Below are 57422 nucleotides of genomic sequence, written 5' to 3' on the forward strand. Positions count from 1 at the left end.
CTCTCGTCTCCAACGCCTTTTCCTGCATGGTCGCCAGAAGAGGCCGGGCTTTTTCAGTCAGATAGAGCCGCACTGCACGCCGGTCCCTTTCGTCCGGTTTCCTTACCACCCACCCCTGTTCGACAAGCCGGTCGATCAGCCGCGTAACTGTTATCGGCTTTACTTCCAGCAGATCGGCGATAAGCGACTGGTTGCAGCCTTCCTGGCGGGCAATATGGACGATGGCCCGCCACTGTACCTGGGTGAGGCCCAGATAGTGCACCCTCTGGTCAAAGTCGCGCCGCATCAGCCGGGACACTTCGTAAACCAGGAATCCAATACTATCTTCAGGGTTCGGAGACTTCATAATCCCTCATTATATGCATCACGATTATTATAAGCAACACTTAATAAATTGTTAAAACACGTATCTCAATAATATTACGTTGTTATCAAACATATAGTCTGCCGGATTCGCTCCCCCGGAGACTAACACGGACCGAAAAAAAGCGCAGACACCCCAGTACAGGGCCATACGCGAAATGGAGAAAGAAATAATGTCTGCCAGGTTATAACATATGAATCACCACTTCTTCTGTTTTCCCTACTGTCTCTGCATCGTCAATCAATTGGCGATGATGGGTGAAGAGAATAACCTGATTTTTCCTGCTGAAGCGGGCAAGGGTCCCAAGAGTAGCCCGAGACCTGTCATCATCGAAATTAATCAAAATATCATCAACGATAAATGGCATCGGTTCACTGGTCTGCATTCTCCATTCAAGTGTTGCAAGGCGCAGGGAAAGATAGAGCTGATCACGGGTACCGTCGCTCATTCCATTGACACTTGTCCATTTGTTGTCTGGCCGTACTCCTTCGAGTACAGGTTCTCCTTTATCGTTGACATCGGCCCTTAGGCCTGCAAAGGAATGCAGTGTCAGTTCTGCAAAATAGTCAGACGCAATCCGAAGTACGGGATCTTGATGTTTTTCCCGGTAACGTTCTATCTCTTGCTGCAAAATCCTGGAAGCAAGCTTAACTCGTGTATAGCGCCCGGCAAGTCGTCTGATTTTTGCCAGTTCCTGCTCCATTTTTTCAGATGCATCAGCCGCTATGGAGCTACCGTCCATGGCGGCAAGCTCGTTGTTTATTTCACCAACTCGCTGTGACACAACATTAATCGCTGGGTGTATCCTGTTTTCAATATCTTGCTGCAACGATCCGATTCGCCCAGGCAACTCATCGGCATCGATCGCTTCTGCCTGGGCGATCAATTCATCAATCGTCATCCCTGCTCCTATCCTGGCCAACGTCGCCTCGCTTGTTGAAATTTTCTCCTGGAGTTTTTGGTATTCAAGAAATCTGCTGATAACTGGACCCAGCTCATCCGCCGTTTCGCACCTGGCGGCACCGAGCAGCTCCGCCATCTGGCTGTTGGCTTTTTGGAGGTGTTTTTTGCCAATGGCAATATCGGCTTGCAGTAATTCTTGCTCTCCTGTGAGTTGATCACATAAAGTTTTTTCATCTTGCGCCCGCCTGAGCAGTGCGCGCAGCTGGAGAATTGCCTGATCCAATGGCAGATCCATCAGTGACGGGGCGGCATCGACAAGGACCGATTGTATTTCTTTTTCAAGTTGACCGGCATCCCGGTCAATACCGCTGATGCGTTTTTGCAGGTCGGTCGCCTGTTTTACTTTATCCAGGCAGTTCTGCAGGGTTTCAAGGTAATCCACAGCCTCAAGCGTAGAGATCTCTTTGGTAAAGCCCAGGCCGGCTACCGCCTCCTGCCACTGCTGTTGCCAGTCAGTGAAAGCCTGTTTTGCTTCCCGATGTTCCGCAACAGTTTGAGCAGCGCTATTTTGTGCTTTATCTCGACGCTCCACCAAACGATCCCGCTCGGTCTTCTGCCGATCGATTTTATCAATGAGGGTTTCACCAAGGATCAAAACGGGACCAAGGTTTGCCGAAGATGGTACCCTGACCTTCATCCCGGTTAGGACTTTGTCCAGTTGTTGTTTCAGTTCATGCCGCCGTTTTGCTTCACTGTTCAGTTCCTCCTCTTTGGCGAAAAGATCCCCTACCCGATAACGCAGCTTTTCCATGGCCGTAAGCCAACCACTCATTTCATTTGGCGAAAGTGGCGATATGCCAAGATGTTTCCATATGTCAGCCCACTCCTGGCGGAGATTCTTTTCACGCCGGTCAAGGTCTTCTTCAAGAGCTCTGCACCCGGCCAGCACCTCATTTTGCTGTTCGATCTGGGCCTTGAAATTTGCACAGTTTGCGACACGGTCAGCTTCGTTGCGGAGTCGATCTGCAATAACGTCCGCCAGGTTTACCAACCCCTCATAAGCATCGGGAAGGTTTCTCCCAGGATCAAAATTTTGACTTTCCCGCAATACATCTTCACCGTGGAGCCAATGTCGGCGCAGCAGATGCCAGCCTGCATCCCGCTTTTTGCGAGTGGTGCTTAAATCGTTTTCCGAAGGGACTTCACCGCCGTACTGTATCCTTTTCAGCTCTGCCGCAGCACCTGTAAGCAGCATGGCGGCATCTTTGCGGTCTTTTGTTAAAACTCGCTTCTCCTCACTGATTTCACGGAATTTTTGCGCAAATCTTTGTATCGTTTCACCAAAAGGAAGGGCCAGCTCCAAAAGTGTGGTCAAGTCTCCTGACCACAACCCGATGCGCTGCAAACTTAAAAGACATTTCGTGCGATCCTGTTCAAGGTCATTTTGTGCTTTAGCTATTTTGGTGTCGATATCACCAGCTTTCCGGGCAAGCTTCACAGCCAGGTTGAGTTCGTGTGTGTCCTGGATGTCAGGGGTGGCAAAAAGACTTCCTGCGACATCTTCCAGCTCCTTTTGTGCTGCCCGGCACCGCCTGCCTGTCTGGTTGACGTTCTGCCAGACAGCTTCATATCGAGAACTCAGGGCGTGGATAGTTTTTTTCCTTAACAGCATCGGCCTCAAGGACTCAACTTCCTCAAGGGACATATCCGGTCGTACCTGCCTGAGCAGCAGACCGGCTTCCTTACGTAAATTGATCCGCATGCCATTGCGTTCAGGGCGATCTTTCTGGCCCTTTCGATACTCACCGAGACGCTGGTGAAAATCATCGACCACGTCACCCTGTTCAAGAAGAACCTTGTTTATGGAGATTCCACTTAATTTCTCATTGACCTGCTTGAGCCGCTCCAGACTTTGCTGCAGTTGAGATCTCGCTTTATCGATAGCCTGTTCTACCTGCTGGTGTTTTTCACGAATATCCGGGGGGAGGGTGACAACATCACCCAGAGCTGCACAATGCTCTTGCCAGACCTTGAGGGAGGCAAGCTCCGGAATTGCCCGCTGCAAACGCTCAAGACGACGCAATTCCTTGTTTTTAGAGTCCCGCTCCCGCTCCAGGCTGGTCCGCTCGGATTCTGCTTCCGCCAGGGCCTTGTTAAGCTCCTTCCACTGCCTGGGGGCCAGGCTGGCATCCTTGACCTCTTTTTGCAGCTCTTTAAATCTCTTAATCGCCTTGTTGATTTCCGGTCTTGACCCATTGGGTTTGAACAGGTCCGACGATTCCTGCTCCAGCCGGGCAATCACGTCTCGCAGGGAAGATATTCCTGCTCCTGCTGCAAAAAGACTCTTACCGACCTCTCCCTGCTGGGCCAGTATGTCATTACCTCCCTGCACAAGACGATTATGATCTATTCCATAAAGCGATTCAAAAATCTCAGGCTCGACACCATGGAGAAAAGCAGTTAACAGGCTGGCATCCAGAGGATTGCCATCACCATCTACAAGGTCGTTTACCCGTTTTTTACGGCGCTGGAAAATAAGCTCTTGCCCGTCCTTGTTCTCAAGATTACCCCCGACCAGAAGCTGGTCATAACTGTGGAGGAAATTATCCGGGGTCTGGGGATGAAAACCGAATAGCAGCGCTTTGAGTCCCCGAAGAGCGCTGCTTTTCCCTGCCTCGTTAGGGCCAAAAATTACATGGAGCCCCGGTCCTTGTGAATTGAATTCAAGAATACGGCTGGTAAATGGGCCAAAAGCTTTTAAGTCGAGACTCTTCAGCTTCATTTCTTCTCTCCGTGCTGAAGAAGCATCGAGATCAGCATCTCCTGGATCTCTGCACACAATTCCGCCATTTTTCCCGGAGAAGTATCCCATAGGGGGTCGTCATCCGTCTGGATCTCGGCAGGGAGCCTGGATTGTAATGCTGCAAGGTCGGGAATCGATAATATTGGATCTTCGTTACCGAGCTCAAGGTTCCAAATTGATGCAATCAAGCCCGCAATAGGAGTATCTTCTCCAACGAGTTCATCAAGATTTGCCTGGCGGGTTGTCTTGAACTTCACTGTCTCCAGCCATACCCCTCCAATACTTTCCGCAATGGCACGAAACTTTTCCGTCCACACAAACGTGCGGTCAAGAAGTTGTGCATGCACCGGGCAACGACCGGTCAGGACAAGGCGGAGCGCAACAGTTCTGCCGCAAGCCTCATCGCGTTCGTGTTCAAACGCCGCCCGTACCGCCTCATACACACTCTCGGCAGTTGTACATGTCGAAAGATCAACGTCACATACCGCCCAGCGCAGTACGTCGAGATCACGCGTTTCCACCCCGGTAATGGTACCGTCTTCAACCGTAACCAGAGTGGCTCCCTTGGCGCCCGTTTCCTTGATATGGCGCCCCTGGATATTACCGGGGAAAACAACCGTTGGATTCTCGGATACAATTTCCCGTTTATGAACATGACCCAAGGCCCAATAGTCATAGCCTTTGGACTGCAGATCGTCCAAACTGCACGGGGCGTAACTTGCGTGGTTCTCCCTGCCGGTAAGCGATGTGTGGAGCAGACCGATATTGAAATAGCCGGACTCTGACACCGGGTACTCCGCGCCAAGATTGTCAGTAACCGCCTTAAAGGCATACCCCTGGCCGTGGATGATCACCCCGAGATCATCTATTTTTTTCGATTCCGGCCTGCTGTGTGAGAAGATAAAGACGTTGTCGGGCAGGGGCAAAGCCTTGGTTGTATTGCTGGCAGCGTCATGGTTGCCGGAAACAATGAAAACCTGGATCCCGGCTTTATCCAGCCTTCCCATTCTTCCGGCAAAATAGAGGCCGGTGTTGTAATCCTTCCAGTCACCGTCATACAGGTCCCCTGCAATCAGGACAAAAGCGACTTCCTCATCAATTGCGAGATCTATGAGGTTGTCAAAAGCTCGCCTTGTTGCCCCTCTTATTTCGTCGGCAGGGGCATCCTCATGTGCTTCAAGACCTTTTAGAGGACTATCGAGGTGTATGTCTGCAGTGTGAAGAAAACGGAACATGCGTATAAATTTTCCCAGCTAAGATGTGTAGTCAAGATACAGATCACTTGCAAACCCCATCATGGTATGATTGGAGGCCGGACCATCAACAGCAGACATCAACTCCCCGGGGGGAGCCGTCACCGCAAAGCCTACAGCAGATCACTGGCCAGTTCGGCCAGCTCGGAGCGCTCGCCTTTTTGCAGATCGATGTGGGCATATAAGTTCTGTCCCCGCATTCTGTCGATCAGCGTCGCCAGCCCGTTGGAGTTGCTGTCCAGATAAGGATGGTCGATCTGGTGGACGTCTCCGGTGAACACAATCTTGGTCTTTTCGCCTGCACGGGTGATGATCGTTTTCACCTCCAGCGGAGTAAGGTTCTGAGCCTCGTCGACTATCATATATTTCTTCACCAGGCTGCGGCCACGGATATAGGCGAGCGGCTCGATCATCAGCTTTCCCTCGTCAACCATCCGCTGCAGCCCCCTGAACATGGCGCTGTTCTCCTTGAACTGGCCGCGTATCACCCCGAGATTGTCATAGAGCGGCTGCATGTAGGGCGACACCTTGGAATTGATATCTCCGGGCAGGTAGCCGATATCCTTGTTGGAGAGCGGCACTATCGGCCGGGTAAGAAGAATCTGCTGATATTTTTTGCGCATCTCCAGGGCTGCGGCCAGTGCCAAAAGCGTTTTCCCGGTGCCCGCTTTTCCGGTGAGCGTTACGAGGGGAACCGTATCGTCGACCAGGGCATGGACGGCAAACGATTGCTCCGCATTGCGCGGTTCTATTCCGTAGACAGTGGTTTTGGCAATCCGCACGATACTTCCCTCATCCTGCTTATAGACCCCCAGGGCCGACTGTTTCCCGTTTTTCAGGATGAGGTACTCGTTGGCCACGTAGTGCTGGTCGGGCACAATATCATCGGCTCTCTCCCTGCCGCTTCCGGCATAGAACCGGTTGAGAACATGTGCGTCATCCACCTTTATCTGCCTGCATCCGACATACAGCCGGTCGGGGTCGCGGACATGATCGGTGGTATAGTCCTCGGCCATCAGGCCCAGGGATCTTGCCTTCATCCTCAGGTTGACATCCTTGCTCACCAGCACGACCGTCTTGTCGCGGTTTTCCTCGGAAAGGTGATAGGCTGTGTTGAGTATCCTGTGGTCCGGCTTGTCGCTTCCGGGAAAGGTGTCGACCAGTTTTTCATGCATCGGCCTGTCCAGCCGGATGGCCACCTTTCCATTATCGGGACCTATGCTCATACCGCCGTTAAAGAGCTTGTCCGAACTCAATTCATCAAGGGAACGGACAAACTGCCTGGCATGAAAATTAATGATCTGGTGTCCTTTCTTGAAACCGTCCAATTCCTCCAGAACGGTTATGGGAATTATGATATCGTGTTCTTGAAAATTATACAGGCAGGAACTGTCATGAAGAATAACGTTGGTATCGAGGATAAAAATCTTTTTATTGATTGCCATATAGCTCCGGTAATAAAAGTGATCGCATGGTGCCCCCGCCATGGTCCGTCACACCCATGGGCGACTGGCTCCGTTTCTTTTTATTTCCGCTTGTCAAGACACCGGCCGCCTCACCTCCCCTCTGTCTGGCTTGCGATTTTCGTGATTGTCCTCAACCACTCCCATTTACCCGGATTATAGCAAATTTTTTCCGGTTTTGCCGTTAAGAAAACAGTTAGGATTTCAATAAAATCTTCTTGTGAAGGGGGGGGCTTTTATCTGACCTCAGCAATTTCCCGCTGCATCATCTCGATAACCCGGATAGGATCGTCCGCCTTGGTGATGGGCCGGCCTACTACAACGTGGCTGGCGCCGTTTTTAATCGCCATCCCGGCAGTGACAATCCGCTTCTGGTCGTCGCTTGCTTCCTCGATATTCAGTCCCGGCCTGATTCCCGGGGTAACAATCAACAGTTTTTCTCCCAGCTCCTCACGCATTCTCTTTGCTTCAAGCCCCGACGAAACAACCCCGTCACAGCCAAGTTCCAGCGCCCGCCTCGCCCGGTAGAATACGAGATCCTCAATGGACCGGGTCATCCCCATGGCCCGCATGTCCTCTTCGCCAAAACTCGTCAAAACAGTTACCGCAAGCAGCTTCATGTCTCCCCGTTCGGACAGGGCGGCACGGATAATCGGGTCGTTGCCGTGAATCGTCGCCAGGCTCACTCCCCTGTTGTTAACCTGTCGAACCGCAAGTTTTACCGTCTCCGGAATATCAAAAAACTTCAGGTCGAGCATCACCTTGTGACCGCGATCGACGATCCAGTCCACCGTTTCAAACCAGCTTCCCATAAAAAGCTGCAATCCTACCTTGAAATAGCCGACATGGGACTCGCACTTCTTTACCAGTTCTTTTGCCCGGGCGACACTGTCGACATCCAGCGCCACGATGATTCTCTCGTTTAAAGGGATGGGTTCACTCATAATTTCTTCCGCTCTTGACTTTTGCCCCGTTGGTGCGGCAAGGACCTTTGATTACAATCATTTCCTTCAACTCTTGACCAAAACCGATACCCATCGGCCGCAGCTGCCGCAGGCTTTCCTGTTGCGGCTTTCTGCTCCGGTCATTGCCGATAGTACATACTAGTTCTGCTCTTTTTTGGCAAGCACACTGATTACCGGCGCACACCTCTTTTCAGCCGAAAAAATAGTCGTTGCTTTACGGTGAACCTGCGCATCCCCCTGGCATGGAACATTTCGCCGGGCTGTCACATTTCAGTGCCATGTCATCAATCAGGTCAATTTCTTTACAAGATAATTGATGAATCATATAATAGTAGATGATGGCAGTTGATAGCCACGGGGAACAAGCGATAAACAACCAAGCAGCAACGACCCGTCAGGCATAACAAGACCAAAGGAGAACTTCAATGACCGTAAAAATCTTCATCAAGCGCAGAGTCTCACCCGAGAACATTCTTGAACTGACCGTTCTTCTGAAAAAACTTCGCAGTCTCACCCTGAACCAGTCCGGCTACATCTACGGGGAAACCCTCAGGAGAGTTGACATGTCCGATGAATGCATGGTGATCAGTACGTGGAGATCCATCGACGACTGGAACAGCTGGCTCCACAACGAGGAACGCCAGGCTATTCAGAGTGAAATCGACCTGCTGCTGGGCCAGGAAACCGAATACGCCGTTTACGAAGTATAACTTTGCCCTCCCCTGTACCGCATCGCATCCTGCGCGGTACAGGACAACTCCCCTGCCGCATAACCTTTTCCGAGACCACCGGCTGGTCCAGTGCGACTCTTTCCGGATTTTTTTTTTGTCCCTGATTTGAAAATTATTGGGCTATTACCGCGACATTAAATCAGAAACACTTTGTTTTGCTATTAACTTTACTGCTTTGATAGATAGCAAAATATCTGGTATTGTGCCGCCTTGAGTTTTTTTCACTTATCATTAATTCAACCGTACCGAGGCAGAGACGCAAAATGTTAATCGAAGGTGTTAAGCTTATGGTCGTGGGCATGTCTACCGTCATGCTCTTTCTGGTTCTGATGATTTTCTTTATCAATCTCGTGGCAAAACTCACCAGAGGAGCAGCATCACGGGAGCTTGATGCAATCAATCTGGAAAGAGCATTGGCGCTGGAAAAAAGAAATAACGCCAAAAAGATTGTCGCTGATGACGCAGACGAGGATATTGCGGTCATTGGTGCTGCCGTGGCAGCATATGAGGCAGAACGATTTGCCCGGGCCTGAACACGAATTTAGACAAACCTGCTAAAAACAATGTGGTAGATTGAGTCAAAACAAAGCGAGGAGAAAAACGGTGAGCCAAAAAGTAATTCAATTCATGGACACGTCCTTCAGAGACGGTTTTCAGTCAGTTTTCGGAGCCAGGGTCTTAACAGACGATTTTATGCCTGCGGTAAAAGCTTCGGTGGATGCCGGCATAACCAACATAGAAGCCGGCGGCGGGGCACGTTTCCAGAGCCTGTTCTTCTATTGCGGGGAGTCCGCTTTCGATATGATGGATCGCTTCCGCACGGAAGTGGGACCGGATGTGGCCCTGCAGACCCTGGCCCGCGGAATCAATGTGGTCGCTTTGAGCCAGTGCCCAAGGGATATCATCGACCTGCACGCCAAGATGTTCAAAAAGCACGGTATGACCACCATCAGGAACTTTGACGCGCTCAACGACGTGCGCAACCTGGAATACTCCGGAGAGCGGATTGATCACCACGGCCTGAACCACCAGATCGTCGTCTCCATGATGGAATTGCCTCCCGGATGCTCCGGCGCCCATACCCCTGAGTTTTACGCCGACCGGCTGAAGCAGATCCTCGATGCGGACATACCGTTTCACTCAATCTGCTTCAAGGATGCCTCGGGAACCTCCAACCCGAAAAAAGTATACGAGACCCTCAAGCTGGCAAGAAAGATGGTATCCGACGACACCGTCTTATGGTTCCATACCCACGATACAGCGAGCCTCGGCATCTCGCAGAACATGGCGGCGATCGAAGGCGGTGCCGACGGCATCGACCTGGCCAAATCTCCGGTCAGCGGCGGAACCTGCCAACCTGACATCCTGTCGATGATGCACGCCATGAAAGGCACCGACTACACCCTTGATCTCGACTACAAGAAAGTCCTGGTGGCCATGGATGCATTCGAAGAGGCCATGTCCGACTATTTTTTCCCGCCCGAAGCCAAGATGGTCTCCCCAATGGTGACCCTGTCTCCCATGCCCGGTGGAGCGCTTACCGCCAATACCATGATGATGAGAGACACCGGAACGCTGCATCTTTACGGCGATGTAATCAAGGAGATGTCCGAAGTGGTTGCCAAAGGCGGTTTCGGCACATCGGTCACGCCCGTATCCCAGTTCTATTTCCAGCAGGCCTACCTCAATGTCACCCAGGGCAAGTGGAAGAAGATAAACCCCAGCTACGGTAACATGGTACTTGGTTACTTCGGCCACACTCCGGTTCCGGCCGACCCGGAGATCATAAAGATAGCTTCGGACCAGCTGGGAAAACCGATATTCACTGAAGATCCGCTCGATATACTCGAGCCGGGCATTCCCAAGGCCACCAAGATCCTTGAGGACAACAACCTGCCGGTAAACGATGAAAATATATTCATCATCGCCTCATGCGAGCAGAAAGGACTCGACTTCCTCCTCGGCAACGCCAAGGTGAACGTCCGCAAGATCTCGGATGAAAAGAAAGAGGAAAAGAAAGACAAGCAGCCAAAGGGTGCCGCTTCCGCCCCCCGGTCGATCGGCCCCCGGGATTATACCATCACCGTAAACAACAAGCCGTACAACGTAACGGTTTCCGAAGCAGGCGGTATACAGGCAACTCCGGCTGCTGCTCCGGCTCCAGCCGCAGCACCGGCTCCGGCTGCACCTCCGGTGACCGAAGGAACCGACGTGGAAGCACCGACTCCTGGTAATATTGTAAAGATCCTGGTGGAACTCGGCGAGACGGTCACCGAAGACCAGCCTCTGGTGGTTATGGAAGCCATGAAAATGGAGTCCGAAGTTAAATCGCCGTGTGGTGGTAAAGTCCTTGAAATTCATATTTCTTCCGGCGATACGGTCCAGGCATCAGACCCGCTCTTTACAATCGGTTGATACTTACTGATATGTTACGGCATCCGGGATGAAACCAGCTCACCCGGAGCCGTTTATACATTTTGCTCTTTACCGGGATAGTATTATGAAAAGCAGAATTTTAATGGTCGTTTTCCTTGGCCTGCTGTTGCCGTGGAGTTCATTTGCCGGGACCGGGGATGAATCCGTTGCGATAGTTTCGCCAGAAGATGCCAAAATCATACGATTTCTTGTCCAGCCTGGCAATTTCGTCTATAGCGGTGACGAAATCGCCACCCTGAAGATGGAGAACGGCACAGTTATCGTACTCAGGTCGGGTGCTGCAGGAAAAGTCACCGAGATTACCGCTAAGCCTTACCAGAAAGTCCACAAAAACGAGATCCTGGGACATCTTAAGACCTCGACGGTTATCGCCGACCGACCGGTCAGCGGACAGGATAAGGCCCTGCCACCGGTCTCCGAGCTCCTTGGCTCCATTTTCAAAACCACTGGTCTTGCCGGTATCATCGACAACCAGATGAACAAGGACTGGACTGTCGGAATAGGCCGGGTACTGATGATTATGGTAGGGTTGGTTCTTCTCTATCTGGGCATCGCCAGGCAGTTTGAACCGCTGCTGCTGGTGCCCATCGGCTACGGCGCTATTCTCGCCAACATACCCCTTGCCGGAATTGCCGAGCCGGGCGGTATTCTTTATTACATTTACCATGTCGGCATCACCACCGGAGTCTTTCCCCTGATTATTTTCATGGGAGTCGGAGCGCTTACCGACTTCGGTCCGATGATTGCGAACCCCAAGACGATTCTTCTCGGCGGCGCGGCCCAGTTCGGTATTTTCACCACCCTTCTCGGGGCACTGTTTCTTTCTGACTTCATTCCGGGGATCAATTTTTCCCTGTCGGATGCAGCTGCAATCGGTATTATCGGCGGAGCCGACGGACCGACTGCTATTTTCCTCTCGAGCAAGCTCTCGCCGAGGCTGCTGGGGTCCATAGCCATCGCCGCATACTCTTATATGGCACTGGTTCCCCTTATTCAGCCGCCGATCATGAAATGGCTGACCTCGGAAGAAGAGAGGAAAATCAAGATGGTGCAGCTGCGCCATGTATCGAAACTGGAAAAAATCATCCTGCCGATGCTGGTACTTGGAATCTGCGCCGTCCTGCTTCCTTCCGCAGCACCGCTGATCGGAATGTTCATGCTCGGCAACCTGGCCAAGGAGTGCGGGGTTGTCAACAGGCTTTCGGACACCATCAAGAGTTCTTTGATGTACACCGTCACTGTTTTCCTCGGCCTCGGTGTCGGTTCCAAGCTTTCGGCGGATAAGTTCCTCAACGTCGAAACCCTGGGGATCCTGGCACTGGGCATTATCGCTTTCGGTATAGGAACAGCCTCGGGCGTTCTGCTTGCAAAACTGATGAACAAGATGAGCAAGAACCCCGTCAACCCGCTGATCGGCGCCGCAGGGGTATCCGCCGTCCCCATGGCCGCACGGGTGGTCAACAAGGTCGGCCTTGAGGCGAATCCGCAAAATCATCTTATCATGCACGCCATGGGGGCCAACGTCTCAGGCGTTATCGGCTCGGCCGTTGCCGCGGGTGTACTGCTCGCCCTGCTCTACTGATTGACGGCGACCGGCAGCCATCAATAGAAAAAGGGGATGAACGAGCTGTTCATCCCCTTTTTTACACCATCTGGGGGTCAACCCGGCAATCCGTCTCCTTTTGGTGCCGTGCCCCCAAAACCTGCCCAGGGCTGGTCATCCCACCGTTTTACTGACAATGGTCTTGTCGAAATAGTTGACGCCCATCCCCGCATCGACCACCAGGGTCTGGCAGTTTATCCCCGACGATCTCTCCGAGAGAAGAAAAACGGCCGCATCGGCAGCCTCCTGGGTGGTCAAAGCCCGCTTTCTAAGAGTCGCCTGCTCCGCATAGAGGTAACTGTCGACATAGCCCGGGATGCCAGCCGAAGCCGAAGTCTTCAACAACCCCGGAGCGACCGCGTTAAATCTTACCCGGGAAAAATCGGAAAACGATTTTGCAAGAAAACAGACCGACGAATCAAGAGCCGCCTTGATTGGCGCCATATAACCGTAGTTTTCCGCCGCCATCCTGGTGGTCGATATCGAAATCGTCACCATCGACGCGTCGGGGTCGAGAAGCTCCTTGAAATGGTTGGCGATGGAGATAAAAGAGAAACAGCTGATATTTACCGCCTGGAGAAAATCCGTTTTCACCGTTTCATGAAAAGGCTTGGCGCCCTCGGAATAGTTGGCAAAAGCGATCGAATGCACTATCCCGTGTATCTTTTTTGCCGGATCCCCAAGCTTTTCTGCTATCTCCTGCCTGACCCTGACAATATTCTCCTCCTCCTCGACGTCGCAGACGAATATCTTCGACGCAGGAAACAGTTTGCGCGCGTTCTTGGCCCGTTCCTCGGTGCGGACCACGTGAATCACTTCGGCCCCGGCTTCCACAAGGGTCCGCCCTATGGCACAGGCAACGGATTTCTTGTTGGCAAGGCCGAAAATGACAAATCGTTTATCTTCAATCCTGAGAAAGCTCATAATCTCTTGTTAATGTGTTTGTTCAAAATTATAACAGTTGTCGGGTGACCATTTATCAGGCGCGCTGCCTGTCGGGAACAGCAACTATCGTCAGCAGACCAGCCCAAGCGAAAACAGTACACTGAAGACCAGGGAAAGACGCGCCGTTGCCGCCAGCAGTTCGTTGAGCCTGCTGCCGCTGTAATGTCCCACCTTGCGACACAGCGAAAGGGCCACAGGAAAAGTCACCAGCGGCAGCAATATCGCTATGGTTACATCCTTTCCCGGCAGCATGGCAAGGGGGACCATATATGCCGCACCGACCAGCAGCCTGAAACCGATAATGGTCCTGCTGCGTCCGAGAATAACCGCCAGACTGTTTTTCCCCGCCTTCTTGTCCGTATCTATGTCCCTGAGGTTGTTAACCACCATGATCGCCGTAATCAGCAATCCCGGAACCAGCGCGGCGCCAAAGAGTTGCGGCGTGACCCGGCCCGCCTGGATATAATACGTGGCGCCAACCGCCACCAGGCCAAAAAAAACAAAAACAAACAGCTCCCCCATCCCATGGGAGGCAAGAGGATAGGGACCGCCGCTGTATGCCAGCGCAGCCGCCACCGATAACACTCCCAACAGCAGCAAGGGCAACCCGCCAACCAGCGACAGGTAACAAAATACCAGCACAGCTGCGGCGAAAACAACGTACATCGCTCTTTTTACGTCCTGCGCCGGGATCAGACCGCTCTGGGTTACCCGTACCGGTCCGGCCTTTCGCTCGGCATCGATATTGTTTTTTCCGTCGAAATAGTCATTGGCCAGGTTCACCCCGACCTGCATGAGCACAGCGCACAGCAGGCACATAAGTGCAGGCAGCGGCGCGAACAGGCCGTCATCATAGGCCACGGCGCTGCCGACCACCACGGGGCTCAGTGCGGCGGGGAGCGTTTTCGGCCGGGCAGCCAGCAGCCAGAGCTGAATCTTTGTATATCTTGTTGACGTCATAACCATACGATAATATATAAGAAACCGCCCTGTTATTCTATAAAAAGATGTTTACCGACCTTCAGCTCGATCGAATATATAGAAAAATAGAGCAGCACCCCGAGAAGCCCCATCCCCATGATCCCGGTATACATCTCCGGATAGAGCAGCACCTGATACGTTTCAATCACGATGTAATACCCCAGCCCGTAACTGGTAAGAGACTGTTCCGCGATAAAAAGGACGGCTACCGCCGTTCCAACCGACACCCGCAGTGCCGTCAATACGGCGGGAAGGGAAGCTGGCAGGTAAACATATTTAAAGAGTGCCCGGCGGCCTGCACCCAGGGATTTCACCGACAGGATCAGCTCCTGGCGAAGACCTGCCGCCTCGTCCCTTACCACCACCAGGATCTGAAAGAAAATGATAATGGCGATCAACGTTATTTTCGACAGGTCAGTTATCCCCATCAGCACGTAGATAACCGGGAGAAAAATTATTTTCGGGATAGGGTAGATAATCGCTATAAGCGGGCTGATCACCCGGTCGAGTCTGGGCAACTGCCCGAGGGCAAGCCCCAGTGGCGCGGCAAAAACGGTCGCCACCAGCACCGCCGCCAGAACGCGAGCTGTAGAGGCGAGAAAATGCAGGCCGAGCTCACCCGTCATGTTCACCACAAAAAGCGGGACGACCTGGACCGGAGAAGGCAGAATCGGCCTGTTCACCGCCAGCGACAGCAGCTGCCACAAACAGAAAATCATGACACATCCCCCCAGGGTCGACAACAGCGTCGTCTTTTTCTTCATCGCCCCCCCTCTCTTTCACCCGCCCCCGCAATAAGCCTGCGCAGCTCGCTGCATCGATTGACAAACTCCGGGTCGCTTTTCCGGTCGATTTCGCCCAGCAGGTGGTTATCTACGATCAGCGGCCTGACATTGCACCCTTGCTGCAGCACCAGAATCTTCTCCCCCAGGACCACCGCTTCCTCGATATCGTGGGTCACGGTCAAGGAAGTGAGCCCTTCCTCACGGTGAAACCCGTTCATCACTTTCTGCAGTTCTTCCCTGATAGGAGCGTCAAGCGCGCTGAACGGCTCATCCATAAGCAGCATGTCCGGCTCCATGACCAGGGTGCGGGCGATCGCCGCTCTCTGGCGCTGTCCCCGTGAAAGCTGGGCCGGATACATCTCCTGCAAATTGCTGATATTGAGCCGGTCGAGCCAGTAGGCGACCCGCTCCCGGTCCCGTTTCTGGTCCAACTCGATATCCGCCGGACTGTGTTTGCCGTCCGGACCGTAAAAATGCCTTATTTCAAGGCCCAGCCGAACATTGTCGAAAATCGTTGCCCAGGGCAGAAGCCCATGGTCCTGCAGCACCAGTCCGGTCCTGGGCCGCGGCCGGTGAATTTTTTGGCCGCCCACCGAGATCATTCCGCCCGCGGGAGTGTTGAGACCGGCAATCAGAAACAGCAGGGTGGTTTTGCCGCAGCCGGAAGGGCCGATAATCGTCCACGCCTCTCCCTTTTTCATGGAGACTGAAAAATCATCAAAAATATCCCCCCGCTCGCCATAGCCGAAGCGAAGGTTCGTCACCTTGATCATCGCAAAACTTCCGGTTGGTTAGTCAGCCACAAAATCCGCGGTGACGGAACTCTCATAGGCAAGGGGTCGCTCAAGCAGTCCCTTGGAGACCATCCAGTCCATCACGTCCTGCCACTGTTTTCTGCTGGGCAGCGCCCTGCGGACCATCGGCGGTACCGAAAACTGGTCACGGATATTCCGGGGTACCCGGATTTTGCCAAGCATCAGCTGCCGATACGCTTCGGGGTTGGCGTTTAGCTCGGCGGCAGCCATGTCCCACGCGGTCATAAACGCCTTCACAGCCTCTTTTTTCCCGGTAAGTGATTCGTTGGAAAAGGTTATGACACTGGCGCTCACATCTTTGAGCGCCAGATCGTTCACCACTTCGATCGCCCCCGCCTTGAGCGCGGCGGCCCCCAGCGGATCTGGCAGCGTCGCCGCCTTTATCTGCCCCGAGAGCAGCAGCTGCAGACGTTCCGGCAAAACCGGAACCGACTGGAAACTGATCGCATCAGGCTCCACCCCGGAAGCGGTGAGCAACCGGGCCGAAATGTATTCGATAACCGTGTTTTTCGAAATGCCTATGGCTACTCCGGCTAGTTTTTCCGGGGAGTCGATACCACTTCCCGGAGCGGAAACTATCCGGAAAAGAGGCGAGTTGCCCAGCGGCGCACGGGCCACCGACACCACCTTGACCACATTTTTATTGCGGTTGAAGTTGGCCGCTCCGGACAGTTCGTTGATCATGCCGTCAATTCGTCCGGCCTGCAGCAGCTGGTCTCTTTCCAGGGCACTGCCCACCGGCAGCGACTCGACCACCAGGCCGAGGTCCTTGAAAAAACCTTTTTCCTCGGCGACATAGATCGGCAGCACATCGGGGATCGGTAAAAGCGCCATCCGCAGTCTGCCCAGCTGCTCTGTCGCCGCCACGCCGCCGGCGGTCGTCAACAGCCAGACCGACATCATGATTACAATAAAAGATTTTTTTTGCATAACCGAATCGACTCTTGATATTGGCTTATCTTAACGAATCAGGTAAACAGATATATTCGTCATAAATCTGAACAATAACGCTTACTCCCCATTTGTAATGGGAAACCGATCCATCTTGCAACCGAAAACATGCAAAACTTTATCATAGGCATCGATACCGGCGGCACCTACACCGATGCGGTACTGCTGGACACAGACACCAAAGAGATTATTGCCACCGCAAAACAGCCGACAACCCATTTTCAACTCTCCCGGGGAACGGGCAAGGCCCTGGCCGATATCCTCACCAACAGCGGAGTGAAGGCGGAACAGGTCAAAACGGTTGCCGTCTCCTCGACCCTTGCGACCAACTCGGTGGTCGAGAACAAGGGCGCCAGAGTGGCGGTCATCGTCATCGGTTACGTCAAGCATTTCAAACTTCCGGTCAAGGCGGTGGTGTTCGTTAAAGGAGGGCACACCATCACCGGCGATGAGGAAGAGCCGCTCGATATCGACTATCTCGTCCGGCTGATCGAGGGACTCAAAAACGAGGTGGACGCCTACGGCATCTGCTCCGCCATGTCGATCAAGAATCCCGCCCACGAACTGGTGGCGGAAAAGGCCATAGCCATGCTCGACCCCAAACCGACCTTCTGCTCCCACCGGATAAGCCAGCTGGCGGGCATGCAGGAGCGTGCCGCCACCGCCGGGCTCCACGCCAAGTTGATGCCGGTGATGGATGAGTTCGTCACCGGGGTCAGGGGCGCCATGAAACAACTCGACCTGCTCTGCCCAATGATGGTTATCGGAGGCAACGGCACCCCTCTTGACGAACGGGAGGCGGTCAGCCAGGCGGGACTCACCGTCGCCAGCGGTCCGGCGTGCAGCGCCTATTACGGCAGACTCCACGCGACCCCGGACGGTCGGGCCCTTGTCGTCGATGTCGGCGGCACCACCACCGACATCGCGATTATCGAAAACGACAAGCCCCTGCTGGCGCCAGAGGGATGTACCGTCGGCCGCTGGAAAACCCATGTCGAGGCCGTCGACATGCAGACTACCGGAGTGGGCGGCGACAGCTATGTTCACGTAGATGCCAGGGGCAACCTCACCCTCGGCCCTTCAAGGGTCACCCCGGTGTCGATGGCCGGCCACATTCCCCGGCCGGATCAGTGGCTGGGGGCGGGCGGCAAAAGCAAGCTGATCATGCTGCACCAGAAGTCCAGGGAACTGGAAAACAACGAACTCTACCGGCTGATGGCTGATAAAACAATGGTTACCCCGGAAACCATCAGGCAGGAACTCGGCCTCGGCGGCATCCCCCTCCAGCAGCAGCTGGAGAGCCTGACCAGAAAACAGCTGATTGTCGAGTACGGTTTCACCCCCACCGACGCCCTGCACGTTCTCGACAAACTCAATATCGGCGACAAAACCAGAGCGGTCGAGGCGGCTGCAGTGCTGGGCGGGGAACTGGCAATGAGCAGCATAGAGTTCTCGCACATGGTGCTCCACCGCACCGGGGAGCTGATCGAAAACGCCATCATCGAATATCTGATGAGGCTCCATTTTGATCAGTCTGCGGGCAATATTATCGCCGGCTGCCGGAACCATCCGGTGCTTGACATTGACTTTAGCCTGAAACTGCCCATTATTGGAATTGGAGCGGCCGCCAGAACCCTTTTACCCGATGTGGCGAAAAATTTAAAAACCGTAATCACTTTTCCTAAACACAGCGAGGTGGGCAATGCGATCGGTGCTGCACTTACCGCACTGTAGTGACCAGAATATGACGCAATGAAGATCCTGACTGTTGCCGATACCGAATGTGGAGAACTGCTCGATCCGGTAAAGGGGGGTCCCCCACTGGCCGGTATCGACCTCATCCTCGGCTGCGGTGACCTGGCTCCGGAATACCTGACAACGCTGAGGAATCGTTTCGAGGTGCCACTCTATTATGTTCTGGGGAACCACGATCTGCGCCACCACCACTCCCCGCCGCAATACTGCACCCCCATTCACCGCAGGATCGTCAATTTCAACAACCTGGGGATCATCGGCTTTTCCGGATCGAGGTGGTACAACGGCAGCGCCAATCAGTATACGGAAAAGCAAATGGCCGGCTATATCGGAAAAATGCGTTTTGGTATCTGGAAAAACAGGGGGATAGATATCGTCATCGCCCACGCTCCGCCCCGGTTTATCAACGACGCCGAAGATCCCTGCCACCGCGGATTTAGGAGCTATCGCCGGTTGATCGACAAGTACCGGCCCAGCTATTTTCTGCATGGACATATCCACACCCTTTTTGATGATGACAACCAGAGAATTACAACGATCAACAACACTTCCGTAATCAACTGTTATGGTTTCTATGTTCTCGAAATCTAAAATATTTTCTGCGCTTAAAAAGAAATTTTCCGGCTCCGCCGAAAAGACCGGGCCACACGCGAACAGCTTCAGCGCCAGGCAGCAAGAGGAAAAAGCCTACGAAGCCATTGAAAGGGGGACGCTGATGGTTCCCCTGGACAAGATTGTCGGCAGCGTGGGCAGGTATCACGATTTCGACCACCAGTTCAAAGACCACAACCCGTCAAGGGAGAAAGACCCGCGGCTTGAGGGAATTCTGCAGGCGATGCGCAAGGGGAAGAATCTGCCGGCCATCGCTCTTTACCAGATAAAGGAAGACTTCTTTATTCTGGACGGACACCACCGGTACCAGGCGGCAAAAGAGCTGGGACACACCCAGATCAGATCCAAGATTGTCGAGCTGCTCCCGTCAAAGAACAGCCTGGAAAACAACCTTTACCTGGAAAAGACCAGATTCAGGGACAACGCCGGACTTGTTGATCCACTGGACCTTACCGAGCCGGGGCAGTTCATTCACCTTGAGTGGCAGATCAGCGAGCACCGGAAATTCCTCGAGAGTGAAACAGGACAGCCGGTGAGCTTTCAACAGGCGGCACAGGACTGGTACAGCACCATTTACCGCCCGCTTTTCACCCTTATCAAAAACAGCGGTCTGATCAACTCCTTTCCTTCCAGAACCGTGGACGACCTCTATCTCTATATCTCCATGCACCAGTGGGAGAAGGGGAAAAAGAGGAAATACGGCATCGGGATAGATAAGCTGATCCCCACCGACATGGAGGTTTTCAGAAAAAAAATGGCCGACCAGAAAGAACAGGAATACCCGGAGATGAAGCGGGAGATCACCGTGTTCATGCTTCTCAACATCGAAGGCAGGCATGAAGACAACATCTTCCAGAAACTGCTTGCCCTGCCCGAGGTAAGGGAAATCCACAGCGTCCACGGAGCCTTTGATATACTCATAAAAATCACGCTTATGCGCGACCTGCTCTCCTCGGACGCCGAACTCATCTCGGAGTTCACCCAGTCCACCATACGGCAGTGGAAAGGGGTACTTTCCACCCAGACCCTTATTCCGGGAACATCGAGAATAAAAGAAGAAGACAGGTGTCTGCTGTAACATGCCCTCCCGTGCAACCACCTGCTTTGTGCGGCGCGCCCGCAGGAAGGTTCGGATAAAACCGCCATAGTACGGCTGCGCTTACTGCCTTAAATAAAGAAACAGCCGCACCAGCAGGGGAACCGTCACAAAAAGGGTGAAGATCCTCACCAGGTGCAGGAAAGCCACTATCGGGGTGTTGTGGCCTTCCGTCTTTGCCAGAATAGCCATGCCGCTCATCCCGCCCGGAGAAAATCCGAACAGCGCGGTACCAAAATCGACAAGCCCCAGCCGGCTGGCCAAAACGGCCATCAATACCGCCACCGTCATGAGGATAAGCGTGCTTACCACCGCCAGCGGAAACACATGGGGAATGAAGGTGAGAAAAGAACGGTCAAAGGTCATGCCCAGGGATATTCCGAGGATGATCTGGACGATGGTGGCGATCTCCGGCGTCAGGCCGACTCCTTCCGATTGCATAAGGGCCACCAGTCCCGAACCAAGCATCGAACCGACCACGGCCCCTCCGGGAACATGAAACTTCTGGGCGCCAACCCCCCCGATTATACCGACAGCAACGATCAGTGCATATCTTTCCATATTGTCATTTCAAAAGTGCGTTGGGGTTCTTTTTGCTCTTCAACTTTGCCAGAACCGATCTGAACAGAGGCATTCCCAGGACCAGCAGGGTCAGACAGTTGATGCTCACCGTAATCGGCCGCTCCCACATAAAGGACATCGATTCATCGTAGATCATAAGGGACCGGCGCAGGTTATCCTCCATCAACCCGCCGAGAATAAACCCGAGAAGCAACGGCGCCATGGGAAAATTCATAAGTCTCAAGGCCATGGCCCCCAGACAGAAGAACACCATCATCATGATGTCGAAATCGTTAAAGGTGACCAGGTAGACCCCCATCAGGGAAAAAAACAGGATGATGGGAACCATCAGGTTCCTCGGGATGGCAAGCAACCGGGCAAAATAAGGTATCAGGGGGAGATTGAGGATAAGAAGGAAAACATTGCCGAGATACATCGACATTATGACTCCCCAGAACACTTCCGGCTGCTCGACAAACATCCTCGGGCCAGGGTCGATACCGTAGGCAATCAGCGCGCCGAGCATGACTGCGGTGGTACCCGATCCGGGAATACCAAGGGTCAAAAGCGGCACGAACGATCCGGAACTGGCCGCGTTGTTGCCGGTCTCCGGAGCGGCAAGACCGCGCAGGCTCCCCTTGCCGAACCTGGCCTGTTCTTCCGGCGGGGCGAGATTTCTCTCCATCCCGTAGGACATGAACGATCCGAGGGTGGCCCCCGCTCCCGGCAGAACCCCGACGAAAAATCCGAGCAGCGACGATCGCAGGATCGACGGGGTTATAAGCTTAAACTCCTTGGCCGAGACCTTGAGGCTTTTAAAACCGATCATTTTCGGGTTGAGACTGTCGGAAGAGGCGTCTTTTTTCAGGACAATCATCAGGGCCTCGGTCAGGGCGAACGTGGCCATGGCGAGCAGCAGGAACTCTATTCCGTCAAGGAGTTCAAGGGAGCCGAAGGTGTAGCGCTGCACCCCCGAGGTCTGATCCGTTCCCACAGTCGACAGCATCAACCCCAACACGACCATCAGCAGCGCCTTGAGTACCCCGCCCCGCCCGGCAAAGGCCGAAACCGCCGTCAAACCAAGGATCATCAGGGCAAAATAATCCGCCGACTGAAAGCTGGTGGCCACCGACGCCAGCATGGGGGCAAAAAACATCAGCAGCACAACCGCGATAGTGCCTCCGGAAAAGGAGGCGTACGCCGCAATTGCCAGGGCTTTTCCAGGATAGCCCTGCCTCGCCAGGGGATAGCCGTCAAGCGCGGTGGCTACTGTTGCCGCCTCTCCCGGCGCGTTGATCAGGATGGACGAGGTGGAGCCGCCGAAAATAGCGCCGTAATAGACCCCGGCAAGCAACACCATCCCGGTGGTGGGATCAAATCCGTAGGTCACCGGAATCATCAGGGCCACTGCGGTGATAGGGCCAAGTCCCGGCAACATGCCGATCAGGGAGCCGCTGAAACAGCCAAACAGCACCATGCAGATATTGATGGGAACCAGGGTTGCATTAATCCCCGTCAACATTCCGTGAACCATTCCTTCCCACATCAGAGTATCCCCAGTTGATAGAAAATTTCACCCGGGGCAATAAAGACCCCGAGCAGCACCGACATTATAGCCCACAAAAAGAAAACCAGAGGGACCGCAGTCACAATCATCAGCCACAGCCTCCGCTCGCCGAGAATCCGGAACCCGATCAGCAGAAAGACTATCGATGCCAGGATAAAGCCGAGCCACTTCATGGTGAGACCGAAGATGAGCATCGACACCACCAGCAGAATCCCCTTCAACCAGTCCATCCCGCCGGTTTCCTCTTTCAGGGTTTTTTTTCCGGCTGGGTCAACGGTCGGCAGGATCAGGATCGCCAGGGAAAGAACAGCTCCCATTGCCGACAACCCGTAAGGCATGGTGCGGGAGGTAAAAGTCTCCTGCATGGCAAGAAAAGTAAGAGGAATTTTTGTCGCCAGCATGCCATACCCCATGGAAAAAAGGAGCATCAGCAGCGCTCCCACCTTTTCTCTTGCCATTGTTTCCTCCCAGGTAATACCAGCAAGGTGTGGTGCACCCGATTATCCGGTGGAGCACACCCTGCGGTTGTTGTTTGTTACTGCAAAAATCCCAGATCACGCATAATCGAGCCGATCACCTTCTCCTGATTTTCGAGAAAGGCGTAAAATTGGTCGCCCGGCTGATACAGATTCTGCCAGCCGCGCTGTTTACGAATACTCTCCCATTCCGGGGTATCATACATTTTTTTGAGCAGGCCGCGATAAGCCTCGGCTTTTTCCGGATCCAGGCCGGGGATGCCGAAAAAACCGCGCCAGTTGGCAAAGGTGAAATCATAGCCGAGTTCCTTGACGGTGGGGACGTCCGGAGTCTGGACCAGGCGATTGTCCGAGGTTACCGCAAGGATTTTCACTTCCCCCTGCCTGGCAAGTCCCAGCGCCTCGCCGTATCCGGTGGAGAGCACCTGGGTATCCCCCGACAGCAGGCCGGCCATGGCTTTACCGCCCGCATCATACGGTACATACTTCAACTGCAGCGGATCACCGCCAGCCACCTTGATCACCATGGCCGGCACCAGGTGATCCATGCTGCCCTTGACCGAGCCTCCGGCTATCTTCACCGACTTGGGATCCTTTTTAAAATCGTCGATCACCTCGGTGAGCGACGTATACTTAGAGTCCTTGGGCACGACGAAAGCCGCGTAATCGGCAATAACCGACGCGATCGGCGTCAGGTCGCGAAACGATTGCGGGAAAACTCCGGTCAGCGACCGGATTATGATCGGCGTCGAGTTGACCAGCAGCGTCCCTTCCTGCCTCTTGGCCGTGGAGATGAGGTGGTTCAGCGCTTTGCCGCCCCCGCCGCCGGACATGTTCTCAAAAGACGCCTGTGCCAGCAGGCCGGAATCGAGCAGCGCCTTGCCGACACCACGGGCGGTGCCGTCCCAGCCGCCGCCGGCGCCGCCCGGAATAAGAAAATGCAGTTTTTCAACCTCACCGCCCATGGCCGGGGAGACCAGGGCCGCCGCCAGACAAAGACAAGCCACGCTTTTCAGCACAAGACCAAGTAATCCTCTTTTCGGGGTTTTCATCGACTCACTCCTCGTTGTTGTGTTGTCTCACGGGCAACCAGTCCGCACCCGCGGTTGCACCCGCTCTCGCCACTCAATTCGGCAAGAGGCTACCAATACGGTATTGACATGATCTCCGCTGCTTCAGTAAAAGTAAATAATTGGTAAATTAAGAAAGAATTGTTTCTTTCGTTCGTTTTGTTCATTCTGTTCACGGATAACGTGAGAAAAACCGGGAGGTCCGCACTCCGACCAGGCAAAAGACCCGCAACACTTCCCCTGTCGCCATGCAATCGATGAAACTGCAAAACAAGATGACGGTGCTTATCCTGGGGCTGATCCTGCTGCTCACCATCGCCGGCAGCCTGTTCACCCTCACCCTGATCAGCACTATCCTCGAAAAACAGATCGGCAGCAGGGCGCTCAAGGTTTCGCAGAGCGTCGCCCTCATTCCCGCCATAAAAGAAGACCTGCAGCGAGGGAACCCACAGACTTCGCGCATTCAGGAGCTCGCGGAACGGATACGTCGCGAAACGGGAGCGCAGTTCATCGTGGTGGGAGACAAAGACGGCAGACGCTACTCCCACCCCGTTGTCGAGCGGCTGGGCCAGCTGATGGTCGGCGGTGACAACGACCGCGCCCTGGTGTACGGTCAGTCCTATATCTCAAAGGCTACCGGCACCCTCGGGCCGTCCATCCGGGGCAAGGTGCCGGTGTTTGGTGACGACGGCAGGATAATAGGCATTGTCTCGGTCGGGTACCTGGTGGAGAACGTAAACAGTATTATCCACGGCTACTATCTGAAAATCCTGTCTGTCTTCACCATAATCGTACTGCTGGGAATAGCCTTGACCATCAAAATCACCAGCGATCTGAAAAACGCGATCTTCGGCCTTGAACCCGAAGAGATCGCAACCCTTCTCCAGGAAAAAACGGCTACCCTGGAAGCTATCCGGGAAGGTATAATGGCGATAGATTCCCAAGGAAATATCACCACCGTCAACCGCGCCGCATTCGACACCCTCGGCATAGACAAGAATAGTGATCCGATCGGCAGACACGTAACGGAAGTCATTCCGGAAACCCTGATGCTGGAGGTGCTTGCAACCGGCAAAAGCCAGCTCGACAAGGTGCTGCACCATGGCGAAAAAGAGCTCATCGTAAACCGCATACCGATCATTATCGGCAACCGGGTAACCGGGGTTGTCTCGAGCTTCAGGGATAAAAGCGAACTGGATATCCTCGCCAAGAAGCTGTCCCAGGTGAAAAAATATTCGGAGATGCTCCGCACCCAGACCCATGAATATTCGAACAAGCTCCACACTATTTCCGGCCTGATCCAGATCGGCGGCTACCAGGAAGCCATAGAGCTTATCGGCAGTGAAACCTCGGGATACCAGCAACTGATCAACACCCTGATGAATATCGTGCCCGACCCGGTTGTTGCCGGAACAATTCTGGGCAAGTACAATAAAGCAAGAGAGTTGAAAATCGACATGCTGGTCGACCCCGACTCCAGCATGAGCGAGATCCCCGGCTGGATCGGGCGGGAACACCTGGTCACGATTTTGGGCAACATCCTCGACAACGCCTTCGAGGCGGTGCGGCGGAAAAACGGCGGCCAAAAGATCGTGCGGCTGGCGATGACCGACCTGGGCCAGGACCTGATTTTTGAAATTGACGACTCAGGACCGGGACTGGAACCGGATCTGTACGACAAAGTATTTGACAAAGGATACTCCAGTAAAGACGAGCAGGGCCATGGAATGGGGCTTTACCTTGTGGAGAGCCATGTAACGGGAATGGGAGGGACTATCAATATCGGCCGCTCCGAACTGGGCGGATGCGCCATCACCGTGATCCTCCCCAAAACCAGGTGATCTTATGGATACAGTACGCACCCTGATCGTCGAGGACGATGTCAAAATTGCCGAGATCCAAAGAATTTTTACGGAGAAGATAGCGCATTACACCGTTGTCGGAATCGCCCACACCCTCGCTGAGGCAGAGGAGATGATCGAGGTGCTTGAACCTGACCTGGTACTGCTCGATATCTTTTTCCCGGACGGAAACGGCATCGACCTGCTGCTGAAGATACGGGCGACCCGGAAAAAAACCGATGTTGTCCTGATCACCGCGGCAAAGGAGGTGGAGTTTTTCCAGGCGGGGCTGCGCGGCGGCGTCTTTGACTATATCCTCAAGCCCCTTGTCTTCAGCCGATTCAGCGCCACCCTGGAAAAGTACCGCACCTACCGGAATAAAATAAAAAACATCGACACCGTCGACCAGCACGACGTCGACCGCCTGTTCGGCAAATCACGGAAAAGTGCGCCGCAGCAGACCGAGCTCCCCAAGGGGATCGATCCGATAACCCTTGGCAAGGTAACGGAAATGATAACCGGCGTGGCCCCGGATGGTATCAGCGCGGAAAAAGCTGCCGCCATGATAGGGGTGAGCCGTACCACCTCCAGGCGATACCTGGAGTACCTGGTGTCAAGCGGCCTGGTTACCGCCGATCTTTTTTACGGCACCCTCGGCAGACCGGAACGGTTATACCGGCTCAAGACAGCTTCATAACGCAAACAACACCACAAAATCTGATGCTGATAACAATAACCAACGACAAAGAGATAGACACCGACCGGGACCTGAGTCCCGAGGAGCGCCATGTGGTCCAGAAGCTGATCGGCTGGAAGGGGCTGGTCGATTCCATGGAGCAGTTTCGCCAGAAAACCAGGGCGGCCCTGCAAACGGGCTGGAACAACCAGGGTCCCGTTCGATTATCGCCCACGCTCGCCCTGATAGTGGCGCAACTGGAACAAGAGCTCAGCACCCGGCTGGCGGAAAAAAACCGGCGCTGACAGCCGCGCCGGCTGCTCATGTTTTGCCGGCTAGATTTTTCGCGGTCTGGTGCGGGACCTGGCTGTTAAGCGGTGATATGTTTTAACACTCGCTTTTTCCAGAAGGCTGCGACAGCCCACCAGCGGATTCTTTATCCGAAGCGTCGACCGGTTGCGGACAACTTTTCCCGGAGTGACCGATGTTATGCGTTTTTCCTGCTCGTTTATCTGGCGGCTTATAATCGCAAACAGATTCTGGTCATGAAGGACTCTGCGCCTGGCCTCCTTGATGTAGGGCAGCCTGTCGGGGTACTCGTTATTAGCCAGGTGAAACTGGATTATCTCTTTTGTGCGCCGATAATCGTTGATGTCAACCGGGATAAAACTCTCCTTGGGAAAATAGTCGGTCGCGTTCGGGGCTCCGTGATAAAAAGGCAGGGTAAAGCCGAGAAACGCATCGGGCAGCTTTTCCGTGAGATGATGATTGTAGACGTGATTTTCCACCGCTATATGAAACCGGTACGGATCGAGCACCTCCGCCTTGTCGTTCATCGGGTTGACGCCGTGGCCGAAGATATCCAGTTCGGGGATTTCCTCCTTGAGACGCCATGTGAACTCGACCCGGGCTGAATGCAGGGTCACCTTGCCGGTCCGCTGGGAACAGACGGTGGACAAAAGCTTTGGCTTGTCCGGTAATTCGGCGGCCGCTATTTCATTCCAGACCCGGAATTTGCCCTTGTCAAAGGGCAGGCCGTAATGCCAGATCAGTCCGGGATGATGAAAAATCACGTTGGGATGATTCATCGCCCAGGGCTCCTGGAACGTCAGGATACAGCCGAACTGACGAAGATAGTCCCGGCCAAAAACGGTAATTGTCGACGGCTCTCCGGTGATGAGCATGGTCCTTTCCCGGGGACAGCACAGTTTTTCTTCGGTAAAAAACGATCCGGATCTGGGCAGGTCCTGATAGACAACCAGCCAGTCATAGTCGGTGCAGTCCACGTCAAAATCGAACAAACAATTTCCCCATTGGGGGAACGAGTCGGGGAACTGGCGTAAAAATCCTTCAAAGGATCGCCCTTTTTCCAATCCCCGGTGCATAAACTTCACCCTCACCGCAGGCTCTCCCCATCTCGAGTTGCCATCCCCGCCTCCGGCCAAATTCGAGGCATCGTTGCCGAACGCGAAAAACTGCTTTGACAAGACCTTCTCCTTCATCACACTGTTTGTTGTTGATGGTTGCATGAACCGCCTGCAAAAAAAATCAACCCCACCCTATTACGAAGCGGACACTCCGGCAAGATTTTTTTCATCCGTCACACTCCACCATCCTGTCTCTGGACAAAACAGGCGACAGCCACTACTGTCTAGGTATTCACATCCCTTTTGCCAACCATATTTACCAAGCCTATGGATATCTGGATAGTTTCAGCCATCCTGCTGATAACGATCTACTTTCTCGTCAGCGAAAAAATATCGGTGGACCTTACCGCCATCGGCATCATGGTTCTGCTTGTCGTCAGCAACATTCTTACCCCGGAAGAAGCTATCGGCGGCTTCGCCAACCCGGCGCTTATCACCGTCGGAGCAATGTTCGTTGTGTCAAAAGGCATGATGCGCACCGGCGGCGTCGAATTCATTGGCCGAAAAATCATCCAGGCCGCACGGGGCAATCATAAACTGGCGCTGATCATCATTCTGCTCTGCGTTGCAGCGGCCTCGGCATTTATCAACAATACCCCGGTGGTTATTTTATTCATTCCGGTGGTGATGACCATGTGCTGCGAGTTCGGCCTCAGTCCGTCAAAATTTCTGATCCCCGTTTCCTACGCGTCGATCCTGGCGGGAACCTGCACGCTGATAGGAACATCCACCAATATCATCATCAGTGACCTGAGCGCAAGTTACGGCTACCAGAGCCTCTCCATGTTTGAGTTGTCGATACTCGGCGTCCCCCTTGCGGCCATCGGCATCGTGTTTCTCTATTTCGCTGCGCCCAAAGTGCTCCCGGCACTGGCAAACCCAATCTGTCAGCTTCAGGACAACCAGCACAGGCTCTACCTGGCCGAATTCAGGATTACCGCCAAAAGCAACCTGGTGGGAAAAAACCAGGGCGAGTTGTTCCAGGACAAATATCCCAGCGTCAACGTCATCGAGCTGGTCAGCAAATCGCATATCTACCACCCGGGAAGAGACAGGTTCAAGGTAGCCGAGGGCGATATCCTGCTGGTCAAGGGCTCGCTCAACGATCTGGTGACAATCCTGCACAACGAATCGGTCGATCTGCCGTCATCGGAAAAGGATCTTGTCCTCGGCGCCCAGAAGGACGCCCCCATCGTGGTAGAGCTGATCCTCTCGCCCCACTCCGGCCTGAGGGGACACAAGCTTTACCAGACAGCTCTTGCCAGGGATCCGGACATCCATATCATCGCCGTCAAACGATCTAACCTGCACCTTGCGGCAAAACAGATCCAGGACGTTCAGCTGCAGGTCGGCGACGTACTGCTGATCTGGTGCCATGAATCGAAACTGGAAACCATCCGTTCGGAGGGAGAATTTATCGTCATCGAGGACGTCTATGAGGAGCTGGTACATAAGCGCAAGGCATGGTGGTCGATCATCAACTTCGCCTGCATGATAGGTACGGCAACGCTAGGCATCGCCGATATCATGACCTGCGCGCTCACCGCGGCCTTCTTGATGATCATAACCGGCTGCCTGCAAATGAGGGACGCCTATCGCGCCCTCCAGGGCGATGTCCTGCTGCTGATTGCAGGAACCATCGCCCTCGGTGCCGGAATGCAGAAAACCGGGGCCAGCCAGCTCTATGCCGAAACCTTTATCAACCTGTTCTCCGGCTTGTCACCGACACTCATCCTCGGCGCCGTTATTCTGGCCACCTCGGTGTGCACCCAGATTCTCAGCAACAACGCCACCGCGGTACTGCTGTTGCCCATCGCCATCTCCACCGCCCAGGGGATCGGCGTCGCCGCCGAGCCATTCGTCGTCGGCATCTGTTTCGGAGCCAGCGCCTGTTTCGCAACCCCGATGGGATACCAGACCAACCTGATGGTCTACGGCCCCGGAGGCTACCGCTTTATGGATTACCTCAAGCTCGGGATTCCTCTCAATATTTTAGTGGTGCTCGCGTCGACCGTGCTTATCCCTTTTATCTGGCCTTTTTAGCCCCGATTTTCACCGGCAAAAGAGGCGCACCCTGGAAACGCCGGGGTGCGGGATTATCTCCATGGCCAGGATGTCCGCCGCCGGCAACATCCTGAGGTTGGCGCCGCTGCAGCGCCAACTGCGGGTTGCCAGCTGGCGGATCTTGACCACGAAACCGCCGGCAGCGGGGAGCAGCTCCGGCAAACGCTCCAGAGAGATCTCGACCCCTTTTTCCACCTTGTTCATCTGTCCGAACAAGCATACCGCAGCCTGCCTGAAACAGGCCTCGACGTCTGGTGAAAGCGTGCAGTCGATCCGTTTTGCCCGGGCAAGTATCGCCTCCGCCCAGGGATCGATCAGCTCCATGTTGCGTCGGGGATCGAGGTGGAGAAGATTGCCCCAGTGCAGCGGCAGCACCGGTCCGCAGATGGTGCCGCCAGGCAAGACAGTACTTTGGTGCCAGGCGGCTGGGGCGATGCCGCGCTCAAGTATTGCCACCCCCTCCTCCCAGGTCAGCAGCGGGTGGACGGGTGGCGAATAGTGGCGGGCCCTGGCAAACCTGGTAATAACATACCGTATCCCCCATTCTCTCAGGAGAGCCTGGAAGGATCGGGGACCATTGCCGAAGCTGTGGTTCAAGGCGGGCGGGACAAATAGCCTCGGCGCGGCAACGATGCAATTCTCGTCGAGCAACCGGAAAAAAGCCCGAAGATGGCTGCGAACTGTCTTTTGCGGCCGCATTGTGCCGCTTTCATCATGAAACTCTGAGCGCACCATTTCACCGTTTATCCAGAATTCATGACACAGACCGTGCACGGCAAGTTCGAGATAGTCTTGATGCTCATTGAGGAAGGCAGCGGCCCGGTCAAGCTCTCGGGTTCGGTTCACGCTGTTGTCCCAGGACCGCCCCATCCAGGTGGCCCCGGAAACATTTGCAAGCCAGTCGCTCCGGTCCCACTCGCCGATAACCATGCCGATACCGATGCGCATGGAGAGCTTTCGGCCAAGTTCGGCCAGTGCCCGGTAGTCGGCGAGACAGTGTCTCCTGGCGAACCTGTTGCGGTACGGCTGCTGGATTGATGAGCCGTCGTATCCCTGCCACCAGCCCACATCCTCGACCAGCAGGAAGAGTGGCATTGGCAGCGCAACAGTACACCCTTCGACCTCAATTCCGTTCATACACCCTCATCTTCAGAGGCTGATCAGCCTCCTTAGCGGCGGACCGGCCCTAAGCGATTGTTCCAGGGACAGGTTTTTTATCCAGTTGTACTCAAGGCGTTCCGACCGCGGGTCCCACGGGGGATCTGCAAGGGAAATCACCTGCCAGGCAAGCGGTGTCATCCGCGCCCCCCACTGCAGCTTGAAACGGCAGGTCGAAGCCTCTGGAGAAGACCGGCCGAAATCAAAAACAGTGCAGCCGCTGTTGCAGCCGTACTCGAGCATGGTCCAGTAAAGCAGCATATTCGGACACAGCGGCCGATAGTGCCTCAATGATGAAGCCCACGGGTTGTACAGGGTGTCGCGACAGCGAAAGACCATGGCGGCCGCGACAGGAGTGGCGTCATAGCGGACCACGACCACCCGGCAGAAACCGTCAAGCTCTGCTGCAACCTCGTCAAACAGGGCGCGGTGATGAACGGGAGATCCGAGATCGCGCATATTTTGCGCAAACACGAGGTAAAAGGAGTCCAGCAGTTCCCGTCCGCCCACCGCCGCGTCGCAACCATTTTTGCGCGCCTTGCGGACCTGGTTGCGGACCTTGGCGGACAAATCCCGCCACAACGTCCGGGCAGAACCTGGCAGGGAGCGGGACACTCCCACTTTGAACGAATGGTTTCGCCAGCCCCGGTCGTCACGTAAACAGTCATCAACGCCGGCTGAGCCTGGCGCAGCATGACGAAGCTCAAGATGCTTGGCCCGGTATCCTGCCGCAAGGCGCAACGCCTCGTCAAGCAAAGCCGCCGCGCTCTGCCGGTCGTCTGCGAGGATTCCCGCCGAATCACTGTAGGGCAGAGAAATCAGCCGGCTGCCGCCGTTTTTTTGGGTAAACATAATCAACGGCAGAACGCCGGTGATCCCGCCGCCCGGGCCATCGCTGCAAGCGGCAAGATGAAAGATCTGCTGAGCGTAAACTCGTGCAAGAGAACTTCCCCATCCCCAGAGATGCGTGAACAGGCTCTTCCCATGCCCGGTTACGTAATGATTCCACTGTTGTCTGTCCGGAGTTCTGGTAATGGTAACCATGCTTCATTGTAGCACAGCTTTACCGGTAAAGCTCAACAATCCCCCTGAGGTGACACCTCTGCGGGACAGAACATCTGGGCTATACGCTTTTACCTGCTCTTCCTGGGAGCCTGGCGAAGATAGAGAACTCTGCATCCATGGCAGAAGCAACTGGCTGTTTTCATGGGGCATGTGGGATAACAGTGTGCCGACAGGATCGTTTTTCCGGGTAAATTGTTGTTTTTCCGGTCGAGAAATGCGCCGCCGATTTGCCTAAAAGCCAAGCCAGGTATTATAATGAAGTACACACAAGATCATCGTATCGAGAAGCGACATGTCATGTTCAATTCCTGCCACAAGGAGGCTGCCCATGAAAATAAAGAATATTCTCCTTCCCTACGACGGGTCCGAACACTCGATAAACGCCGCCCGCTACGCCCTTGAACTGGCAAAAATTGCCGGGGCGCATGTTACCATAGTCAACTGCTACGAATGGCGTTTAAGCATTTCCGAAGTCCCTTCCTCCATTGTCACCAATTTACAGGAAAACTGTAGAAAGGAGGCCGAAAAACTCCTGGAAAAACCCGATGCTATCTTCGCCGACCAGGGTGTGGAGTACAAGCTTGAAGCAATAGACGGGTCCCCAAGCATCGTGCTGACCAAAATGGCCAAGTCAAAAGAGTTCGACCTGATTATCATGGGGTCACACGGACACAGCGACATTGCAGGACTGTTTCTTGGCAGCGTGACCCATAAGGTGCTCAACACCATCTACTGTCCGGTAATGGTTGTGCCGTAACCGGGGAGATACGGCACAACAGCGTTACCGGCCTGGCGCGCCCCGCCTGTTTGGGTACGCAGTGACGGGGTGCGCCTACCGTATGCCTTCGATAAACTCGTTGGATGATTCGATCGCCTTGTTCATTTTGCCGATAAGGCTATCGATCTGCCCCTTGAGAGTGGCAAATTCCGACTGCAGCGAGCCGATCGCCTGCGCGTTCAGGTTGTGTTTGAGAAACAGGACGTTGTCGCGAAAAATTTTCAACACCGGCTCCATGCTTTTTTCGGCCATCTTCATGGAATGCAGCATCTCCTTGTATCTTCTTCTGGTCTGCTGCATCTGCCTGCTGCTTGCCTGTTTCAGCTCCCTGGACTGGTATTGTTCGAGTTCCTGCTCCCACTCATCAAAAAGATCCTCGGCGACATCCTCTACCTTGTCGATCCGGTGGACAACATTGTCAGCGGCCTCCACACTCTTTTCATATTCTCCGCTCAACCTGTCGTACGCTTTTTTCAGGTCCGTCTCCTGCAGTTTCACGACCGAATCAAACTGCTCAAGCGCCGATTTAAACTGCTCCTGGGCTTCGCTCTGGGCATCCCGCGCACTTTCGACCCGGTCGACCATTATATCCCGTTTATGCTTGCCCATCTTTTCCATGGCACTGTAATAGGTGCCGGAACATCCGCCAAACATCAGCAACAGCAACACACCAGCCATTATGTTAAGCGGTGCAGTCATCCATCTACTACTCATTGCACTCCTCCTCTAGAATTTTATCAGAATCTGCTCCATGCGACACCACAGCCCCACCAGCAGTTTTCCCCTTCATGGCCTCTATGGTATCGTAATGTTATAATAAATATGGAGATAACTTACAAACCGCAACCGCAATTTTGTCACCTTCCAATATTTTTCGCGCCTGATCCGGGTTGGTTTTTCACCATTTTTCATTACTCGGGTAAACGGTCCAGCAGCGATTCCAGCAGCTTTTCCGAGGCGATACCCGTCGGGGCCATTCCGTTTCTGAGTTGAAATTCCCTGATGGCGGCCCGGCTTGCATCACCTATATAGCCATCGATTTTCCCCGAATACCAGCCGCCTTTCTGCAGTGCTCTCTGCAGGGTGAGCTGTTGCTCAAACGTCAGGGATCCCGGGGGACGCGGCCATGGCTGCACCAGCTCACCCACCCCGGCGATGCGGTCACCAAGAAGCCCCACGGCAAGGGCGTAGGCGTCGGCGTTATTGTAGCGTTTAAGCACAAAAAAGTTTCTCATCATCAGAAAACCGGGCCCTTCGGTACCGGCAACCATCTTCAGCACCGCCTTCTCTCCGGATCGGACAAATCTTTTACCTCCGGGCCGGACAAACCCCAGCTGCTGCCACTCAGAGAGCAGCCTGGTCTGCCCTTCGTACTGTTGCAAGGCCGCTTCCGGCAAGTTGGGCAGGACAACCTCATAGCCCCAGGTTTTGCCGGTGCGCCATCCATTTTCCTTCAGCAGGTTGGCAGCAGTCGCCAGCGCATCCGGTACCGAATTCCAGACGTCCCGCCGGCCGTCTTTATCCATGTCCACCCCATAGGCGAGGTAACTGGTAGGGATAAACTGGGTATGGCCCATGGCCCCAGCCCACGAGCCGTAGAATCCGTCCACCCCAACGTCTTTGTGCTGAAAAATTTTCAATGCCGCAATCAGCTGGGTTTCGGCAAACTTCCGTCGTCTCACGTCCCCATAGGCAAGGGTTGCAAGGGCTGCCGGAACATAATGGAGCCGTTCCGGCCGATCGAGTACCGCGCCGTAATTCGATTCGACCGACCAGATCGCCAAAAGGATAAAACGGCTCACGCCAAACTGTTTTTCGACCAGATCCAGGGTGTTGCGATGGTACCTGGACATACGCTGCCCCTGCTCTATTGAGAGCGAATTCACCCGGCCGTCGACATAATCCCATATCCGGGTCTTGAATTCCGGCTGATACCCGGCCTTTTCCAGCACCGTAACATCGGGGCTTGATACCGGTTCAAACGCCTTCCAGAAAACCTCACTTTCGATCCCGGCCTCCTTTGCCTTTGGATAAAAATCTTCTATCCAGCGTGCGAAATCACCGTCCGCATGCACTGAAAAACCGGCCATAACCATAAAAGTTGCCAGGATTATCGATAACTTCCACCTGCGACAAAACATTTCCATCTCCTCTTACGTCACATAATTTTCCCCGGCCTCCCACCTGTTTTGCGTTGAATTCCAACCAGTGGACAGAGAATCGGAGACAAAGAAGCTGCTTCCCGTTTAACTGCAAATAATTACCAGAGCAGTGTCACTTTTCCCATCATAATCGGGAGCAGCCCCGTCCCAGGCACCGCTTGGAGGAGTCGACTGCAGGTTGAGATTTTTTCCAGGACCGGGGGAAGAACTTGTCAAACAGGCGATCTTCGAATATTTTTCATGTTCTATGGATATTTTTACTTTTTCAGGGGATAGCTCCTTTTTTCTCCTGTTCCTCATAAGCTTTCTGGCAGCCACCCTGGTGCCGCTGGGCTCCGAATGGCTGGTCGTTGTCATGGTGACCAAGGGGTTTCCCCTGGAAACCACCGTAGCAACAGCCTCCATCGGCAACTACCTCGGGGGGTGCACCACCTTTGCCATCGGCGTTTTGGGGACGGAGCTTGTCTTCACCAGGCTCCTGCGCATGGACCAGGCTGAGCTTATGCGGGCAAAACGGCTGTACCTGAAATACGGGACCTGGACCCTGCTGCTGAGCTGGCTGCCGGTCGTCGGCGACGCACTCTGCCTTGTCGCAGGTGTTTTCAAGACCGGATTCATCAGGTTTTCGCTCCTGGTGTTTACCGGAAAACTGGCGAGATATTCAATAGTTGCCATCTTGGCAAAAAAAGCTGTCGAACAACTATCTTAACAATTATCCCGCCGCCATGGTGGTGGAGAGATTGTTGTCATCTATTATTATCCAGAGAGGGCGGTTGCAATGAAACAGAGGATTCTTGAGCAAATTTACGATACTTTCACCGACTGGTGCGCCGGCAGCAGGGAGTTCGTCCCCGTCTGCCGCCAGGGATGCAGCACCTGCTGTACCCAGAATGTCACCATAACCGCCCTTGAGGGTGAAAAAATCCTCAGGTATATTGTCGCATCCGGTCGGTTGGAATGGTTTGCCGACCAGCTTTCAGCCGACAGGCTCAACCCCACCCGCCCGGTATTGACAACCAACGATTTCGCCAAAGCGTGCCTTGAAGAAAAAGACGTTGACGACAACGGTTGCGCATCCGCCGCCAGGTGTCCCTTTCTGGAGGAAGACACCTGCACGGTCTACCCGGTACGTCCTTTCGGCTGCAGGTTTTTCGCCTCCTCATCCCGCTGCAGTTCCGAGGTCTGCGCTACTGTTCCGGACTACTATCTCGCCGCCGGAACAGCTGTCAGTCAGCTCATCGAACACCTGGGACAAAACGAGTACTGGGGCAACATGATCGATGTGCTCTTTGCCCTTCTCGACATAAGCGAGTTCAAGGTTCTTGCTGAAAAACTGGACAAGTCCGAACTGGTCGCCAGAAGGATGCACATCCTCACCGCAAAGCCCCTTCCCGGTTTCCTCATCGGTGAAGAGGAGGGAGCACAGGTGATCCCGCTTCTTGAGAAGATCTTCAATACCGAAGTGGACGGCAGAAGGATTGAAGATATCCTCAACGGTCGCTGAACCCGGTGTGGTTTTTCACCTGGTGCCTCCTGACTCTTATTGCTGCCCGTCAAACAACGGCAGAAATTCTCCATACCCCTGCTCTTCAAGTTCGCCAGCGGGTATAAATCTCAGGGAGGCGGAGTTGATACAGTACCGCAGCCCGGTCGGCTCGGGTCCGTCCGGAAACAGGTGGCCAAGGTGGGAATCGGCCGCAGCGCTTCTCACCTCGGTACGGACCATAAACAGCTTCAGGTCCTTTTTCTCCACTATGTTTTCGTCCACCAGGGGTCTTGAAAAACTGGGCCATCCGGTACCGGAATCAAATTTATCAAGAGAACTGAAGAGCGGTTCTCCCGAGACCACGTCGACATAAATTCCAGCCCTCTTGTTATCCCAGAACTCGTTATCAAAAGGTGGTTCCGTGCCATCTTCCCTGGTCACCCGGTACTGCATGGCGGTAAGCCGACTCTGCAACACCTCATCTGCTGGCCTGGCGTACTTCTTCTCCTCGGGCCGCCCCTTCCATGTCTTCTCAAGAAACCCCGCCCGGCCGGAACCTACTTTGTAGGCGTTATAGTGCAGCGCATTTTTCCGGTAATAGTCCTGGTGATACTCTTCGGCCCGGTAAAACCTGGTCCTGGGTAAAATCGCCGTGACCACCGGGCGGGCAAAAATACCCGACGCGTCAAGCTCTTTTTTTGAGAGTTGGGCTATGCGCTTTTCCTCCTCGCTGCCATAAAAAATGGCCGTTTTATAATGATTTCCACGATCGGCAAACTGCCCGCCGTCATCGGTGGGATCGATATGTTTCCAGAACACCTGGAGCAACTCGGCAAAGCTTATCACCTGAGGATCATAAACCACCCGTACCGACTCTATGTGGGAGGTGCGACCCGCCGATACCTCCTGATAGGTCGGATTTTCTTCCTGTCCCCCGGAATAACCGGCCGACACGTCAATCACCCCTTCAAGTTCTTCAAAAGGCGGCTCCATGCACCAGAAACAGCCGCCTCCCAGAATAACTTCCTTCTGTCCGGCAATGAAATTTTCAGTCACCGCCAGAAATGACACACCAAGCGCCACCACAACTGTTGCTGCTATCCATGAATACATTTGTTCCTCCATTGGCTGAGGGAAATGTTCAAGGAAAGAATAGGCACTTGTACCACCTCAGGCAAGTGATGGCCGCCCGGCTCCGCAAAAGACTGCAACTAACGGTTATGAAAACTGTTTTTTTTTGATATTTCCGGCGAATTTTCTGTTTCAAAAATAGGGCGCCATTGCTATAGTGCCAGTCATGAAAAAATCAAACAACACCAAACGGACCAAGTTTATATTTGTCACCGGCGGCGTCCTCTCTTCACTGGGGAAAGGGCTTGCTTCTGCAGCTATCGGTGCGCTCCTTGAAAGCAGAGGGCTCACCGTAACTTTCCAGAAACTCGACCCTTACATCAACGTCGACCCGGGAACCATGAACCCCTTCCAGCACGGAGAAGTGTACGTCACCGACGACGGTGCCGAAACCGATCTGGACATGGGCCACTACGAGCGTTTCACCAACGCGGTCATGGCCCAGAAAAACAACTACACCTCCGGCCGGATCTATTACAGCGTCATCTCCAAGGAACGGCGGGGCGAATACCTGGGCGGTACGGTTCAGGTCATTCCCCATATAACCGATGAGATCAAGCAGGCCGTCCTGCAGCTCGACGGCAGCGTCGACGTGGCGATCATCGAGATCGGCGGAACCGTAGGAGATATCGAAGGATTACCTTTCATCGAGGCCATTCGCCAGCTGCGCAGTGACCTCGGCCGTGAATACACCCTGTTCGTTCACCTTACCCTCGTTCCCTACATAAAGACGGCGGGGGAAGTGAAGACCAAGCCGACCCAGCATTCGGTTCGCGAACTACGGGCAGACGGCATACAGCCGGATATCCTGGTCTGCCGCACCGAGATACCGCTGGAGGACAGCCTCAAGGCAAAAATCGGCCTGTTCTGCAACGTACCAAAAGATGCGGTCATCACCGCCGTCGACGTCGACACCATCTATGAACTGCCGCTTCACCTGCACAAGGAGAGGCTGGACAGCAAGATCCTCGAACTGCTCAATATCTGGACCGGTCAGCCGAACATCAATTCCTGGGAAAAACTGGTACACAACATAAAAAATCCCCAGAACGAGGTGACCATAGCCATCACCGGCAAATACGTTGACCTTACGGAATCGTATAAAAGCCTGCACGAAGCCCTGATACACGGCGGTCTGGCCAACGGCACCAAGGTAAACCTGCAGTATATCAGCGCAGAGGACCTCGAGTCGAAAAATGTCGCCAGCCTGCTCGACGGCTGCGACGGCATTCTCGTTCCCGGCGGGTTCGGACGTCGTGGCGTTGAAGGCAAGATCAAGGCGATCAATTTCGCCAGAAAAAACAACATCCCGTTTTTCGGCATCTGTCTGGGAATGCAGCTGGCGGTGATCGACTTTGCCCGGGAGATGCTCGACCTGCCCAAAGCCAACTCCATGGAATTTGACGAGAACACCCCCGATCCAGTCATCTACCTGATCAAGGAGTGGTTCGATTATCGCACCAACCAGGTTCAGGTCCGTGATGAAGATTCTGATCTGGGCGGCACCCTCCGCCTCGGCGCCTATCCGTGTGTGCTTAACAAGGAGTCCAACGCATACAAGGCATACCGCCAAGAGGAGATAAGCGAGAGACATCGGCACCGGTTCGAGTTCAACAACGACTACCGGCAGCAGCTTGAAGAAAACGGCCTGATCATTTCCGGTACCTCTCCGGACAACAACCTGGTGGAGATAGTCGAGATCATCGACCACCCGTGGTTTGTCGGGTGCCAGTTCCACCCCGAGTTCAAGTCGAAGCCGATGCAGCCGCACCCGCTGTTCAGGGAATTTATCAGTGCCGCCCTGCGACATAAAACGGAGTAGCCCGGCATGGATGAAATATCCGTAAAAATCACCTCCCCCAACAGTGATGCGATCACCGTCGGCGACAACAGGCCGCTGCTGCTCATCGCCGGTCCCTGTGCTCTTGAATCGTACGAACTGTGCGCCAGAGTAGCGGAGAAAATGGCCGAGATCTGTGAACGGCTCGGCCTGTCTTACGTCTTCAAGGCATCTTTTGACAAGGCCAACCGGACCTCGCTCTCTTCCTACCGGGGCCCGGGCCTTGAGGAAGGTCTTGGTGCTCTTGCCAAGATCCGGTCGCAGATCGGCGTGCCCGTGGTTTCCGATATTCATGATTTCACCCAGGCCAAGGCTGCGGGTGAAGTACTGGACATCATCCAGATCCCCGCTTTTCTCTGCAGGCAGACGGACCTGCTTAAGGCTGCTGCTGAAACAGGTAAGCCGGTAAGTATAAAAAAAGGGCAGTTCGTCTCCCCGTGGGACATGAAAAACGCGGTGGATAAAGTGCGCGGTGGTGGCGGCAGGAATGTCATGCTCGTTGAGCGCGGTGCAAGTTTTGGCTACAACAACCTGGTGGTCGATATGCGCTCTCTTCCGGTAATGCGCTCCTTCGGGTGTCCGGTCATTTTCGATGCGACCCACTCGGTACAGCTTCCCGGCGGTGCCGGAGGGTCGTCGGGGGGGCAGCGGGAATTTATCGAACCGCTCACCAAAGGCGCGGTGGCGGCAGGCATTGACGGGCTGTTCATGGAGGTTCACCCGCAGCCGGACAAGGCCCTGTGCGACGGCCCCAACTCACTCGCCCTCGACGCGGTAGAGCAGCTGCTTGAAAAAGTCGTCCGAATCCGGAACGCGGTGGCATGACAATGTCCTCGGATTGCCCTTCCAGCCCAGGGAATTACCCTTCGGACTGTCAGGTACTGGAGAACTACCGGACCCGGGTACGGGAGAAAACCGGAGCCGAAACGGACCCTGCAAGAAAGCTCGCCCTTTCACGGGGCACAGACATAAAACTGCTGCTTCTTGACGTCGACGGCGTACTCACCGACGGCAACCTGCTCTACACCAGCGGAGGCGAAGAAGCCAAAGCTTTCAATACCCAGGACGGTTTCGGCATCAGGCTGCTCAGGGAAAGCGGCATCGAGACCGGTATCATCACCGCAAGACAATCGGAAATAGTTGCCCGCCGGGCCGAGGAGCTGAAAATCCGATACGTGTACCAGGGCCAGAAAAGCAAGAACGGTGCCTTCAGACAGATTTTAACCGACGCCGGGCTCAAGCCGTTCGAGGTGGCCTACATGGGTGACGACTGGCTCGACCTCTGCATCCTGGTCCAGGTCGGCCTGGCCATCGCCCCGGCCAACGGGGTGGACGAAGTCAAAAACGCGGCCCATTACGTTACCGAAAAAAGCGGTGGCTCCGGCGCGGTCCGGGAAGCCTGCAGCCTGATTCTCGAGGCCAAAAAAATGTTGCCGGGGCTTTTACAGAAATATACAAACCGATGAAACTGCATCGAAACATCATCTGGCTGATTCCGCTGCTGCTGTTTGCAACATTTCCCCTCTGGTCCGTACCTGTCGGCAAATTCCTCGCCCCCCGCGGAGGCTTCGACAAGCAGGTCGCGACAGAGGTTGGCAAAAAACATGACTTCACCCTCGACTCGGTAAAAATTACCCAGCATAAAAACAGCAAGGTCAGTGCGGTTATTATCGCGCAGAGAGCGCGTACCGGGGAAGACAAGGATCTGTTGCTGATGGACGAGGTGGACGCAGATCTCTTAGACGATGGCGGCAACGTCACCAAAATAGTTGCCCGCAGAGGGAGTTACAACACCACAACCGAACTGCTCACACTTATCGACGACGTGGTGGTGCACAAGATCTCGGACAACCAGTTCCTGTACACCGACCTCCTGCTCTACGACAACGAAAAACGAACAGTGAACTGCCCCGGTGCCACCCGCCTGGAAGCTGAAGGAGCGGTAATAAACGGTGGCAGATTTCACTACGACATTGACAGTGAGACCTACGTTATCGACAAAAGGGTCCACTGCCTGCTCAACCGGTTCGAAACTCCCTGAGATTGCCCGGGCATTTCTCTTCTCCCAAGATCTTCGCTACACCATGTGGCAACTTTCAACAAAGAAATCGGCGCCTGTTACCTGAAACCGGACATTGACATCCCACAGCAACATGCCAAAGGAGCTCTTTTCCGAGTTTTTCTGGATTGCCGGCCGGGGGTCCTGGCGGATCATCTCGGCAATAAGGGTCTTGATATCCCTGCCGGTCCGGAGCCGGTAGCTGTTACAAAATTCCACTGCGCTGTCGCTGAAGACCACTTCAGCTCCGGGGACCGCTCCATCTGCATATCCGGCAACGGCGTCGTCTATTTTGTCACAGTAGGGAACGTATGGCTTGATATCGATTACCGGGGTGCCGTCGAGGAGGTCGATTCCCGAGAGCAGGAGCACCGGCCCGCTTTTTCGCACCTCGATTCCCTCAAGCCTGACAGCGGAAAGACCCAGGTGATTGGGGCGGTGGGGAGTCCGGCAGCCGAAGACCCCGACCTTTTTCTTTCCACCGAGCCAGGGGGGGCGCACCATCGACTTCCACCCTTGGCAGACAACGGTGTGAAAGACAAAATGTATCCACACGTGGGAAAACTGGTCCAGCCCCCGAACCATCTCCTCCCGATTATATGGAGATATCAACTCAAGCTCGGCCACCGATGACTTGACCATGCCGGGTTGACGGGGAATACCGAATTTTTCTGTAAAACATGAATGAATCACACCAATCTGTTCAGCTACTATCTTCATCACCTATTCCCAATAGACACCCTACTTTTTTAACACGAAATTCAAAAATGTATTATTTTCTTGACACCCGCAGGAGAAGAGCTGTATTGTAACACACATTTCAAAATCGTGTTACAAACAAACTGGTGATCATATGCATATTTCTGAAGGTGTCCTAAGTCCTGCAGTGCTTGTTGCCGGAGGTGCAGTAACATTTGTCGGCACGGGTCTCGGCCTCAAGAGAATCGATTACGACCATATCATGACGGTCTCGCTTCTTACCGCGACCTTCTTCGTGGCGTCGTTGATCCACGTACCCTTAGGTCCGGGAAACATTCATCTGGTGCTTGGCGGGCTTATGGGGCTGGTTCTCGGCTGGTCCGCCTTTCCCGCTATCCTGATCGCCTTGCTGCTGCAGGCTATTTTTTTTCAATACGGCGGCCTGGTGGTCCTTGGTGCAAATACAACCGTTATGGCCCTGCCGGCCGTCGGCTGCTACTATCTTTTCCGAAAATGGATTGAAACCAACGGCAATAAACGGAAAATGGCTGCTTTTGCGGCGGGGTTTTTCTCGCCGCTGTTGTCTTCGCTGCTGATGGCCCTGGCACTGGCAACAAGCGACCAGGGATTTCTCCAGACGGCGCAGCTGGTGGTGGCCGCCCATATCCCGCTGATGATTATCGAGGGTGTGATAACCATGTTCATCATCCTCTTTCTGAGCAGGGTGCAACCGGAATTCCTCTCCATAGGCAAGTCATGAAAAACAAAACAAATCTGCTGTTATTCTTCTTTACCATCTGGTGTGTGTTGTCCGCTACTGTTTCGGCAGAGGCCCACAAGATCAGGGTCTTCGCCTGGGACGAGGCAGACGAGGTGTACACCGAAGCGAAGTTCAGCGGCGGCCGTGGTGCACAAAACGCTGCCGTTACCGTCATCAACCGGCAGACTGGTCAACCCGTGGTCACTGGAAAGACCGACAGCGAGGGACTGTTCATGTTTTCCCGCTCGCTTCTTACAGGTTCCGGCGCTACAGAGTTTGATATTGTGGTATCAAGCGGAGACGGACATAAAAACAGCTGGGCATATTCACTGACCGCCGTTGACGATACTGTCGCCCCCGCCGCTCCACCCGTTGCCGCTCTGCAAAAATCGACAAGCGCTCCACCCTCTCCTGACAGCAACGGCAACAGCGGTGTCTGCCGGGAACTTACCGCCGCCGAACTCGACCTCATTCTTGAAAAAAAGCTGGCGCCCATCAGGCGCTCGCTGGCACAGCAAAGTGAACAGGGGCCGTCACTCCAGGATATCCTGGGGGGGATCGGCTATATACTCGGTATCGCAGGTATTGCCGCTTATATGAAATCTTCAGGAAAAAAATAAACAAGGAGGTCGTAAATGACTCGCAGGACATCCGCACCCGTTGTCACACTTTTCACAGCAGTTTTGCTTATTTTACTGGGTCTTGGCTCGCCATCCCGATCCCATGCCCATTTCGGCATGGTCATCCCGGAACAACCCGTGATCACACAGCACAACAAGACAACCAACCTCTCTCTATCATTTTCCCACCCGTTTGAAAACATCGGCATGGACCTTGACGCTCCCGCAAAATTCTTCGTCACGGTAAACGGCAAGGTGCAGGATCTCACAGATACGCTCACCAGCTCTCAATTCATGGACCACAACAGCTGGAGTAGTGGTTTCAGCTTCAAAAGACCGGGAATCTACACCTTTGTCATGGAACCGTCACCCTACTGGGAACCGGCTGAAGATGTCTTCATAATCCACTACACCAAGACCATCATCCCGGCATACGGAGAGGATCAGGGCTGGGACAAGCCGGCAGGACTGCCGGTCGAGATCATCCCCAGGACCCGACCTTTCGGCAACTACGCCGGCAACAGTTTTACCGGGCAGGTTCTCATCGATGGCAAACCGGCACCGAACACCGAGGTGGAGGTGGAGCTTTACAACACCCGGCAACTGTCCGCCCCGTCCGATTACCACATCACCCAGGTGGTTGCAACGGACGACAACGGCATTTTTCATTTCACCTGTCCTCTCCCGGGATGGTGGGGCTTTGCCGCGCTGACCGAGGCTCCGTACACCCTCAAAGATAAGCAGGGCGCGGAAAAAGGCGTAGAGCTCGGCGGGGTACTGTGGACTTATTTCGATACTCCCTTAAACACTGAGCAGAAATAACAGCGAAGAGGTCATCCCCCATGATGGATGAACGTTTCACCCACGGCAACTCCCTGCTTCACAAATTATCCGCCAAGGTAAAGCTGGTAGTTGCCGTATTTTTTGTCGCGGTCATTGCCGTCTCCCAGAGCTTTACGGCGGTGACCGCCGGTCTTGTTCTGGCAGCCGCCCTCTTCATGACGGCCCGGCTTGACCTTTCTCCGGCAATGAAAAGGCTGGCCGGCGCCAATTTTTTCACTATTTTTCTCTGGATAACCCTGCCGCTAACCTATGGCGAGCAGACCACCGCAGTCGGTCCCCTGCAGCTGAGCCTTGACGGGTTGCGTCTTGCAGCTCTTATCACCCTGAAAACCAACACCATACTCCTGAGCCTGATGGCCCTGTTGTCAACCTCTTCCGTGGCAAACATAGGCCATGCCCTGAAAGCCCTGCACATCTCCGACAGGCTGTCGTTTCTGCTGCTGTTTTCCTACCGTTACATCTTCGTCATTCACCAGGAATATCTGCGCCTTACCAGGGCGGCGAGACTCCGCTGTTTTGTCCCCGGGACAAACCTGCACACCTACCGGACGGTGGGTTACCTTTTTGGCATGACGCTGGTCAAGAGCTGGAACCGGTCATCGAGGATCCACCAGGCCATGCTCCTGCGAGGGTTTGACGGTAAACTGATCCCCATGGACCAGCAGGCCATGACTTACCGCGACATCGTTTTCCTCCTGGTCGCGCTTACCGCAACGGGATCGCTTATCCTGCTGCAGCTTCTCTGACGCCCGCCCTCCTGCAAGAGCACAAATCGCCGCTATCTTCTTGCTTAATTGTATAGTAGGGTGGTATTTTGTCCTCCATACCCCCAGGCGAGACGGACTTTTTTCTACAACAACAGGTGCAACAGATGAAAGTTGGCATAATCGGTCTTCCCCAGACCGGCAAAAAAACTCTTTTCCAGGCTCTTACCGGCAACGAACTGAAAGAGCAGAGCGGCCAGGCAAAACCGATTCCCGGAACAACGGAGATTCTCGATCCGAGATTTGACCGGCTGGTCGATCTTTATGAACCCAAGAAGGAAGCGAGAGCCAGGATCGACCTGGTGCTGTTTCCCAAGATGGAACAGGAAAACATTGCCGGCGGCGAGATTTTCAAAGACATGGCCGACGTCGACGCCATATGCCACGTCGTAAGGGTCTTTGAAGACGACGCGGTGTACCATGCCGAAGGATCGGTCGATCCGGTCAGGGATGCGGAGATGGTCAATTCCGAGCTGATCATGCACGATCAGATCTTTGTCGAAAAACGCATCGAACGGCTGGAGTCCGCACTGAAAAAGATAAAGGACAAGACCCAGGCGCAAGAGCTCGAACTGATGCGGAAAATGCAGAACCACCTGGAACAGGAGTTGCCCCTGCGGCTGTTTGAGATCAGCGATGACGAGGAGATGATGATCCGCAGCTACCCGTTTATCACGAGAAAAGAGCTGGTTCTGGCGTTCAATGTCGCCGAAGACCAGCTCGGCGGCACCGCTGTTCTCGACCAGGTAAAAGAGCGGTGCCAGAACTTGAAAATAGAAGCGATGCTGGTCTGCGGCCAGGTAGAGTCGGAAATTGCGATGCTCGACTCCGAAGAGGAAAAAGAGGAATTCCTCCAGGACCTCGGCATTGAGGAGCCGGCTCTTGGCATCTTGACAAGGCTCTGTCTCAAAGCGCTGGGGCTTATCTCTTTTTTCACCGTGGGCAAGGACGAAGTCCGCCAGTGGCTGGTGAGAAAAGACTCACCGGCGCCGGTTGCCGCAGGGGTTATCCACTCAGACCTGCAGCGCGGTTTTATCCGTGCGGAGCTGATGAAGTATGAGGAGCTTATGGAGCTGGGCAGTGAAGCCGAGTTGAAAAAAGCGGGAAAAATGTATCTCCAGGGAAAGGATTACATCGTCGTCGACGGAGATATCCTCAATATTCGCTTTAAAGTCTGACCAGATATTTTTTCCTTTATCCCGTCGAGGTGACAGATGCTGCAGCTGCGCGAGGTGAGCTATACCTACCCCATGGCCAAAGAGCCGATTCTCAGCAATCTCAGTTTTACCGTGGAAGATAAAAAAGCTGGGATCATTGGCCCCAACGGGTGCGGTAAAACAACGCTGCTCCACATGATGGTCGGACTCATAAAACCCGATAAGGGCGAACTGCTTTTTCACGGCCGCCCCGTGACCACCAAACAGGATCTCAGGACACTGCGCAAGGAGGTCGGTTTTCTGTTTCAGAGCTCAGACGACCAACTGTTTTCTCCCACCGTCCTCGAAGACGTCGCCTTCGGTCCGCTCAATCTTGGGTTCAGCCCCGGGGAAGCCAGGGAAATAGCGGTGAGAACCCTGGAAGACCTTGGGTTGTCCGGATTTGAAGAGCGAATCACCCACAGGCTTTCCGGGGGGGAGAAAAAACTGGTCGCCCTGGCCACCATCCTCGCCATGCGGCCCAGGATACTGCTTCTCGACGAACCGACCAACAACCTCGATCCCAAGACCACCAGCCGGTTGATCGAAATCCTGCAGGACCTCGACCTTTACCAGATAATCATCTCCCACGACTGGGATTTCCTCAGCCACACAACCTCCGTCCTCTACATGATCGACCACGGGCACATTCATCGCTGCCAGAAAGACCATATCCACGTGCATCGCCACGTACATGCAGCAGGTGACCACCCCCACACCCACAACCTGTAACGCATGCAGACCTTCTTTCAGGCAGCAAAACACGCCGAAAGACCAGCGACGTCTGGCCGGACGCATCATACCGGTGCCAGACTACCCGCTTTTAGCCAGGGCCTGCCACTCCTGCGGATAAAACAAGAAATAAAGATACATGGAGACATACCAGCAGATAACCAGTGTCGCCATGTCGTGACTGGGGAAGTGGGCTCCCCGGACCTGCTGGGCCACCCCGAAGACAAGCCCGAGCATTAAGGCAAAAACAAGACCGTACACCCTGTAGCGACAACGATACTTTAAAAAGACAAAATAGAGGCTGACAAAACAATAGCCACCAGCCGCATGTCCTGCAGGAAAAGCATGTCCCGGAGGAGCCCCGTCGGGCACCTTGTCAAACAACCTGATATAAGGCTGTATGCCGCCGAACAGTTCCAGATCCCAGGGAGAATAGATATGGGTAATGTTTTTCCCAATGCCGACAAGGGCTGGGCCCAGTGCGCTGGCAACCAGAAAGTATATGCATATTTTTCGATATGAAGCCAGTTCCCTCCTCATATTTACCATGATAAAACCGGCTAACCAGACGAGGATGAACGACCTGTCAAGATATTGTCCTCCAGAATGGATGACGTCATCAAACAACCAATGATGGGTATAGGGCCAAAGTTGTCTGGTGGAATCGTAAAAGAAAGAGACCCACCAAATGTCAAACCCGCTGTATTCAGATATGATAGCCAGCGCGATGAGAACAACCGGCAGCAAATTCAGCAAAAGCAGGTGAGTCCTGCCCTCTTCCGTTTTTATCTCTTCCGTCTGCAACACACCGTAATCCTGTTGTTCAGATGTATGGATTATCCCTGGGGTCAACCTACTCTGTCGGCGTCGCTGCTGGTCCGGACTGCCGCTCGCTGACCTGGCTACAGCTCACAGCACTATTGTTTCCTGGCTGGATACGAGATCAAGATCCCTGTTGTACAGTTGCGTATCCACGTTGAATATCCCGAGCAAGGTGTGAAACAGATTGTCATGGCTGTAATGCAGGTCTTTATCCTGCCTGATTTTTTGCAAATCGACGACTTCCGCCATTCCACCGCCAAGCCACATCAAGGAGGCGACATGGGTCTGAGCGTCGGGAGCGATAACGTAGGGCAGTCCATGCAGGTAGATGTTGTTTTCGCCCAGACTCTCACCATGGTCGCTGTAATACAGCATGGCGGTATTGTATCCACCATCATACCCCCTCAAAAAGGAGATCACCCGCGACAGAAAATAGTCGGTATACAACAGCGCGTTATCGTAAGCGTTTGCTATTTCCTTGCGGCTGCATTTTTCCAGCTGATTGGTCCTGCAAACCGGTTGAAACCGCTCGAACTCCTTCGGGTATCTCTTGTAATAGGCGGGACCATGGTTACCCTTCTGATGCAGCACTATCAACATGTCCTTCCCCGGATGGTGAGCCACATACCGATCGAGCCCTGCGAGCATTCCCTCGTCCCGGCATTCGCCGTCGGCGCATACGGGATTGGTTGCGGGTGTCTGGAAATCCTCATACGGAACACGCAACGCGACTCCTTTTGAGTCCGAATTATTATCCCGCCAAAGTATTTCGATGCTTTTTGTGTGCGTCAGAACATCCAGGATATTTTCATACATACGCCCCTTTTGGGGAGAGTAATCCTCCCGGGTAAAAGAGGAAAACATGCAGGGGACGGAATATGCCGTTGTGGTTCCACATGAATACATCTTACTGAAATCAACTATATTTTCATTCTGCAACAGAGGATTTGTCTTTTTCGCATAACCGTTTAGCGAAAAGTGGTCGGCTCTTGCCGCCTCCCCCACCACCAGCACCACAAGTTTCGGCCGCCCGTTGTCCCTGCCGGGGACTTTGACCACCCGGGCATCCTTTCCCAGAGCAGCCATATCAGTCTTTTCTGAAGAAAAATGTAACAGATCAGCCACATACTTCCCCGTGGAATAGAGATAGTATGACGGGTTTGTATAATAACGCAGCGGCTTGTGTTCCCTGAAAAATGAAGCAAAGTGTCCGCTGGCGCCAAGTATCATGGCAACAATGATCGTAACCGAAGCAACACATGTTATTATTTTATATATTACGGATTTCTTCACGGGAGGATATACCAGCTTCACCCGACAGACAAACAGGCTGGGGACAACACAGAGAAGCAAAACATACAAGCCCATTTTCCAGCTGAGCAGATCGAACGTCTCGGGCCAGTCGGTGGCAAAAACGCTCCGAACCATCTCATCATCCATAACGATATTGTAGTTATCCATGAAATATGCGGTCACAGAAGATATCAGCAGCAAAATCAGTAAGAGAGGTTTTATCGTATATTTCAAGGTGACAAGAGTGAGAACGAAGGTCAACAGAACCGCAAGCCCCACCGCTAAAAAGAGCAAAAAAACTATATTCTCGGAAGAGACCGGGAATATGGCAAACACATTGCGGAAAAAAGCAATATTACCGCACAGAACAAAAAACAGCGAAACCAGAATAATAAGTGTCGTTGGCCGCATCTCATATTTGTTTTTAAACATGCAGAAAGTTCCTTTAAGTGGTTGCATGGCGTTGACAATCCTGACCATCGGCAGCGGTCCCCGACTCTCCGCCCCCTGATTAAAAGCTTTATAGCAGGCAGATGATGAAGAAATAATGAAGATAACCGCCTGTTAAGGTGTCGCGCCTGCCTGGATGAAAACCTTCACCATTTCTTCATGGCGGCATGGTAAAATGCGGCGACAGGTTGCGACCGGATATGTTCCACATATGCGTACGGAGAGATGACTGTTACGCGCGACAGAGCGGCAAACCGATGATAAAGTGAGACGATGAGAATTCTGATTGTTGAAGACGAACGGACCCTGCTCGACCAGATCCTCCAGGCCCTTGTTCGACAGAAATATACTGTTGATACCGCAAGTAACGGAGAAGAGGCGCTGGAGAAGATCTGTGTCGAGTCCTACGATATTATCCTGCTGGACATCATGCTCCCGGAAAAAGACGGACTTGAGGTGCTTGCCGAATTGCGTGGAGAAAAAAATCCCACCCCCGTTCTGATGTTGACCGCCAGGGGGACCATTGAAGACAAGATCAAGGGGCTGGATGCGGGAGCCGACGACTATCTGGTCAAACCTTTTTCCATGGGTGAACTTCTTGCACGAATACGGGCCTTGCTGCGACGCGGCAGCGAGCTTGTATCACCGGTTCTGGAGGCTGGTTCCATCACCCTGGACCCGGCCAGAAGAGAGGTCAGAAAAGATGGAAATCCTGTTGAACTGACAGCCAAGGAATTCTCGATTCTTGAATTTTTGCTGTACAATCTGAATCGAGCGATATCCCGGGTGAATATCGCCGAACATGTCTGGGGCGATGAATTTGATCCCTGGACAATGTCCAATTCCATAGATGTGCACATCAAGAATCTGCGAAAAAAAGTCGAGGATTCCGACGGGAACATCATTCACACTGTTCGCGGGGTAGGGTATATAATCAAGGACGATGACAAGTGAAAATACGTAACAAGATCACTATCTGGATCACTGGCGCCGGCCTGCTGGCGGCCCTGTTTTTCTCCTGTGTCATCTTTTTTGAACTGATTGAACAACCTTTTGAACTGCTGGACAGGGACTTGGAGCGGCATGCGCTTATCGTCACCTCAAGCCTGTTTCCCAAAAGCGGCGTCCCCCCTTCCCGGTTAGAGACAGAACCGGTGACTTCGCGGGATAATATGTACTGGATCAAGGTATTTGACCAGAACCTGAAGAAGATCTACGCATCGATCTCCAGCCGGATTGTCGATATTCCTCTCAAGCCAGACGACAGGTATTATAATTTCAGACCAACGGCTCCTGCACAAGCAACAGATCTTACCCAGGACAGGCACACCAAAACCATTTTTCGCGTATGTGTCTTGACTGTCCCATATAAAGGAGGGGAGTATCTTGTCCAGATAGCAAGACCGATGGAAAAACTGTGGGAAGAGATCGTCGAACTGCTCCTTACCATCGGTGCCGGACTCCTTGTCTTTACTTTTGCCCTTGTTGTCATCGGATATTATGTGGCCGGCAAGATCCTGGAACCAATCGCGACCATCAACACCCTTGCACGGAAGATCAGCGACAAGACCCTGGACCGGAGAATCCCCCCCCGCGGAAATCAGGACGAGATACACGCCCTCTCAACTTCCCTGAACCAGATGTTCGACCGCTTACAGTTCTCCTTCCAGCGCCAGAAAGAATTCATCGCCAACGCCTCCCATGAGTTAAAAACACCCATCACTCTTTTGCGGCTCTTTTTCGACGAGGCCATACAGAACGAACAGCTGCCCGAAAGTTTCAAAACAAGACTGACCAGCCAGTCTGAGGCTGTGTTCCGTATGAATCAACTGGTGAAAAACCTGCTTGATCTGTCGATTCTCGAGTTCAACAACACGCTTGAACCGGAAATTGTCGACCTATCGGAATTGACATCAAGTATCTTTGAGGAATTTCAAGATATTATACAAAACAGGGACATCAACCTGTCGCTGGATATCACCGACAACGTCCATCTTCTGGCAGACAAGGAAAAGATACGCAGAGTCCTGATAAACCTGATCGACAACGCCATCAAATACAACCTGAAAGAGAAAGGGGAGATTCTTTTTTCCCTGCACCGGAAAAACGATTTCATCGTGATGAACATATCAAACACCGGCCAGACAATCCCTGAAGATGAGCTTGAAGCGGTATTCGACCAGTTTCACCGGGTTGAAAAATCCCGCTCCAAAGCGCTTGGCGGCTCGGGATTGGGACTTACAATTGCCAGGCAGATCGTAGAACTTCACCACGGAACGATTTCGATCCCCCCTCCAAGCCACCCTGCCAACCGGGTCCTGGTCGAAATCAGGCTTCCGCAAAAATGGGGTTGACCATTTTGGTCGCAAGATCCGTCACCTGTTACTGCGCGGCGTGATTATTCACAACAAGTACGGCCTTTTACAATCTATTTTTCTTTTGCCAGTACTGGTATTCATACGGCCATTCATCCTTGCGGTACAACATCAGCTGGCGCATCCTTTCCGCAAACCGCACCTTGCGCTCGGCAATATCAGCAGGGACGTTTTTTTTCCGCCAGTCGTCAACCAGCTTACGTCCAAGCGCCCTGGCCCTGACGACAATTTCATCGGGAAACTCATCACCTTCAAAAGAGCCCATGGTGGCCCAGACCGAACCCACCGGGGTAACACCCGTGGTGATCATGAAGTGGTTCATCATTTCGGCGATGGGGGCTTCATCCCCGCCTCCCGAGGTCACCACCGAAGCGCCATACCTGCCCTCGAACCCCAAACAGTGAATGACCCCGCAGCAGCGATCCATGAATGCTTTCAGCTGGGCACTGACGTTGAAAATGTAGTTCGGACTTGCCAGCACTATACCGTCACTGGCCATAATCCTGCCCATGATATCATCAAACTCATCGCGCTGCGGGCAGAATCCCTTCTTGTGACAGGTATCGCAGGCCAGACACGGCAACACCGTGCCGCCCGGTAAGGCGACCGTCTCGAATGTGGCGCCCTGCTGCTGAGCGGACTTCAACACCTCCAGCATCAGCCGGCCGGTATTTCCTTTCTCCTTTCTCGGACTCCCAACAATGCCGATAATCCTCATGACTCAAAGCCTCCCCTGTTTCCTGAAATATGGTGGCCACATGTTCCCGGTCAGCACCCGGGTACCTGTTGATAAATTTTCAGTTCCAATCTAGCACACCCCTGGCCGGTGGCTCAATCAAAACAAAAAAACACCCGCCATTTTAAATCGCCCCAGGTTATCCGGAGCACCCTGCGAATTTTATGGCCCCCCAGGAGTTATAAAAAGCCGGGCGAACCGCTTGCTCCCGCTTTTTCGTGGCTATTTCTTTTTGCCCGGTTTTGCCAACCTCTGCTTCAACCTGCTGTTTCTCTCCACCACTTCCTGATCCCCCTTATACCAGGAGGGAATATCGTCGTAATCGGGAACGCCGTCATCTATGAGATATCGGGCATTGGGATTTTTGGGAAATCCATGGTCCACTCCGCCGCAGCAGATAACAAAGAGCCCCCGGCCCTCCGCCTTGAGCGCCCGGCGGGTATCGTGGGAAACGCGAACAACGTCCCCCTCGGCAATAGGCAGCAGTTCATCGTCGAGCTGTAACAGCCCCTCACCTTTAATAACCATGTAGACTTCTTCCTGTTGCCGATGGGTGTGGGTAAACGTATACCCCTCATTGGGGCCAATGTTGATAAACCCAAGGGCGACCGCCTCCAGTTCGAGCTGTTTTCTCGGGCTCGTCAACCAGGGCAGGTTATCAAAGTCAAAGTGGCATTTGGTGAATTTTTTTCTCATGATAACAATAGGGAATCCCCCCTCCAGGAGTTTGATCGCCTCAATCTGAGCGATCGCGACAAAGACCTCTGGTAAGAGATATTATACACCAGTATGTACCGTGATAAAAAAATAAGCTCTCACCCGACAACGGGTGAGAGCTTATTTGGTGATTGCCGACGCCCTTGTACCGGCCTGGCTACAGCGGCACCCAGTCAGCCGTCAACAGTTTTAGTACATGCCGCCCATACCGCCTCCGGGCATGGCGGGAGCAGTTTTCTTCTGGGGTTTTTCGGCAATCATCGCCTGGGTGGTGATGAGCATGCCGGAGACGGAGGCCGCGTTCTGCAGGGCAAAGCGCACGACCTTGGCCGGGTCGAGAATACCCGCCGCAAGCAGATTTTCATACGTTTCGGTTTGGGCATTAAAACCAAAATCCTGTTCGCCCGCAAGAACCCTGGCCACGACCACAGCCCCCTCGACACCCGAGTTTTCAGCTATCTGCCTCAAGGGGGCGGTCAGCGCTTTCTGCAGAATTTTAATACCGTGTTCCTCATCCCCCCGTGTTTTAACCGCGCCGAGAGCCTTGATGCAGCGGACAAGTGCGACCCCTCCACCAGGCAGCACCCCTTCCTCGACCGCTGCCCGGGTTGCGCTGAGGGCATCTTCTACCCGTGCCTTCTTTTCCTTCAGCTCGATCTCAGTGGCTGCGCCGACATTGATGACGGCGACACCGCCTATGAGCTTGGCCAACCGTTCCTGGAGTTTTTCCCGATCGTAATCGGAGGTGGTATCCTCGATCTGCCTCCGGATCTGCTTTATCCGGCTTTCTATTTCACTCTTGTTACCACCACCATCGACGATGGTTGTATGGTCCTTGTCGATCTTTACCGATTTACAGCTGCCGAGCTCGGAAAGTCTGACCTTGTCGAGTTTGACACCAAGATCCTCACTGATTACCTGGCCGCCGGTCAGGGCGGCAATATCTCCCAGCATGGCCTTGCGGCGGTCCCCGAACCCAGGGGCCTTCACCGCTACGACCTTCAGGGTGCCGCGCAGTTTATTCACGATCAGGGCGGCAAGGGCCTCGCCATCTACATCCTCGGCAATGATGAGCAGCGGTTTTGCCGCCCTGGCGACTTCCTCAAGAAGCGGAATCATATCTTTCATCGAGGATATTTTCTTCTCATGGAGCAGAATTGCCGGCTCTTCGAAGAGAACTTCCATCTTTTCCGAGTTTGTGACAAAATAGGGGGAAATGTATCCCCGGTCAAACTGCATTCCGTCAACCACCTCAAGGGTGGTCTCCATCGACTTTGCCTCCTCGATGGTAATAACCCCCTCCTTGCCCACCTTGTCCATAGCATCAGACAGCAGCAGGCCGATGGTATCATCACCGTTGGCGGAGATGGTCCCCACCTGGCTAATCTCCTTCTTACCCTTGACCGGTATCGATATTTTCTGCAGTTCTTCAACCACTGCGGCAACACCCTTGTCGATGCCCTTTTTCAACTCCATGGGGTTGAGGCCCGAGGCTACCAGTTTCTGGCCTTCCTGGAAAATAGCCTGGGCAAGCACCGTCGCCGATGTGGTACCGTCCCCGGCCACATCGTTGGTCTTGCTCGCCACTTCCCTGACCATCTGGGCACCCATGTTCTGGTACTTGTCTTTGAGCTCAATCTCTTTGGCAACGGTAACGCCGTCCTTGGTCACAATCGGTGCACCCCAGGATTTTTCAATCAGTACATTTCGCCCCTTCGGTCCCAAGGTAACCTTGACCGCGTCGGCTAGGACATTCACACCCGAGAGAATGGCTTCACGGGCCTTGGCATCGTAGGCAATAATTTTTGCAGGCATGGTATGTATCTCCTTATTCCTTTATGAAAACAGCCAGTATGTCATCTTCGCGCATGATTGTGCAGTCGACCCCGTCGATCTTCACATCTGTCCCTGCGTATTTACCAAACAGTACCCTGTCGCCTTCGCACACCTGAAGCGGGATACGCTCTTTGCCCTCTGCAGTTTTGCCGGGGCCGACGGCTACCACCCTGCCTTGCAGCGGTTTCTCCTTAGCAGAATCAGGGATAAAAATACCTCCGCTGGTTTTCTGCTCCTGTTCCTCTCTCTCCACCACGATTCGATCATTAAGCGGTTTGATCTTCATGATGCCTTCCTCTTTTTTCAGATAACGTTGTTGTAATGGGAAATTCCCGGTCCATCATTTACACTATTTCACATAAATGACCGTTGGGGCATGTCGCAAACGGACGTTGCGACGGGTGAGTCCTTACCGGCTGTAGAAAAATAATATCGGTTTGTTACCTGTCAAGATTGGCCAAAATGAAAAAACAACCCTTGAACACAACTTCCGCACCACCAAGAAAACAACGAAACAACGAAAACATAGAACACCAAGTAAAACAGTACCCTGGGAACCCTCACGGGACACGGGGAGTCTGCTCGTTTTTCACGGTTTCTCAGGCAGGTAACGGGACGGTTGTTGGTCAGAATGGAGGACAACGGAGAGTGGATACAGCTTTTCATCATGAAGCCGCTGCAGCCGGCCTGCTTGCACAACTACCCGCTAGGGAGTAAACTTTTTCCTACAAAGTGTCAGTAACAAGTGCACAGCAGCGCTGCCCGCCGCTTTCGGAACCGGACGGCAGCCCCTGAACAAGCGGTAAAAGGTACATGCAATGGTGGTGTCACACGCGAAAAGGAAAACTCCCGCCCCTATCCGTTGTCTGATCGTGGACGACGAGCAACCCGCACGCGACGAACTGCGATATCTGCTCTTACAGCACGACGATATTGATATAGTCGCGGAAGCCGACTCTGCTGGCAAAGCAGTGGAGGCAATCCGCCGGTATAAGCCGGACCTGGTCTTTCTCGACATCCAGCTACCCGGACGCAACGGTTTCGAAGTCATACGCGAACTCGCCGGTGTTACGAACATGCCGCTCTTCGTTTTTGCCACCGCCTACGACAGCTATGCGGTAAAAGCCTTTGAAGAGAGCGCGGTGGACTATATCATGAAGCCGCTCTCGGAGAAGCGGTTAGCCATTACCCTGCAGCGGGTCCGGAAAATGGTTGCAGATTCCTCCAGTGGCCGGGAGGAGCTCGGGTCAGCCTTGCAGGCTTTGCTCAACCAGATCGAATCGCCCAGGGAGCGAATCAAGGTATCGGTGGAAAAAAACGGCAGGATTCAGCTGCTGACCCCCGAAGAAATCGTCTACTGCTCGTACGAAACGACGGGAATTGTTGTCCATACCCGGGACGATTCGTCGCCGATTTACGGTATCTCCACCATGGACCGGCTGGAGGAACATCTCTGCTCCTTATCATTTTTCTTTCGGGCTCACCGCTCGGTCCTGGTAAACCTTGACCATATCAAGGAGTTCAGCCCATGGTTTAACGGTAAATACAACCTGACCATGGACGATGCGAAAATGTCCGAGATAACCGTCAGCCGCACCAGGGCAAAAGCCTTCAAACAGCGTCTAGGAATCTGATGTCATGTCTATCTCCGCATTGATCACCTTTCTACTCAAACATGTCGGCATTCTTATCGCCGGCGCATTTATCCTGCTGAATATTTCCCCAGTACAGGAGCTCAATTTCAGGCGCGGCTCCGG

General features: G+C 53.8%; 55 protein-coding genes (2 of these 55 only partly in view). 28 read left to right on the forward strand and 27 right to left on the reverse strand.

From position 1 onward, the window contains the following. The 5 genes from BLQ17_RS02825 to pyrF all read right to left on the reverse strand — a co-directional run. Positions 1 to 346: the 5' portion of a MarR family winged helix-turn-helix transcriptional regulator gene (locus BLQ17_RS02825; RefSeq protein WP_092219577.1), read on the reverse strand. It extends 89 nt beyond the left edge of the window; 346 of the gene's 435 nt are visible here — the first part of the coding sequence; it begins with the start codon at positions 344 to 346; the stop codon falls past the left edge of the window. Positions 347 to 548: 202 nt separating this feature from the next. Further along, positions 549 to 4049, reverse strand: coding sequence for a YhaN family protein (locus BLQ17_RS02830; RefSeq protein ID WP_176761054.1), 3501 nt, complete (start codon positions 4047 to 4049; stop codon positions 549 to 551). Next, positions 4046 to 5305: a metallophosphoesterase family protein gene (locus BLQ17_RS02835; RefSeq protein ID WP_092219581.1), complete on the reverse strand. Its 1260-nt coding sequence runs from the start codon at positions 5303 to 5305 to the stop codon at positions 4046 to 4048. Before BLQ17_RS02835 ends, BLQ17_RS02830 begins: the two co-directional genes overlap by 4 nt. A gap of 131 nt (positions 5306 to 5436) precedes the next feature. Then, on the reverse strand, positions 5437 to 6768 hold the full coding sequence (locus BLQ17_RS02840; protein ID WP_092219583.1) for a PhoH family protein: 1332 nt from the start codon (positions 6766 to 6768) through the stop codon (positions 5437 to 5439). A 254-nt stretch (positions 6769 to 7022) separates the two neighbouring features. Next, entirely contained in the window at positions 7023 to 7730 is a 708-nt protein-coding gene (gene pyrF, locus BLQ17_RS02845) for an orotidine-5'-phosphate decarboxylase (protein WP_092219585.1), read from the reverse strand. 446 nt (positions 7731 to 8176) lie between these two features. Here pyrF and BLQ17_RS02850 point away from each other — a divergent pair, with 446 nt between their 5' ends. The 4 genes from BLQ17_RS02850 to BLQ17_RS02865 all read left to right on the forward strand — a co-directional run bounded on the left by BLQ17_RS02850 (position 8177) and on the right by BLQ17_RS02865 (position 12500). Further along, positions 8177 to 8461, forward strand: coding sequence for an antibiotic biosynthesis monooxygenase family protein (locus BLQ17_RS02850; protein WP_092219587.1), 285 nt, complete (start codon positions 8177 to 8179; stop codon positions 8459 to 8461). Between the two features lie 284 nt (positions 8462 to 8745). Further along, the gene (locus tag BLQ17_RS02855; RefSeq protein ID WP_092219589.1) at positions 8746 to 9015 is read left to right on the forward strand and encodes an OadG family protein; all 270 of its coding nucleotides are present in this window, start codon (positions 8746 to 8748) and stop codon (positions 9013 to 9015) included. Positions 9016 to 9109: 94 nt separating this feature from the next. Next, a complete protein-coding gene (locus BLQ17_RS02860; RefSeq protein ID WP_092219591.1) occupies positions 9110 to 10897 on the forward strand; it encodes a biotin/lipoyl-containing protein in 1788 nt (595 codons plus the stop codon). 496 nt (positions 10898 to 11393) lie between these two features. Further along, complete coding sequence (locus BLQ17_RS02865) at positions 11394 to 12500, forward strand: sodium ion-translocating decarboxylase subunit beta (protein ID WP_342674177.1); 1107 nt, start codon at positions 11394 to 11396, stop codon at positions 12498 to 12500. A 135-nt stretch (positions 12501 to 12635) separates the two neighbouring features. Here the strand turns inward: BLQ17_RS02865 and BLQ17_RS02870 are convergent, their stop codons facing one another. The 5 genes from BLQ17_RS02870 to BLQ17_RS02890 form a co-directional block, all read right to left on the reverse strand. Next, on the reverse strand, positions 12636 to 13445 hold the full coding sequence (locus tag BLQ17_RS02870) for an enoyl-ACP reductase FabI (RefSeq protein ID WP_092219595.1): 810 nt from the start codon (positions 13443 to 13445) through the stop codon (positions 12636 to 12638). Between the two features lie 90 nt (positions 13446 to 13535). Beyond that, the gene (locus BLQ17_RS02875) at positions 13536 to 14426 is read right to left on the reverse strand and encodes a 1,4-dihydroxy-2-naphthoate polyprenyltransferase (RefSeq protein ID WP_218121705.1); all 891 of its coding nucleotides are present in this window, start codon (positions 14424 to 14426) and stop codon (positions 13536 to 13538) included. A gap of 32 nt (positions 14427 to 14458) precedes the next feature. Further along, positions 14459 to 15211, reverse strand: a complete 753-nt coding sequence (locus BLQ17_RS02880; RefSeq protein WP_092219599.1) for an ABC transporter permease — start codon at positions 15209 to 15211, stop codon at positions 14459 to 14461. Then, complete coding sequence (locus tag BLQ17_RS02885; RefSeq protein WP_092219601.1) at positions 15208 to 16005, reverse strand: ABC transporter ATP-binding protein; 798 nt, start codon at positions 16003 to 16005, stop codon at positions 15208 to 15210. Before BLQ17_RS02885 ends, BLQ17_RS02880 begins: the two co-directional genes overlap by 4 nt. A gap of 18 nt (positions 16006 to 16023) precedes the next feature. Then, positions 16024 to 16977 carry an ABC transporter substrate-binding protein gene (locus BLQ17_RS02890; RefSeq protein WP_092219603.1) on the reverse strand — a complete coding sequence of 318 codons (954 nt, stop codon included), beginning with the start codon at positions 16975 to 16977 and terminating at the stop codon, positions 16024 to 16026. A 129-nt stretch (positions 16978 to 17106) separates the two neighbouring features. On the opposite strand from BLQ17_RS02890, the gene BLQ17_RS02895 reads away from it, so the two are divergent. The 3 genes from BLQ17_RS02895 to BLQ17_RS02905 are packed head-to-tail and all read left to right on the forward strand — an operon-like array spanning position 17107 to position 20443. Next, positions 17107 to 18732, forward strand: a complete 1626-nt coding sequence (locus BLQ17_RS02895; RefSeq protein WP_092219605.1) for a hydantoinase/oxoprolinase N-terminal domain-containing protein — start codon at positions 17107 to 17109, stop codon at positions 18730 to 18732. Positions 18733 to 18750: 18 nt separating this feature from the next. Then, positions 18751 to 19344, forward strand: a complete 594-nt coding sequence (locus tag BLQ17_RS02900; RefSeq protein WP_092219607.1) for a metallophosphoesterase family protein — start codon at positions 18751 to 18753, stop codon at positions 19342 to 19344. Continuing rightward, positions 19328 to 20443, forward strand: coding sequence for an Lrp/AsnC ligand binding domain-containing protein (locus BLQ17_RS02905; protein ID WP_176761055.1), 1116 nt, complete (start codon positions 19328 to 19330; stop codon positions 20441 to 20443). Before BLQ17_RS02900 ends, BLQ17_RS02905 begins: the two co-directional genes overlap by 17 nt. Before the next feature lie 81 nt (positions 20444 to 20524). On the opposite strand, the gene BLQ17_RS02910 is transcribed toward BLQ17_RS02905, so the two are convergent. The 4 genes from BLQ17_RS02910 to BLQ17_RS02925 all read right to left on the reverse strand — a co-directional run bounded on the left by BLQ17_RS02910 (position 20525) and on the right by BLQ17_RS02925 (position 24117). Then, positions 20525 to 21022 (reverse strand): AbrB family transcriptional regulator, encoded by a 498-nt coding sequence (locus BLQ17_RS02910; RefSeq protein WP_092219610.1) that lies wholly within the window; start codon positions 21020 to 21022, stop codon positions 20525 to 20527. 4 nt (positions 21023 to 21026) lie between these two features. Then, positions 21027 to 22568, reverse strand: coding sequence for a tripartite tricarboxylate transporter permease (locus tag BLQ17_RS02915; protein ID WP_092219611.1), 1542 nt, complete (start codon positions 22566 to 22568; stop codon positions 21027 to 21029). Further along, entirely contained in the window at positions 22568 to 23047 is a 480-nt protein-coding gene (locus tag BLQ17_RS02920) for a tripartite tricarboxylate transporter TctB family protein (RefSeq protein ID WP_092219613.1), read from the reverse strand. The genes BLQ17_RS02915 and BLQ17_RS02920 overlap by 1 nt, the downstream gene beginning before the upstream one ends. A gap of 77 nt (positions 23048 to 23124) precedes the next feature. After that, entirely contained in the window at positions 23125 to 24117 is a 993-nt protein-coding gene (locus BLQ17_RS02925) for a tripartite tricarboxylate transporter substrate binding protein (protein ID WP_176761056.1), read from the reverse strand. Positions 24118 to 24392: 275 nt separating this feature from the next. Here BLQ17_RS02925 and BLQ17_RS02930 point away from each other — a divergent pair, with 275 nt between their 5' ends. The 3 genes from BLQ17_RS02930 to BLQ17_RS02940 are packed head-to-tail and all read left to right on the forward strand — an operon-like array spanning position 24393 to position 26957. Continuing rightward, on the forward strand, positions 24393 to 25976 hold the full coding sequence (locus BLQ17_RS02930) for an ATP-binding protein (protein ID WP_176761057.1): 1584 nt from the start codon (positions 24393 to 24395) through the stop codon (positions 25974 to 25976). A 4-nt stretch (positions 25977 to 25980) separates the two neighbouring features. Continuing rightward, the gene (locus tag BLQ17_RS02935) at positions 25981 to 26673 is read left to right on the forward strand and encodes a response regulator (protein WP_092219616.1); all 693 of its coding nucleotides are present in this window, start codon (positions 25981 to 25983) and stop codon (positions 26671 to 26673) included. 23 nt (positions 26674 to 26696) lie between these two features. Beyond that, on the forward strand, positions 26697 to 26957 hold the full coding sequence (locus BLQ17_RS02940; protein WP_092219617.1) for a hypothetical protein: 261 nt from the start codon (positions 26697 to 26699) through the stop codon (positions 26955 to 26957). Positions 26958 to 26987: 30 nt separating this feature from the next. On the opposite strand, the gene BLQ17_RS02945 is transcribed toward BLQ17_RS02940, so the two are convergent. Next, entirely contained in the window at positions 26988 to 28139 is a 1152-nt protein-coding gene (locus tag BLQ17_RS02945) for a glycosyltransferase family 10 domain-containing protein (RefSeq protein ID WP_218121706.1), read from the reverse strand. A 183-nt stretch (positions 28140 to 28322) separates the two neighbouring features. Here BLQ17_RS02945 and BLQ17_RS02950 point away from each other — a divergent pair, with 183 nt between their 5' ends. After that, positions 28323 to 30122 carry an SLC13 family permease gene (locus tag BLQ17_RS02950; RefSeq protein WP_245694954.1) on the forward strand — a complete coding sequence of 600 codons (1800 nt, stop codon included), beginning with the start codon at positions 28323 to 28325 and terminating at the stop codon, positions 30120 to 30122. A gap of 9 nt (positions 30123 to 30131) precedes the next feature. Here the strand turns inward: BLQ17_RS02950 and BLQ17_RS02955 are convergent, their stop codons facing one another. Next, on the reverse strand, positions 30132 to 31280 hold the full coding sequence (locus BLQ17_RS02955) for a hypothetical protein (RefSeq protein ID WP_092219618.1): 1149 nt from the start codon (positions 31278 to 31280) through the stop codon (positions 30132 to 30134). A 12-nt stretch (positions 31281 to 31292) separates the two neighbouring features. Next, positions 31293 to 32345: a GNAT family N-acetyltransferase gene (locus BLQ17_RS02960; protein WP_092219620.1), complete on the reverse strand. Its 1053-nt coding sequence runs from the start codon at positions 32343 to 32345 to the stop codon at positions 31293 to 31295. Positions 32346 to 32694: 349 nt separating this feature from the next. Here BLQ17_RS02960 and BLQ17_RS02965 point away from each other — a divergent pair, with 349 nt between their 5' ends. Continuing rightward, positions 32695 to 33123: a universal stress protein gene (locus BLQ17_RS02965; RefSeq protein WP_176761058.1), complete on the forward strand. Its 429-nt coding sequence runs from the start codon at positions 32695 to 32697 to the stop codon at positions 33121 to 33123. Positions 33124 to 33198: 75 nt separating this feature from the next. Here the strand turns inward: BLQ17_RS02965 and BLQ17_RS02970 are convergent, their stop codons facing one another. After that, the gene (locus tag BLQ17_RS02970; protein WP_245694956.1) at positions 33199 to 33858 is read right to left on the reverse strand and encodes a DUF2959 domain-containing protein; all 660 of its coding nucleotides are present in this window, start codon (positions 33856 to 33858) and stop codon (positions 33199 to 33201) included. Positions 33859 to 34055: 197 nt separating this feature from the next. Next, on the reverse strand, positions 34056 to 35285 hold the full coding sequence (locus tag BLQ17_RS02975; protein ID WP_245694958.1) for a lytic murein transglycosylase: 1230 nt from the start codon (positions 35283 to 35285) through the stop codon (positions 34056 to 34058). Positions 35286 to 35484: 199 nt separating this feature from the next. Between BLQ17_RS02975 and BLQ17_RS02980 the strand changes: the two genes are divergently transcribed. Both BLQ17_RS02980 and BLQ17_RS02985 read left to right on the forward strand, forming a co-directional pair. Further along, positions 35485 to 36015 (forward strand): YqaA family protein, encoded by a 531-nt coding sequence (locus tag BLQ17_RS02980; RefSeq protein WP_245694960.1) that lies wholly within the window; start codon positions 35485 to 35487, stop codon positions 36013 to 36015. A 69-nt stretch (positions 36016 to 36084) separates the two neighbouring features. Beyond that, entirely contained in the window at positions 36085 to 36810 is a 726-nt protein-coding gene (locus BLQ17_RS02985) for a YkgJ family cysteine cluster protein (RefSeq protein ID WP_092219628.1), read from the forward strand. 36 nt (positions 36811 to 36846) lie between these two features. Here the strand turns inward: BLQ17_RS02985 and msrB are convergent, their stop codons facing one another. After that, positions 36847 to 37905, reverse strand: a complete 1059-nt coding sequence (gene msrB, locus BLQ17_RS02990) for a peptide-methionine (R)-S-oxide reductase MsrB (RefSeq protein ID WP_092219631.1) — start codon at positions 37903 to 37905, stop codon at positions 36847 to 36849. A 184-nt stretch (positions 37906 to 38089) separates the two neighbouring features. Here msrB and BLQ17_RS02995 point away from each other — a divergent pair, with 184 nt between their 5' ends. Genes BLQ17_RS02995 through lptC form a run of 4 tightly spaced genes read left to right on the forward strand, consistent with a single transcriptional unit; the run spans position 38090 to position 41804 of the window. Beyond that, positions 38090 to 39745 (forward strand): CTP synthase, encoded by a 1656-nt coding sequence (locus BLQ17_RS02995; protein ID WP_092219633.1) that lies wholly within the window; start codon positions 38090 to 38092, stop codon positions 39743 to 39745. 6 nt (positions 39746 to 39751) lie between these two features. Next, positions 39752 to 40588: a 3-deoxy-8-phosphooctulonate synthase gene (kdsA, locus tag BLQ17_RS03000; RefSeq protein ID WP_092219635.1), complete on the forward strand. Its 837-nt coding sequence runs from the start codon at positions 39752 to 39754 to the stop codon at positions 40586 to 40588. Then, positions 40585 to 41229, forward strand: a complete 645-nt coding sequence (locus BLQ17_RS03005) for a KdsC family phosphatase (RefSeq protein ID WP_092219637.1) — start codon at positions 40585 to 40587, stop codon at positions 41227 to 41229. The genes kdsA and BLQ17_RS03005 overlap by 4 nt, the downstream gene beginning before the upstream one ends. After that, positions 41226 to 41804 carry an LPS export ABC transporter periplasmic protein LptC gene (lptC, locus tag BLQ17_RS03010; protein ID WP_092219640.1) on the forward strand — a complete coding sequence of 193 codons (579 nt, stop codon included), beginning with the start codon at positions 41226 to 41228 and terminating at the stop codon, positions 41802 to 41804. Before BLQ17_RS03005 ends, lptC begins: the two co-directional genes overlap by 4 nt. A 36-nt stretch (positions 41805 to 41840) precedes the next feature. Here the strand turns inward: lptC and tsaA are convergent, their stop codons facing one another. Beyond that, on the reverse strand, positions 41841 to 42542 hold the full coding sequence (gene tsaA, locus BLQ17_RS03015) for a tRNA (N6-threonylcarbamoyladenosine(37)-N6)-methyltransferase TrmO (protein ID WP_092219642.1): 702 nt from the start codon (positions 42540 to 42542) through the stop codon (positions 41841 to 41843). Between the two features lie 133 nt (positions 42543 to 42675). On the opposite strand from tsaA, the gene cbiM reads away from it, so the two are divergent. From cbiM to BLQ17_RS03045, 6 genes are all read left to right on the forward strand, one after another. Then, entirely contained in the window at positions 42676 to 43281 is a 606-nt protein-coding gene (gene cbiM / locus BLQ17_RS03020; RefSeq protein WP_092219646.1) for a cobalt transporter CbiM, read from the forward strand. Then, positions 43278 to 43901 (forward strand): hypothetical protein, encoded by a 624-nt coding sequence (locus tag BLQ17_RS03025; RefSeq protein ID WP_092219649.1) that lies wholly within the window; start codon positions 43278 to 43280, stop codon positions 43899 to 43901. The genes cbiM and BLQ17_RS03025 overlap by 4 nt, the downstream gene beginning before the upstream one ends. A 15-nt stretch (positions 43902 to 43916) precedes the next feature. Beyond that, on the forward strand, positions 43917 to 44723 hold the full coding sequence (locus tag BLQ17_RS03030; protein WP_092219651.1) for a DUF4198 domain-containing protein: 807 nt from the start codon (positions 43917 to 43919) through the stop codon (positions 44721 to 44723). 20 nt (positions 44724 to 44743) lie between these two features. Further along, a complete protein-coding gene (gene cbiQ, locus BLQ17_RS03035) occupies positions 44744 to 45490 on the forward strand; it encodes a cobalt ECF transporter T component CbiQ (RefSeq protein WP_092219653.1) in 747 nt (248 codons plus the stop codon). 125 nt (positions 45491 to 45615) lie between these two features. Beyond that, entirely contained in the window at positions 45616 to 46686 is a 1071-nt protein-coding gene (ychF, locus tag BLQ17_RS03040; RefSeq protein ID WP_092219655.1) for a redox-regulated ATPase YchF, read from the forward strand. A 36-nt stretch (positions 46687 to 46722) separates the two neighbouring features. Then, positions 46723 to 47436 (forward strand): energy-coupling factor ABC transporter ATP-binding protein, encoded by a 714-nt coding sequence (locus BLQ17_RS03045; RefSeq protein WP_092219657.1) that lies wholly within the window; start codon positions 46723 to 46725, stop codon positions 47434 to 47436. 81 nt (positions 47437 to 47517) lie between these two features. Here BLQ17_RS03045 and BLQ17_RS03050 read toward each other — a convergent pair whose 3' ends face one another. Both BLQ17_RS03050 and BLQ17_RS03055 read right to left on the reverse strand, forming a co-directional pair. Then, positions 47518 to 48243, reverse strand: coding sequence for a phosphatase PAP2 family protein (locus tag BLQ17_RS03050; protein WP_245694964.1), 726 nt, complete (start codon positions 48241 to 48243; stop codon positions 47518 to 47520). A gap of 102 nt (positions 48244 to 48345) precedes the next feature. Then, positions 48346 to 49983 carry a phosphoethanolamine transferase gene (locus BLQ17_RS03055; protein WP_245694966.1) on the reverse strand — a complete coding sequence of 546 codons (1638 nt, stop codon included), beginning with the start codon at positions 49981 to 49983 and terminating at the stop codon, positions 48346 to 48348. Between the two features lie 291 nt (positions 49984 to 50274). On the opposite strand from BLQ17_RS03055, the gene BLQ17_RS03060 reads away from it, so the two are divergent. Continuing rightward, positions 50275 to 50955: a response regulator transcription factor gene (locus BLQ17_RS03060; protein WP_092219658.1), complete on the forward strand. Its 681-nt coding sequence runs from the start codon at positions 50275 to 50277 to the stop codon at positions 50953 to 50955. Beyond that, the gene (locus BLQ17_RS03065) at positions 50952 to 52355 is read left to right on the forward strand and encodes a sensor histidine kinase (RefSeq protein WP_092219660.1); all 1404 of its coding nucleotides are present in this window, start codon (positions 50952 to 50954) and stop codon (positions 52353 to 52355) included. The genes BLQ17_RS03060 and BLQ17_RS03065 overlap by 4 nt, the downstream gene beginning before the upstream one ends. 67 nt (positions 52356 to 52422) lie before the next feature. Here the strand turns inward: BLQ17_RS03065 and BLQ17_RS03070 are convergent, their stop codons facing one another. The 4 genes from BLQ17_RS03070 to groES form a co-directional block, all read right to left on the reverse strand. Continuing rightward, complete coding sequence (locus tag BLQ17_RS03070) at positions 52423 to 53094, reverse strand: flavodoxin family protein (RefSeq protein WP_092219662.1); 672 nt, start codon at positions 53092 to 53094, stop codon at positions 52423 to 52425. A gap of 240 nt (positions 53095 to 53334) precedes the next feature. Beyond that, positions 53335 to 53808 carry a cupin domain-containing protein gene (locus BLQ17_RS03075; RefSeq protein ID WP_092219664.1) on the reverse strand — a complete coding sequence of 158 codons (474 nt, stop codon included), beginning with the start codon at positions 53806 to 53808 and terminating at the stop codon, positions 53335 to 53337. 210 nt (positions 53809 to 54018) lie between these two features. Then, entirely contained in the window at positions 54019 to 55644 is a 1626-nt protein-coding gene (gene groL / locus BLQ17_RS03080) for a chaperonin GroEL (RefSeq protein ID WP_092219666.1), read from the reverse strand. Between the two features lie 13 nt (positions 55645 to 55657). Then, complete coding sequence (gene groES / locus BLQ17_RS03085; protein ID WP_092219668.1) at positions 55658 to 55951, reverse strand: co-chaperone GroES; 294 nt, start codon at positions 55949 to 55951, stop codon at positions 55658 to 55660. Positions 55952 to 56483: 532 nt separating this feature from the next. Here groES and BLQ17_RS03090 point away from each other — a divergent pair. Next, a complete protein-coding gene (locus BLQ17_RS03090; protein ID WP_092219670.1) occupies positions 56484 to 57299 on the forward strand; it encodes a LytR/AlgR family response regulator transcription factor in 816 nt (271 codons plus the stop codon). Between the two features lie 4 nt (positions 57300 to 57303). Beyond that, positions 57304 to 57422: the 5' portion of a LytS/YhcK type 5TM receptor domain-containing protein gene (locus tag BLQ17_RS03095; RefSeq protein ID WP_092219672.1), read on the forward strand. The gene runs 1624 nt beyond the window's last position; 119 of the gene's 1743 nt are visible here — the first part of the coding sequence; it begins with the start codon at positions 57304 to 57306; its stop codon lies off the right edge, out of view.

Source organism: Desulforhopalus singaporensis (assembly GCF_900104445.1).
GTDB lineage: Bacteria > Desulfobacterota > Desulfobulbia > Desulfobulbales > Desulfocapsaceae > Desulforhopalus_A > Desulforhopalus_A singaporensis.

Bases quoted from the DNA above. Each gene is read 5' to 3' on its own strand.
- BLQ17_RS02830 (WP_176761054.1), bottom strand. From the start codon at position 4,049: ATGAAGCTGAAGAGTCTCGACTTAAAAGCTTTTGGCCCATTTACCAGC.
- BLQ17_RS02835 (WP_092219581.1), bottom strand. From the start codon at position 5,305: ATGTTCCGTTTTCTTCACACTGCAGACATACACCTCGATAGTCCTCTA.
- BLQ17_RS02840 (WP_092219583.1), bottom strand. From the start codon at position 6,768: ATGGCAATCAATAAAAAGATTTTTATCCTCGATACCAACGTTATTCTT.
- pyrF (WP_092219585.1), bottom strand. From the start codon at position 7,730: ATGAGTGAACCCATCCCTTTAAACGAGAGAATCATCGTGGCGCTGGAT.
- BLQ17_RS02850 (WP_092219587.1), top strand. From the start codon at position 8,177: ATGACCGTAAAAATCTTCATCAAGCGCAGAGTCTCACCCGAGAACATT.
- BLQ17_RS02855 (WP_092219589.1), top strand. From the start codon at position 8,746: ATGTTAATCGAAGGTGTTAAGCTTATGGTCGTGGGCATGTCTACCGTC.
- BLQ17_RS02860 (WP_092219591.1), top strand. From the start codon at position 9,110: ATGGACACGTCCTTCAGAGACGGTTTTCAGTCAGTTTTCGGAGCCAGG.
- BLQ17_RS02865 (WP_342674177.1), top strand. From the start codon at position 11,394: ATGAACAAGGACTGGACTGTCGGAATAGGCCGGGTACTGATGATTATG.
- BLQ17_RS02870 (WP_092219595.1), bottom strand. From the start codon at position 13,445: ATGAGCTTTCTCAGGATTGAAGATAAACGATTTGTCATTTTCGGCCTT.
- BLQ17_RS02875 (WP_218121705.1), bottom strand. From the start codon at position 14,426: ATGACGTCAACAAGATATACAAAGATTCAGCTCTGGCTGCTGGCTGCC.
- BLQ17_RS02880 (WP_092219599.1), bottom strand. From the start codon at position 15,211: ATGAAGAAAAAGACGACGCTGTTGTCGACCCTGGGGGGATGTGTCATG.
- BLQ17_RS02885 (WP_092219601.1), bottom strand. From the start codon at position 16,005: ATGATCAAGGTGACGAACCTTCGCTTCGGCTATGGCGAGCGGGGGGAT.
- BLQ17_RS02890 (WP_092219603.1), bottom strand. From the start codon at position 16,977: ATGCAAAAAAAATCTTTTATTGTAATCATGATGTCGGTCTGGCTGTTG.
- BLQ17_RS02895 (WP_092219605.1), top strand. From the start codon at position 17,107: ATGCAAAACTTTATCATAGGCATCGATACCGGCGGCACCTACACCGAT.
- BLQ17_RS02900 (WP_092219607.1), top strand. From the start codon at position 18,751: ATGAAGATCCTGACTGTTGCCGATACCGAATGTGGAGAACTGCTCGAT.
- BLQ17_RS02905 (WP_176761055.1), top strand. From the start codon at position 19,328: ATGTTCTCGAAATCTAAAATATTTTCTGCGCTTAAAAAGAAATTTTCC.
- BLQ17_RS02910 (WP_092219610.1), bottom strand. From the start codon at position 21,022: ATGGAAAGATATGCACTGATCGTTGCTGTCGGTATAATCGGGGGGGTT.
- BLQ17_RS02915 (WP_092219611.1), bottom strand. From the start codon at position 22,568: ATGTGGGAAGGAATGGTTCACGGAATGTTGACGGGGATTAATGCAACC.
- BLQ17_RS02920 (WP_092219613.1), bottom strand. From the start codon at position 23,047: ATGGCAAGAGAAAAGGTGGGAGCGCTGCTGATGCTCCTTTTTTCCATG.
- BLQ17_RS02925 (WP_176761056.1), bottom strand. From the start codon at position 24,117: ATGAAAACCCCGAAAAGAGGATTACTTGGTCTTGTGCTGAAAAGCGTG.
- BLQ17_RS02930 (WP_176761057.1), top strand. From the start codon at position 24,393: ATGAAACTGCAAAACAAGATGACGGTGCTTATCCTGGGGCTGATCCTG.
- BLQ17_RS02935 (WP_092219616.1), top strand. From the start codon at position 25,981: ATGGATACAGTACGCACCCTGATCGTCGAGGACGATGTCAAAATTGCC.
- BLQ17_RS02940 (WP_092219617.1), top strand. From the start codon at position 26,697: ATGCTGATAACAATAACCAACGACAAAGAGATAGACACCGACCGGGAC.
- BLQ17_RS02955 (WP_092219618.1), bottom strand. From the start codon at position 31,280: ATGAACGGAATTGAGGTCGAAGGGTGTACTGTTGCGCTGCCAATGCCA.
- BLQ17_RS02960 (WP_092219620.1), bottom strand. From the start codon at position 32,345: ATGGTTACCATTACCAGAACTCCGGACAGACAACAGTGGAATCATTAC.
- BLQ17_RS02965 (WP_176761058.1), top strand. From the start codon at position 32,695: ATGAAAATAAAGAATATTCTCCTTCCCTACGACGGGTCCGAACACTCG.
- BLQ17_RS02970 (WP_245694956.1), bottom strand. From the start codon at position 33,858: ATGAGTAGTAGATGGATGACTGCACCGCTTAACATAATGGCTGGTGTG.
- BLQ17_RS02975 (WP_245694958.1), bottom strand. From the start codon at position 35,285: ATGTTTTGTCGCAGGTGGAAGTTATCGATAATCCTGGCAACTTTTATG.
- BLQ17_RS02985 (WP_092219628.1), top strand. From the start codon at position 36,085: ATGAAACAGAGGATTCTTGAGCAAATTTACGATACTTTCACCGACTGG.
- msrB (WP_092219631.1), bottom strand. From the start codon at position 37,905: ATGTATTCATGGATAGCAGCAACAGTTGTGGTGGCGCTTGGTGTGTCA.
- BLQ17_RS02995 (WP_092219633.1), top strand. From the start codon at position 38,090: ATGAAAAAATCAAACAACACCAAACGGACCAAGTTTATATTTGTCACC.
- kdsA (WP_092219635.1), top strand. From the start codon at position 39,752: ATGGATGAAATATCCGTAAAAATCACCTCCCCCAACAGTGATGCGATC.
- BLQ17_RS03005 (WP_092219637.1), top strand. From the start codon at position 40,585: ATGACAATGTCCTCGGATTGCCCTTCCAGCCCAGGGAATTACCCTTCG.
- lptC (WP_092219640.1), top strand. From the start codon at position 41,226: ATGAAACTGCATCGAAACATCATCTGGCTGATTCCGCTGCTGCTGTTT.
- tsaA (WP_092219642.1), bottom strand. From the start codon at position 42,542: ATGAAGATAGTAGCTGAACAGATTGGTGTGATTCATTCATGTTTTACA.
- cbiM (WP_092219646.1), top strand. From the start codon at position 42,676: ATGCATATTTCTGAAGGTGTCCTAAGTCCTGCAGTGCTTGTTGCCGGA.
- BLQ17_RS03025 (WP_092219649.1), top strand. From the start codon at position 43,278: ATGAAAAACAAAACAAATCTGCTGTTATTCTTCTTTACCATCTGGTGT.
- BLQ17_RS03030 (WP_092219651.1), top strand. From the start codon at position 43,917: ATGACTCGCAGGACATCCGCACCCGTTGTCACACTTTTCACAGCAGTT.
- cbiQ (WP_092219653.1), top strand. From the start codon at position 44,744: ATGATGGATGAACGTTTCACCCACGGCAACTCCCTGCTTCACAAATTA.
- ychF (WP_092219655.1), top strand. From the start codon at position 45,616: ATGAAAGTTGGCATAATCGGTCTTCCCCAGACCGGCAAAAAAACTCTT.
- BLQ17_RS03045 (WP_092219657.1), top strand. From the start codon at position 46,723: ATGCTGCAGCTGCGCGAGGTGAGCTATACCTACCCCATGGCCAAAGAG.
- BLQ17_RS03055 (WP_245694966.1), bottom strand. From the start codon at position 49,983: ATGTTTAAAAACAAATATGAGATGCGGCCAACGACACTTATTATTCTG.
- BLQ17_RS03060 (WP_092219658.1), top strand. From the start codon at position 50,275: ATGAGAATTCTGATTGTTGAAGACGAACGGACCCTGCTCGACCAGATC.
- BLQ17_RS03070 (WP_092219662.1), bottom strand. From the start codon at position 53,094: ATGAGGATTATCGGCATTGTTGGGAGTCCGAGAAAGGAGAAAGGAAAT.
- BLQ17_RS03075 (WP_092219664.1), bottom strand. From the start codon at position 53,808: ATGAGAAAAAAATTCACCAAATGCCACTTTGACTTTGATAACCTGCCC.
- groL (WP_092219666.1), bottom strand. From the start codon at position 55,644: ATGCCTGCAAAAATTATTGCCTACGATGCCAAGGCCCGTGAAGCCATT.
- groES (WP_092219668.1), bottom strand. From the start codon at position 55,951: ATGAAGATCAAACCGCTTAATGATCGAATCGTGGTGGAGAGAGAGGAA.
- BLQ17_RS03090 (WP_092219670.1), top strand. From the start codon at position 56,484: ATGGTGGTGTCACACGCGAAAAGGAAAACTCCCGCCCCTATCCGTTGT.